The sequence below is a fragment of the Pseudoalteromonas sp. NGC95 genome (genome assembly GCF_015864705.1).
GTDB lineage: Bacteria > Pseudomonadota > Gammaproteobacteria > Enterobacterales > Alteromonadaceae > Pseudoalteromonas > Pseudoalteromonas arctica.
This window is the reverse complement of record NZ_JADYWR010000001.1, coordinates 57,672-115,342: the sequence shown is the minus strand read 5'-3', so window position 1 is coordinate 115,342 and position 57,671 is coordinate 57,672. Positions and strand designations below refer to the sequence as shown.

51 protein-coding genes and 1 tRNA gene (2 of these 52 cut by a window edge) are annotated in these 57,671 nt (G+C 38.6%); 26 read left to right on the top strand and 26 right to left on the bottom strand.

The features are described from left to right. On the bottom strand, positions 1–153 hold the 5' end (the start) of the coding sequence (locus I6E70_RS00525; RefSeq protein WP_197187803.1) for a hypothetical protein. 231 nt of this gene lie to the left of the window's left edge; 153 of the gene's 384 nt are visible here — the first part of the coding sequence; the start codon lies at positions 151–153; its stop codon lies beyond the left edge, outside the window. 468 nt (positions 154–621) lie between these two features. Between I6E70_RS00525 and I6E70_RS00520 the strand changes: the two genes are divergently transcribed. The 3 genes from I6E70_RS00520 (at position 622) to I6E70_RS00510 (ending at position 2,906) form a co-directional block, all read left to right on the top strand. Beyond that, complete coding sequence (locus I6E70_RS00520; protein WP_007378461.1) at positions 622–1,116, top strand: hypothetical protein; 495 nt, start codon at positions 622–624, stop codon at positions 1,114–1,116. 154 nt (positions 1,117–1,270) lie between these two features. Beyond that, entirely contained in the window at positions 1,271–1,885 is a 615-nt protein-coding gene (locus I6E70_RS00515; protein WP_197187802.1) for an acyl carrier protein phosphodiesterase, read from the top strand. 85 nt (positions 1,886–1,970) lie between these two features. Next, entirely contained in the window at positions 1,971–2,906 is a 936-nt protein-coding gene (locus I6E70_RS00510) for a hypothetical protein (RefSeq protein WP_121955130.1), read from the top strand. A gap of 95 nt (positions 2,907–3,001) precedes the next feature. Here the strand turns inward: I6E70_RS00510 and I6E70_RS00505 are convergent, their stop codons facing one another. Then, positions 3,002–3,478 carry a YqhA family protein gene (locus I6E70_RS00505; protein WP_197187801.1) on the bottom strand — a complete coding sequence of 159 codons (477 nt, stop codon included), beginning with the start codon at positions 3,476–3,478 and terminating at the stop codon, positions 3,002–3,004. Between the two features lie 144 nt (positions 3,479–3,622). Between I6E70_RS00505 and I6E70_RS00500 the strand changes: the two genes are divergently transcribed. Beyond that, complete coding sequence (locus tag I6E70_RS00500) at positions 3,623–3,964, top strand: YajD family HNH nuclease (protein WP_007581433.1); 342 nt, start codon at positions 3,623–3,625, stop codon at positions 3,962–3,964. A 112-nt stretch (positions 3,965–4,076) separates the two neighbouring features. Here I6E70_RS00500 and I6E70_RS00495 read toward each other — a convergent pair whose 3' ends face one another. Next, positions 4,077–4,547, bottom strand: a complete 471-nt coding sequence (locus tag I6E70_RS00495; RefSeq protein ID WP_008165251.1) for a YHS domain-containing (seleno)protein — start codon at positions 4,545–4,547, stop codon at positions 4,077–4,079. A 126-nt stretch (positions 4,548–4,673) separates the two neighbouring features. Here I6E70_RS00495 and I6E70_RS00490 point away from each other — a divergent pair, with 126 nt between their 5' ends. Next, positions 4,674–5,495: an AraC family transcriptional regulator gene (locus I6E70_RS00490; protein WP_197187800.1), complete on the top strand. Its 822-nt coding sequence runs from the start codon at positions 4,674–4,676 to the stop codon at positions 5,493–5,495. Positions 5,496–5,519: 24 nt separating this feature from the next. Here I6E70_RS00490 and I6E70_RS00485 read toward each other — a convergent pair whose 3' ends face one another. The 3 genes from I6E70_RS00485 to I6E70_RS00475 all read right to left on the bottom strand — a co-directional run bounded on the left by I6E70_RS00485 (position 5,520) and on the right by I6E70_RS00475 (position 10,820). Next, complete coding sequence (locus tag I6E70_RS00485) at positions 5,520–6,794, bottom strand: alpha/beta hydrolase (RefSeq protein WP_197187799.1); 1,275 nt, start codon at positions 6,792–6,794, stop codon at positions 5,520–5,522. Positions 6,795–7,000: 206 nt separating this feature from the next. Next, positions 7,001–8,359, bottom strand: a complete 1,359-nt coding sequence (locus I6E70_RS00480) for a serine hydrolase domain-containing protein (protein WP_197187798.1) — start codon at positions 8,357–8,359, stop codon at positions 7,001–7,003. A 283-nt stretch (positions 8,360–8,642) separates the two neighbouring features. Next, positions 8,643–10,820 (bottom strand): GAF domain-containing hybrid sensor histidine kinase/response regulator, encoded by a 2,178-nt coding sequence (locus I6E70_RS00475; protein ID WP_197187797.1) that lies wholly within the window; start codon positions 10,818–10,820, stop codon positions 8,643–8,645. Between the two features lie 488 nt (positions 10,821–11,308). Between I6E70_RS00475 and I6E70_RS00470 the strand changes: the two genes are divergently transcribed. Next, positions 11,309–11,986, top strand: a complete 678-nt coding sequence (locus tag I6E70_RS00470) for a glutathione S-transferase family protein (RefSeq protein ID WP_007581448.1) — start codon at positions 11,309–11,311, stop codon at positions 11,984–11,986. Positions 11,987–12,039: 53 nt separating this feature from the next. On the opposite strand, the gene I6E70_RS00465 is transcribed toward I6E70_RS00470, so the two are convergent. The 6 genes from I6E70_RS00465 to I6E70_RS00440 all read right to left on the bottom strand — a co-directional run bounded on the left by I6E70_RS00465 (position 12,040) and on the right by I6E70_RS00440 (position 21,350). After that, positions 12,040–13,779 (bottom strand): SulP family inorganic anion transporter, encoded by a 1,740-nt coding sequence (locus I6E70_RS00465; protein ID WP_197187796.1) that lies wholly within the window; start codon positions 13,777–13,779, stop codon positions 12,040–12,042. A 155-nt stretch (positions 13,780–13,934) separates the two neighbouring features. Beyond that, positions 13,935–16,874, bottom strand: a complete 2,940-nt coding sequence (locus tag I6E70_RS00460; RefSeq protein WP_197187795.1) for a TonB-dependent receptor — start codon at positions 16,872–16,874, stop codon at positions 13,935–13,937. A gap of 624 nt (positions 16,875–17,498) precedes the next feature. Continuing rightward, complete coding sequence (dps, locus tag I6E70_RS00455; protein ID WP_010553097.1) at positions 17,499–18,023, bottom strand: DNA starvation/stationary phase protection protein Dps; 525 nt, start codon at positions 18,021–18,023, stop codon at positions 17,499–17,501. A gap of 236 nt (positions 18,024–18,259) precedes the next feature. After that, positions 18,260–18,628: a DUF2237 family protein gene (locus I6E70_RS00450; protein ID WP_197187794.1), complete on the bottom strand. Its 369-nt coding sequence runs from the start codon at positions 18,626–18,628 to the stop codon at positions 18,260–18,262. Between the two features lie 136 nt (positions 18,629–18,764). Continuing rightward, positions 18,765–20,633, bottom strand: coding sequence for a bifunctional glutathionylspermidine amidase/synthase (gss, locus tag I6E70_RS00445; RefSeq protein WP_197187793.1), 1,869 nt, complete (start codon positions 20,631–20,633; stop codon positions 18,765–18,767). A gap of 330 nt (positions 20,634–20,963) precedes the next feature. After that, positions 20,964–21,350, bottom strand: coding sequence for a hypothetical protein (locus I6E70_RS00440; RefSeq protein WP_197187792.1), 387 nt, complete (start codon positions 21,348–21,350; stop codon positions 20,964–20,966). Between the two features lie 370 nt (positions 21,351–21,720). On the opposite strand from I6E70_RS00440, the gene I6E70_RS00435 reads away from it, so the two are divergent. The 3 genes from I6E70_RS00435 (at position 21,721) to I6E70_RS00425 (ending at position 25,482) form a co-directional block, all read left to right on the top strand. Then, positions 21,721–22,554 (top strand): mechanosensitive ion channel family protein, encoded by an 834-nt coding sequence (locus I6E70_RS00435; RefSeq protein ID WP_010553100.1) that lies wholly within the window; start codon positions 21,721–21,723, stop codon positions 22,552–22,554. A 241-nt stretch (positions 22,555–22,795) separates the two neighbouring features. Next, the gene (locus I6E70_RS00430; RefSeq protein WP_197187791.1) at positions 22,796–24,868 is read left to right on the top strand and encodes a catalase; all 2,073 of its coding nucleotides are present in this window, start codon (positions 22,796–22,798) and stop codon (positions 24,866–24,868) included. 140 nt (positions 24,869–25,008) lie between these two features. Further along, positions 25,009–25,482, top strand: a complete 474-nt coding sequence (locus tag I6E70_RS00425) for a VOC family protein (protein ID WP_197187790.1) — start codon at positions 25,009–25,011, stop codon at positions 25,480–25,482. A gap of 217 nt (positions 25,483–25,699) precedes the next feature. Here I6E70_RS00425 and I6E70_RS00420 read toward each other — a convergent pair. Then, positions 25,700–25,784, bottom strand: a tRNA-Leu gene (locus tag I6E70_RS00420). A 391-nt stretch (positions 25,785–26,175) separates the two neighbouring features. Here I6E70_RS00420 and I6E70_RS00415 point away from each other — a divergent pair. The 3 genes from I6E70_RS00415 to I6E70_RS00405 all read left to right on the top strand — a co-directional run bounded on the left by I6E70_RS00415 (position 26,176) and on the right by I6E70_RS00405 (position 28,217). Beyond that, positions 26,176–27,165 (top strand): fatty acid desaturase, encoded by a 990-nt coding sequence (locus tag I6E70_RS00415; protein ID WP_197187789.1) that lies wholly within the window; start codon positions 26,176–26,178, stop codon positions 27,163–27,165. 305 nt (positions 27,166–27,470) lie between these two features. Then, positions 27,471–27,884 carry a GFA family protein gene (locus I6E70_RS00410; RefSeq protein WP_197187788.1) on the top strand — a complete coding sequence of 138 codons (414 nt, stop codon included), beginning with the start codon at positions 27,471–27,473 and terminating at the stop codon, positions 27,882–27,884. A gap of 111 nt (positions 27,885–27,995) precedes the next feature. Next, positions 27,996–28,217 (top strand): hypothetical protein, encoded by a 222-nt coding sequence (locus I6E70_RS00405; RefSeq protein WP_024605837.1) that lies wholly within the window; start codon positions 27,996–27,998, stop codon positions 28,215–28,217. On the opposite strand, the gene I6E70_RS00400 is transcribed toward I6E70_RS00405, so the two are convergent. Next, a complete protein-coding gene (locus tag I6E70_RS00400) occupies positions 28,206–29,402 on the bottom strand; it encodes an MFS transporter (protein ID WP_197187787.1) in 1,197 nt (398 codons plus the stop codon). The two genes, I6E70_RS00405 and I6E70_RS00400, sit on opposite strands and share 12 nt — an antisense overlap. 106 nt (positions 29,403–29,508) lie before the next feature. Here I6E70_RS00400 and I6E70_RS00395 point away from each other — a divergent pair, with 106 nt between their 5' ends. Then, the gene (locus tag I6E70_RS00395; RefSeq protein ID WP_024605835.1) at positions 29,509–30,300 is read left to right on the top strand and encodes an AraC family transcriptional regulator; all 792 of its coding nucleotides are present in this window, start codon (positions 29,509–29,511) and stop codon (positions 30,298–30,300) included. Positions 30,301–30,336: 36 nt separating this feature from the next. Here I6E70_RS00395 and I6E70_RS00390 read toward each other — a convergent pair whose 3' ends face one another. The 3 genes from I6E70_RS00390 to I6E70_RS00380 form a co-directional block, all read right to left on the bottom strand. Continuing rightward, positions 30,337–32,397: a TonB-dependent receptor gene (locus tag I6E70_RS00390; protein ID WP_197187786.1), complete on the bottom strand. Its 2,061-nt coding sequence runs from the start codon at positions 32,395–32,397 to the stop codon at positions 30,337–30,339. A 74-nt stretch (positions 32,398–32,471) separates the two neighbouring features. After that, on the bottom strand, positions 32,472–33,128 hold the full coding sequence (locus tag I6E70_RS00385; protein WP_197187785.1) for a YoaK family protein: 657 nt from the start codon (positions 33,126–33,128) through the stop codon (positions 32,472–32,474). Between the two features lie 29 nt (positions 33,129–33,157). Next, the gene (locus I6E70_RS00380; RefSeq protein ID WP_197187784.1) at positions 33,158–33,847 is read right to left on the bottom strand and encodes a substrate-binding periplasmic protein; all 690 of its coding nucleotides are present in this window, start codon (positions 33,845–33,847) and stop codon (positions 33,158–33,160) included. 123 nt (positions 33,848–33,970) lie between these two features. Between I6E70_RS00380 and I6E70_RS00375 the strand changes: the two genes are divergently transcribed. The 3 genes from I6E70_RS00375 (at position 33,971) to I6E70_RS00365 (ending at position 35,761) form a co-directional block, all read left to right on the top strand. Then, the gene (locus I6E70_RS00375; RefSeq protein ID WP_007581511.1) at positions 33,971–34,219 is read left to right on the top strand and encodes a TIGR03643 family protein; all 249 of its coding nucleotides are present in this window, start codon (positions 33,971–33,973) and stop codon (positions 34,217–34,219) included. A gap of 76 nt (positions 34,220–34,295) precedes the next feature. Further along, positions 34,296–34,658: a hypothetical protein gene (locus I6E70_RS00370; protein WP_197173190.1), complete on the top strand. Its 363-nt coding sequence runs from the start codon at positions 34,296–34,298 to the stop codon at positions 34,656–34,658. Between the two features lie 23 nt (positions 34,659–34,681). Beyond that, positions 34,682–35,761: an endonuclease/exonuclease/phosphatase family protein gene (locus I6E70_RS00365; protein ID WP_197187783.1), complete on the top strand. Its 1,080-nt coding sequence runs from the start codon at positions 34,682–34,684 to the stop codon at positions 35,759–35,761. 219 nt (positions 35,762–35,980) lie between these two features. On the opposite strand, the gene I6E70_RS00360 is transcribed toward I6E70_RS00365, so the two are convergent. The 3 genes from I6E70_RS00360 to I6E70_RS00350 form a co-directional block, all read right to left on the bottom strand. Further along, complete coding sequence (locus tag I6E70_RS00360) at positions 35,981–36,388, bottom strand: hypothetical protein (RefSeq protein WP_197187782.1); 408 nt, start codon at positions 36,386–36,388, stop codon at positions 35,981–35,983. Between the two features lie 774 nt (positions 36,389–37,162). Next, on the bottom strand, positions 37,163–38,539 hold the full coding sequence (locus tag I6E70_RS00355) for an NAD-dependent succinate-semialdehyde dehydrogenase (RefSeq protein ID WP_169059792.1): 1,377 nt from the start codon (positions 38,537–38,539) through the stop codon (positions 37,163–37,165). Between the two features lie 217 nt (positions 38,540–38,756). Beyond that, positions 38,757–39,272: an NUDIX hydrolase gene (locus tag I6E70_RS00350; protein ID WP_197187781.1), complete on the bottom strand. Its 516-nt coding sequence runs from the start codon at positions 39,270–39,272 to the stop codon at positions 38,757–38,759. 233 nt (positions 39,273–39,505) lie between these two features. Between I6E70_RS00350 and I6E70_RS00345 the strand changes: the two genes are divergently transcribed. The 6 genes from I6E70_RS00345 to I6E70_RS00320 all read left to right on the top strand — a co-directional run bounded on the left by I6E70_RS00345 (position 39,506) and on the right by I6E70_RS00320 (position 46,033). After that, a complete protein-coding gene (locus tag I6E70_RS00345; RefSeq protein ID WP_010553131.1) occupies positions 39,506–40,846 on the top strand; it encodes a sigma-54-dependent transcriptional regulator in 1,341 nt (446 codons plus the stop codon). 14 nt (positions 40,847–40,860) lie between these two features. Next, a complete protein-coding gene (locus I6E70_RS00340; RefSeq protein WP_007581523.1) occupies positions 40,861–41,070 on the top strand; it encodes a histidine kinase dimerization/phospho-acceptor domain-containing protein in 210 nt (69 codons plus the stop codon). Positions 41,071–41,108: 38 nt separating this feature from the next. Next, on the top strand, positions 41,109–42,593 hold the full coding sequence (locus tag I6E70_RS00335) for a sensor histidine kinase (protein ID WP_197187780.1): 1,485 nt from the start codon (positions 41,109–41,111) through the stop codon (positions 42,591–42,593). Then, entirely contained in the window at positions 42,594–43,055 is a 462-nt protein-coding gene (locus I6E70_RS00330) for a response regulator (protein ID WP_007581526.1), read from the top strand. A 10-nt stretch (positions 43,056–43,065) separates the two neighbouring features. Then, on the top strand, positions 43,066–45,033 hold the full coding sequence (locus tag I6E70_RS00325) for a response regulator (RefSeq protein WP_197187779.1): 1,968 nt from the start codon (positions 43,066–43,068) through the stop codon (positions 45,031–45,033). Between the two features lie 379 nt (positions 45,034–45,412). After that, entirely contained in the window at positions 45,413–46,033 is a 621-nt protein-coding gene (locus tag I6E70_RS00320) for a fumarylacetoacetate hydrolase family protein (protein WP_165721089.1), read from the top strand. Here the strand turns inward: I6E70_RS00320 and I6E70_RS00315 are convergent. The 3 genes from I6E70_RS00315 to I6E70_RS00305 all read right to left on the bottom strand — a co-directional run bounded on the left by I6E70_RS00315 (position 45,984) and on the right by I6E70_RS00305 (position 48,520). Then, the gene (locus I6E70_RS00315; protein ID WP_197187778.1) at positions 45,984–46,907 is read right to left on the bottom strand and encodes an ABC transporter substrate-binding protein; all 924 of its coding nucleotides are present in this window, start codon (positions 46,905–46,907) and stop codon (positions 45,984–45,986) included. The two genes, I6E70_RS00320 and I6E70_RS00315, sit on opposite strands and share 50 nt — an antisense overlap. Before the next feature lie 116 nt (positions 46,908–47,023). Further along, positions 47,024–48,076, bottom strand: a complete 1,053-nt coding sequence (locus I6E70_RS00310; RefSeq protein ID WP_197187777.1) for an aldo/keto reductase — start codon at positions 48,074–48,076, stop codon at positions 47,024–47,026. A gap of 9 nt (positions 48,077–48,085) precedes the next feature. Then, positions 48,086–48,520 carry an acyl-CoA thioesterase gene (locus I6E70_RS00305; protein ID WP_010553137.1) on the bottom strand — a complete coding sequence of 145 codons (435 nt, stop codon included), beginning with the start codon at positions 48,518–48,520 and terminating at the stop codon, positions 48,086–48,088. 679 nt (positions 48,521–49,199) lie between these two features. Here I6E70_RS00305 and dinB point away from each other — a divergent pair. Beyond that, positions 49,200–50,252, top strand: coding sequence for a DNA polymerase IV (gene dinB, locus I6E70_RS00300; protein ID WP_197187776.1), 1,053 nt, complete (start codon positions 49,200–49,202; stop codon positions 50,250–50,252). Between the two features lie 129 nt (positions 50,253–50,381). Further along, positions 50,382–51,902, top strand: coding sequence for a M17 family metallopeptidase (locus I6E70_RS00295; RefSeq protein ID WP_197112398.1), 1,521 nt, complete (start codon positions 50,382–50,384; stop codon positions 51,900–51,902). A 72-nt stretch (positions 51,903–51,974) separates the two neighbouring features. On the opposite strand, the gene I6E70_RS00290 is transcribed toward I6E70_RS00295, so the two are convergent. Together I6E70_RS00290 and I6E70_RS00285 are read right to left on the bottom strand one after the other, a co-directional pair. Continuing rightward, positions 51,975–53,612: a methyl-accepting chemotaxis protein gene (locus I6E70_RS00290; protein ID WP_197187775.1), complete on the bottom strand. Its 1,638-nt coding sequence runs from the start codon at positions 53,610–53,612 to the stop codon at positions 51,975–51,977. Between the two features lie 141 nt (positions 53,613–53,753). After that, positions 53,754–55,979 carry a S9 family peptidase gene (locus tag I6E70_RS00285; protein ID WP_169059786.1) on the bottom strand — a complete coding sequence of 742 codons (2,226 nt, stop codon included), beginning with the start codon at positions 55,977–55,979 and terminating at the stop codon, positions 53,754–53,756. A 111-nt stretch (positions 55,980–56,090) separates the two neighbouring features. Between I6E70_RS00285 and I6E70_RS00280 the strand changes: the two genes are divergently transcribed. Both I6E70_RS00280 and I6E70_RS00275 read left to right on the top strand, forming a co-directional pair. Beyond that, entirely contained in the window at positions 56,091–56,489 is a 399-nt protein-coding gene (locus I6E70_RS00280) for an HIT domain-containing protein (protein ID WP_197187774.1), read from the top strand. Between the two features lie 197 nt (positions 56,490–56,686). Beyond that, entirely contained in the window at positions 56,687–57,220 is a 534-nt protein-coding gene (locus tag I6E70_RS00275; RefSeq protein WP_197187773.1) for a fused DSP-PTPase phosphatase/NAD kinase-like protein, read from the top strand. Between the two features lie 213 nt (positions 57,221–57,433). Here I6E70_RS00275 and I6E70_RS00270 read toward each other — a convergent pair whose 3' ends face one another. Beyond that, positions 57,434–57,671, bottom strand: partial view of a dipeptidyl-peptidase 3 family protein gene (locus I6E70_RS00270; RefSeq protein WP_197187772.1) — the end only. It continues 1,463 nt past the right edge of the window; 238 of the gene's 1,701 nt are visible here — the last part of the coding sequence; the start codon falls outside the window, past its right edge; it ends in the stop codon at positions 57,434–57,436.

Genomic DNA, 57,671 nt, shown 5'->3' with positions numbered 1-57,671 from the left:
AAGCGCGACAGCAATAACACCATAAGCTTGCTGTTCAGGTGTTGGCATGTTGTTAGTATTTATTGAAGTGCTGTTTAAAAGCTTGGTATTGACCATCGCTTGTTGCAGTGGAGCTTGTTGTGATTGACTTAAGAAGTTGTTTTCGTAATCCATGGGTGGCCTATATCTGCTGATAGCAGGGCAATATAAAAAGAAGATTTAGCACAGTATTTTACGATTCATGCGCACCGAAAAATGAACCACAGTGATAACAAAATTAGACTGACTCTTTACTGAATTAATAAAACACAATTGTAACTGGGTAGGGGAATTGAAGAGGATAAGCGTCTTTGTTTTAACCTTCAAATCGCATGAAAAATAATGCTCTGTTGGTGTTTTTAATTTTATTGGTAAGCACGGTAATAACCATAAACAATAGAGTGATAAAAACCTCTCTTTATTTCGCAAGGAATTTTGTTTATGTAGATAGGAGTTTTTTACAAAATTTAGCAATTTTTACTCTAATAATAAGAGTGTTAGTACGGAGTTTTGTTTTATATTATTGATTTTAAATGATAATTTACTTGGTTTGAGTTTTGCTTGGTAGTAAGTGTATTTTCTTAAATAAATAAAGGAGTTATTATGAGTACCGTTATTACTGGGTTATTCGAAAGTGCATCACAAGCAACACTCGCAATTTATAGATTAGAAGCTTTAGGTATTAATGAAGCTGATATTAGTATTGTAGCCAACGACTCATACGCAAAGGAAGATTTTGCTGTAGACGAAGGTACTAAAGCTGCCGAGGGCGGCATTATAGGCGCGGCTTCAGGTGGTATTCTTGCTGCAATTATTGGCGGATTTACTGCCGTAGGGACTGTAGCAACAGGTGGTACGGGCTTATTAGTTGCCGGTCCATTAGTCGCTGCATTTGCTGCTGGTGGCGCAGGCGCTGCAGTTGGTGGTACTTTAGGTGCTGCAGTTGGTGCGTTTATCCCCGAGCACGAAATTAAGTATTATGAAGATGCCATTGAAAAAGGCTCTATATTAATTGGTATTAAGTACGATAGTGACAACAAAAACGCTATTGAAGAAATACTTAACAATGCAGGCGCAAGTAACGTTTCTACAGCGTAATGCTAGCTAATTAGTTTCAAAATTAATATGAAAGGTGAAACTTAGTTTCACCTTTTTTATGCTATTTTTTTGATTAGGCATAAAATCTAACTTTAAGTAGCGCTTACAATTAAGTTATTATTTTAACTGTATTAATACTAAGCCCGAGAACACTTTGAATTATTTAGCTCACCTTTATTTAGCACAGCCTACAGCCGATTCTCACTTTGGGAACTTGTTGGGCGACTTTGGTGGTAAAAGGCATGTAGAACACTTACCAAATACGGTTAAAAACGGGCTCGATAACCACTATTTAGTCGATAAATTTACCGACTCTCACCCAGTAGTAAAACACGCTAAACAGTACTTTTCACCCGAGCGTAAGCGCTTTGCTGGTGTAGCTATTGATGTGGTGTTTGATCATTTTTTAATTGTGCATTGGCAGCGATTTAGCAAGCAACCTTTAAGTGACTTTAAGTACACCAGCTATCAGCTTTTAAATAATCGCATACCTGTTATGCCAACGCGTATGCAGCATGTTGTAACAAGCATGACTAAAAACGATTGGTTTAAAGAATACGAAACCATAGATGGAATAGGGCTAGCACTTGATAATATTGCCAAGCGTATTCGCTTTACCAACACTTTTACGGGCGCGGCTGATGACATAGCACGGAATTACGATGAATTAGAAGCCGTGTTTTTAGCGTTCTTCCCGGAGCTAATTAAGCATGTAAGTGAGTTTGACCTTGAAAGCACCTCAAAAAATGGCATAAAGCGCATTATTTAAAGTTTTCATCAATTGTTAACCTTTTGTGATAATTTAAGGTAAAAAAAACGCTACTCTAATACAAATTAATTTTTGAGTGTTTTTAATGAATCGCAATTACTTGGTTATTGTGAGCTTTGCTGTTTTAGCGGCATTTCAATCTGGTGCTGTATTGGCTTTCGACTTTGACTTAAAGTCGGTACGAACCACTATTTCAAACCCTAACACTAGCCACGCGTTAATATATGATGACTTGGCTGGGAGTAATCAAAAAACACTGTTTTCGTTAGAGCCCATAAATAACCAGCGTGTGGGTGTGTTTTTTGATATTAACGACATTGAAATTGGCTACTCTGCCGATATTTTTGAAGATGATGTTGAAACAAAAACACAAGATATACTGCTTTCGTATAGAAAATTTAAAAATTCTAAAATCACTTTTAACTATCAAACGCTTGAAGGGCTGCAAAGCACGGCTAGCAATTTAAGCGGCAATCAAACGGATCAAATTTTCTCGAAAAATACACGTTCAACCAAGTTTGAGCTATCTGGCCAACACAACTTTTATACCTTCAATAATAAAGAGTCTTTGTTTGAGCATTTTTTTCTTAATAGACCAAAGCTAAGCAGCAAATTTGACTTGTCGTTAAGTGTTGTTGGCGCGTGGTCTTTCAAGCATGTATCTCTTGAGAATAAAGATAATATTGTGTTTCAGGCTGATTTTTTAAATTCGTCTGCACCACAGGTCACTAAGTTAATTTCTAATTCGTACGGGGCGAGTATTGGCTCGCTTTTATCATTTTCGTTACCGCATAATGTTCACGTATTTGCTGAATACAAAGTAGGTAAGGGAAATATTCGAAATACAGACCCTGGGCTGGGGTTAAAAGATTCGGGCGGTGAAAAAGTAGCGGCATACGGCGGTGGTATTTCTTGGACTTCAAGTAACAAAAAACTCATGGTAGTACTACGTGCGTGGGAGCAAACAGGTAGGCATATAGATACTTCTTTTGGTGACTTGTCAGTAATTAAGTTTTTTTAATATTGAGTGCAGGGGCTCTCACTTAAGTTTTTGCAGAATTTTAGGGATAAGTAATTACACCTGCATGTAATTACTTAATAGTAATGAGTGCTTAGTTAGTCTTTCATTGAGCGCCATGCAAATGTAGATGCTGCAATAACGATCGCAATGGCAATACCTAAGTAGAGTGTTTCTATTGTGCCGCCGAACTCAACTGCGTGCTCTAAAAATAGTATTACCAGTACAACCGAAGTTACTTGTACCAGAGTTATTTTTAAATCATGAAAGTCTTTAATATTAAAAGCAGCAAGAAATTTACTTTCCTCAGGCTTAGATGGTGTTATAAATAGTCGGTACAAGCTAATAGCAATAACTTGTAAGGTAATTCCGATTAGTAGCAAATCAAGAATTTTCAGTAGTTCAACTATTAGGGCTTTACCGGCTTTAGCTGAATCAGGCAGGTCAAATAGCGTTGTTATTACTATATTAGCTACAATATTAATGCATGAAACATAAACGAGTAATGATGATATTGCAGCGGTAATAACGACGATTACGACCAAAAACCGACTTGTTTGGAATATATTTTCCATGTTGCTCAACTTTATAATTAGACCTGATTTATACGAAACGTAGCTTAAGTTAGATCCCTTACGAACTTTTTACTTTTATATTTGCTTTAACATATTGGCTATTTACTTGTTAAGCATAGAAATAACAAATTTAACTGGAATATTATGAGTAAGAATAACGATGTACCTCAGGCTTATGTTAAGCAAGAAGAAGGTTATAGAATAAAAGCCTTAAGATTATACCCTTGGGTATGCGGGCGTTGTGCTCGTGAGTTTGAATACTCAAATTTACGTGAGTTAACGGTGCACCATGTCGATCATAACCACAGTAATAATCCTGAAGACGGAAGTAACTGGGAGTTACTGTGTATTTATTGCCACGACAATGAGCATAATAAATACCACGAGCATATTATGTATGGCGGGTCGACTACAGATCGCAAAGTTGAGGCTGCGACGCATTCTCCATTTGCCGATTTAAAAGCGATGCTTAATAAATCAAAGTAATATTAGTTAAATTAAGAGCTTAAACCTAAAATTTTATTAATTTAAATGGCATTTTGAGGGTGAACGGTTATAAACCGAAGCAACCTCAAAAATTAACTTTAAATTGGTTTTATTAAAGCTCTTTTGCTGTTTTGTCTTTTATGTCAAACCAGTTTGAATCGGCTGAAGTAATAAAGCCTGGTACGTCTTTTAGCCATTGTTTTTGAACCGATTTATCAAGATTTAAATAAAGTTTGTTTTCAACAATTTTGAAAGCCTCTGGATCTACGTCAAACTTTTTCTCCATTGATACACCAAACGCACAAAAGCCACCAAATTGTGGTGCGTACTTTTCTGGGTTAGCTCTAAATAAGTCGCGATGCTTAGCTGAGCTGAACTTATAAATGGCATTTTTATGCGTTGCAGTATACTCAGAACTGCCTGTTACCGCTTTGTTTTGGGTAAAGTAAGCAACGGTATCGTAACCACTAATTGCAATGTCGTTAACGTCGGCATTTGCGTCTATGTCTGCTGCAAAGCTTAGTGAACTTGCAAGGACTGATGCTGCAAAAAAAGCTGATTTAGTGAGTGTTGAAAATTTCATGTGTATCTCCAAAGAAAAATTAAATAGGTTTGTTTGTTTAAAACTCAACTGTACTTTATCGTTATTACTTGGTTAATATGCGTCTATTAGTCTATATTTTCATACCAATAATCCAAAGGGGCGCTTATGGACGTACTTTCGAGTGTACTGAGTCATTTTTCACTTAATGCCAATGTGTTTTTTAGTGGGAATATGTGCGGTACGAGTGACTTTAGTGACGATCAAGGTGTTGGGCATTTACATTTATTACGCTCAGGTACGTTAAAAGTGCGCAGTAATAGTGGTTTTGAAGTAGTTTTATCTACGCCTTCGGTTATTTTTTTTCCTCACTCTACAGGACACTGTTTATTTTCGGATAAGGGTGACGGTGCTGATTTAGTGTGTGCACAAATTAGCTATCAAAGTGGAGGGCATAGCCCTTTATTGCAGGCGCTGCCTTTTTGCTTAAATTACGAATTAACGGGTAATGGATTATTAGAGCAGAGCGCTTTTTGGATTTTTGAAGAGGCATTTAAAGACGCCAGTGGTAAGGATTTAATTATAGATCGCTTATGCGATGTATTTTTAATTAGTGTGCTGCGTAAGGTATTGAAAGAGGGCGCCATTAAAACCGGGATGATGGCAGGGCTTGCGCATCCTCAGTTGGCTAAGGTATTAATAAAAATACATCAAACCCCAGAGCAAAACTGGTCGCTCAGCGCTATGGCTGAGGAGTGTGGTATGTCGCGCTCTAAATTTGCCGATACCTTTAAGCGAGTAATTGAGCAAACACCGGCTGACTATTTGGCTGATTGGCGTTTATCGGTTGCTAAAAAGCTTATTTTAAAAAATCAAAATATGGATTTAGTGGCTAATCAGGTTGGGTACGAAAATGGCTCTGCACTTGCCCGTGTATTTAGAAAAAAAACAGGGCAAGCGCCAAAAGAGTGGTTATCGAGTCAGCAGTAAGCGTTATTTTTTGTGTGCTAATTACTATTTGTTCTTAATTAGGTAATTTGAATCGAGCGACCAAAAATTGTTTTCGAGCTTTTGTAGAGGTCGTTTTTTAGAGCCTGGCGATGCTTTATGTAATATCAAATTAATAAGATCTGAGCTGACTGCCGGATCACTATGAAAGTAGTCATGGCCTATTAGGCTGCCGGATTTAGGTACTTTAATTAGGCTTACGTTACCTACAGAGGTGAATATGTCTTGCTCGTTTATGTTTACATCTTTGGTGTTTAGCCGACCAAAGCTCAAGCTGTTTGTTAGCCACTGTGAAATACCCAATGCGCTATCTTCTTGAGAGGTGTAAATGGTAATTTGTCCAAATGCAGGTCCAAATTGCTCTGCCATTAGTCTTTGTTTAATAATACCAAAATCGAGATCAGGGGCTGCTAAAATTAAGTTTTCGATACGCAGGTCTTCGCGGGGATTTCCGCCACTGGCTCTGTTCTCAATTATAAGCTCTCTAAGTGTTGTGGTTACTACATCGGTGCCACGGCTATGCGCAATAATATGAATGTTTTCTATTTCAGGATTTTTGAAAAGGAGTCGTAAGGTTTCTTTTAAATGAAAAATAGTAAATTGACCAGACTCTTTATCTTCAAAATAGCCGGTTAATCCCGTGGCGGCGGCAGGCCAAGAGTAAACAATAGGTACGCCTTGTCGATTCAAAAAATGCCATATACCGGCAAGGGTAAATACCGATTCGTTAAAGGTATTATTAAAGCCATGCACAAACAAAATAACGTCTTTGTTATTACTGTTTTTTAAACGCTGATTAATGTTTTTGTTTAACTGGGTTTCGTGAAAATTTTTGCGTTCTAAAATATCTTCGTCAATTTGGAGTTTGTTTTTTACGCGTCTAAATTTATAAGGCGATAAAGGGAAGCGACCTAATTCATCCGCTTTTTCCATTACGTAAGTCAAATTTGCAAAGCGATTTTTAAGACTACTTTGCTCTAATAGCTCACTCCACTGCAACGACTTATCGCCAAAATTTATTTTTGCTACACCGTACGCAATTGATGGCGAGCGACTTGCGTTATACATAACCCCCTCTTTTTCAGAAATTGCTCGGTCTGTAACATAGAGCAATTCCATACTTGTTGTATGTAGGTTTTTAGGTACTTGGGCTTCTGAATAAGGCGTACTTACATATAAATTGGGTGTGGGCATTAAAGCTGGGTTTGAAGTACAGGCAGATAGCAAAATAATGAGCAAAGGGGCGAAAATATAGGATTTACCGTGAGGATGAAAAAGCATGCTTATTCCTTATTTTCGGTTTATAAATTATTTTAAAGAGGTTAAGTATAAAATTAGCATATAAAAAGTAACATACTTATTACCTTTCACACATCCCATACTAATTTTATAATGTATTGTTGCGTTAACAAGGATTCAAAATAAAAATACCCGAGCTTATAAGTAGCGAAAGCTGCGGGCATTGTCTTTTTGGGAGGCTTATAAAGCTAAATCTTAATCGCCTCAGTAGGCGTTGTTGATAATCCACTAAAATACTTCATTACCAATTGGCCTTGGCTGTTTTTTTCTATTACTAAGTAATTGTTTGAATTAGGGTAGTAAAAGCTATTTTTAGACATCGTAATAAGTTTTGTTTTATCGCCACCAGTGCGCTTTGAATACAAAACGTCATTTTCAAAAATTAGGCTGCGTAAGGTGTTTTCATCAATACGATAATCACCCAATACGGGCGCTAATTGCTGCTCTGTTACCTCTGCTTTTTTAAACTCGGGGAGTGTAATACCTAGAGTTCTGGCTGTGAGTTTTTCGTTGATAAAAATAGGATTTATGTGGTTTGAATTAGCCAGTACTGCAACATATAGCTTTTGTTTTGGAATATAGCGTGCATGTGCTAAAAAGCCATTTATTCCGCCAGTGTGTTTAATTACGGTGTATTCATTCAAAGGCTTAATAATTAATCCGTAACCATAGGATGAAACGCTGCCGTCGTTTAGTTCAAAAGGGCTGACCATCTTCTCATAACTTGCTTTACTAATAAGCTTGCCAGACGATAACGCACTAAACCAAATGTTTAAGTCAGTTGGAGTAGATATAAGCGCACCTGCGGCATATGGCCAATCCATATTAATGTAGCTGGTGTTGATAAATCCTTGCTCTGTTTGCTCATAGCCAGATGCGCGATGGGCAACAATTTCTTGCCCTTCATAACTACTCTGGTTCATTTTTAGCTTTTTAAATATGTGTTGTTCAATAAAGTCTTTGTAAGACAGGCCACTTGCTACTTCAATTATTTTACCAAGCAGTGAATAACCGGTATTTGAATAAGCCATGGCTTCGCCGGGTTTAAACACCATTGGGTGTTTGGCAAATCGCGCTAGTGCATCGTCAACGCTGGTGGGTACTTGTATTTCTTTATCGAATAAGTCGTCGTCATCTGTGTAGTTGGCGATGCCTGAGGTGTGGGTTAATAAGTTTTCGATTGTGACGAGGTTGCCCTCTGTTGGGAAGTTTGCAACATACTTATGAATATCATCGGTAACCGCTAGCTTACCTTGCTCTTGCAGCATCATAATTGCAGCTGCAGTAAATTGTTTTGAAATAGAACCTAAACGCAAAACGCTTTGCTCATTAAGTGCAATGTTATGTTCAAGGTTGGCAAGACCGCGCACTCCTTTAAAAAGTACTTTGCCATTTTTACTTATAATTACCGATACTCCAGGCTCGTTTTCAGCAAGGTTATCGTTAAGAATTTCCTGATACTGCGAGGCCGTCGGGTTTGCTTTTACAAGGTTGGGTGTTAATAGCGAGAAGGCTAACAAACAGCTAGCGTAAAATGGCTTAATCATATTCATCCTTTTAGTTTTTATACCAAACCTGTAGATAGGCTTAGCGATCCCTGTGCTTCATTTAAGCGGTTATTTACTTTAATTTATAAGTATTATTTTTAGTTTATAGCCAGTTAATATTGCACAGCTAAAAAGTAAACTCAACGCTTCGCTTTAGTTACCCATATACATTCAAATTTTTTGTTAAATCAATAAACGCGCATAACCTTGGTGGCATATGCCACTTAGTTAAATAGTTTAAGTAATTAGGCACTCCTCCCATTTTATATATATTAAGTAGCTACTATGATTTTAACTGTTTGGATAAAAACAAGGTTGTTACATCAGCTACTTTAATAAGTGACAGTTTATCTGCATGGCTCCATGAAATTTTTGAGCCAACACTTTCACAACAAATAACACCTAGTGGCTTGTTATCAATAAAGTAGATGTAATCAAGCAAGGAGTAAATGTTTGATGGTTCAAAATAAACTTTGGTGAAGTTTTTAGTGATTTCGTGGTTTCTCGCATCTGATGCGTCTAATACTTTATGATCTAAAATATAGTCAAAGTATGCAGGAAAGTCTTCAGCTTTTAAAACTGCATTACTTACTATTTCATTTTTTTCATCAAGGCAAATTAAGCTATTAATGGCAGTATAGTCGTGATTAAATAACCAGAGACTGACTCTGTCGGCATTTGGAATTAACTTTTTTAGCTCATTGCATATCTGTTTTAGCTTACGTTCACTCGTAATGTTTGGGTTACTAACTTTAACTGCTAAATTTTTGAGATTTGAGTTTTTTGGATTATAGACATTGAGCAAGCTATTTAAATGCTCTTTATTAAATGGCTTCGTTAAATAGCCATCCATACCAATATCTAAATAGTGTTCAATATCTTGTTTCATGGTGTTGGCTGTCATGGCAATAATTGGCGTTGTTTTACCTGTTTGTTGCGCTCTAATTATTTTAGTGGCTTGCACTCCATCCATCACTGGCATTTGAATGTCCATAAAAATCAAATCAACATGGTTGGCAAAAAAGTAATCAACGCAATCTTTGCCATTTTCGGTAAATATTACTTTCGCATTATGGGCTTGTAGCATTTTACTTACGACAACTTGATTTACTTTATTGTCTTCGGCAACCAAAATAGTACACCCTTGTAAATCGGTTATTTCTTTATTTGGTTTTAATAATCCATCGAGTTCTGATGTTTCAAAGCTTTGTTGGTAAGTAAATACAGAACCTTTATCTTCTTTACTCGTGAAGTTGATTTTGCCATTCATTAAACTACTTAGCTTGGTGCAAATGGAGAGGCCAAGGCCCGTGCCCCCGTACTTTCTAGATGTAGATGAATCAGCCTGATGAAACTCTTTAAATAAATTTTGCTGTGCAGCTTTACTAATACCAATACCTGTATCGATTATTTCAAATACAATATTTTGCGTGTTTAAGGAGTTCTCTTTTACAGTGACTTTAAACTCTACCTGGCCTTGTTGTGTAAATTTAATCGCATTTGAGCATAAGTTATTTAAAATTTGTGAAATTCTGACAGGATCGCCTTTTAAGGTTGTAGCGATATTTTTATCTATAGATGGAATAAATTTTATTCCTTTATCTGTGGCTTGTTTCATTAGTGGATTAATTACATTGTTAATGACTTCGCTCAGGTTAAAGTTAATATTCTCAATATTTAATTTACCCGCTTCAATTTTTGAAAAGTCTAAAATGTCATTTACAATATTTGAGAGTATATTCGCGGAGCTTAAAATACTTTTTAAGGCGTTATCTTTTTCTATATTTGAAGTCTCTGCCAGTCCAAACTCAGCTAAATTTAAAATGCCATGCAGCGGAGTTCTTAGCTCGTGCGACATATTTGCTAAAAATCGACCTTTTAGAGTGTTAGCTGTATCAGCTTCTTTTTTTAGTTCTTCAAGATTTTTATTATGTATTTGTTGTTGTTTTAATGCAGTGGCCAGCTTTCTGTTGTTTAACCTGAGCTCAAGTTGTGCGATAACTTCTTTGCCAAGTATTTTCAGTGCGTTAATTTGTGTTTGAGTTAGCTTTTTTGGCTGGTCGCTGATAACACATAATGTACCAATTGTGCTGCCACTAGGTGTAACTAGCGGTGTGCCCGCATAAAACCGAATGTTTGGATCGCTGGTTACTAGAGGGTTATCATAAAAACGTTCATCAAGTAGAGCGTTTTGTATTTCAAATACTTGGTCTTGCAGTATTGTATGAGAGCAAAATGCGATATCTCTTTCGGTGGAGTCTACATCGATACCATACTTTGATTTAAACCACTGCCTTTGTGGATCAACTAAGCTTATAAGTGATATGGGGGCTTCACAAATATCAGAAGCAAGTTGAGTTAAATCATCAAATACTTTTTCGGCTTCAGTATCTAATATTTCATACTCATACAGGGCTTTTAATCTAGATTCTTCGTCTACTGGTATTTGTGCTTTTATCATAGTATTGCTCAATATTTATATAGATTCACTATAAGAGTAATTTAGTGATAATGACAACTTTAACATGTAAATCAGGTTAATAAATAGATTCTGTATTTTGTTACTCTCTTATTATTTTTTTGAAGTGTTTTTTATAAAACCAGCGAAAGTAAAAAGGATCTTTCCATACTGAACACTCTCAGTAATTAACATCGGAATTAATAGGGATTAAACCAGTCTATAGTTTTACATCATCTGTAAATTTTGAAACTCAGCAGCTCTGCTGGTGGGCAAATTCTGCAACCTTGTGAATCATAAATTTCTAAAAGCATGTGATGGCTCGAAAAGGCTGATATTTTCCTTGGCATAAGTGATATTCACTAATGAAGCATCACGAAATGCTTACAATTAAATCACGTTTTAACTGTATATTTTACTTAGTTAAAACTTAATTTGAACACCCGCTCAAGTTGTGCTTTAATCATGTCTCAATTATTGAGGAACTTTACATGATTAAATTTTATTTTCACCATACTCCTAACCCAATGAAGGTTGCACTCTTTTTAGAAGAAACAGGCTTACCGTTTGAACTTGTTCCTCTTGATACTTTAAAAGGTGAGCAACATACACCTGAATTTAAAGCAATTAATCCAAACGCTAAGGCGCCAGCAATTGTTGATGGTGAAACTCGTGTGTTCGATTCGAATGCTATTTTAATGTACCTTTCTGAAAAATATGGAAAGCTAGAAGGCAAGGGCGATGACCGCGCTGAAATGCTGTCATGGTTAATGTTTATCGCATCTGGTTTAGGTCCGTATTCAGGGCAAAGTGTACACTTTAGACACATGGCGCCAGAAGGGCTTGATTACGCGGTTAATCGCTATTTACGTGAAGCGCAGCGCCATTACGAAGTACTTGATACTCACCTTGAAGGTCGTGACTTTATTGTGGGTGATACGTATACCATTGCTGATGTATCTGCATGGGGCTGGATTGATAAAGCACCGGTTGTATTAGGTGAAGAGGGCTTAGCACCGTATCCAAATCTTAAGCGTTGGTTTGAAAGCATTGATAGCCGCCCAGCGGTTGCACGTGCACGCGTAATTGGTACTGATGTAGCCTTTAAAAAAGAGTTTGATGAAGACGCTAAAAAAGCGTTTTTCCCTTCAAATTACCCTAAAGTATAAAAAGTACTTAATTCTAAACAGCAGATCAGCTAGCTGATCTGCTGTTTAGTATTTCATGGCTGTGTTAGCACCTCTTTATTTTCATCTGCCACGAATAAATTAACTTCCTCTGTGTGCTGGCTTACGCTATTTCTTTTTAGGGCGATGTATAGGTCTGAGTGAATATATATACCTTCTTTTCCCGACTTCATTCCTGCAATTTCAAACCACGAAAGTAGTTGGCGTTTTCTACCTGCAAGTTCAAGCCTTATATCGCGCTTTTTAAATATAACATCTAGATCGGCAAGCATGGCCATTACACTTAAATCTAAGTGAGTAAAGCAGGGTACAGCGTCAATTATTACACATTGAGTGTCGTCTTTTTGTCTTGCGTATTGCTCAAGTAATCTGCGTTTAAAGTAGCTGGCATTAAAGTAAGTTAAAGGTGAATTAAAGCGATAGATAAACACGCCTTGCACCGATTTTGCTTTATCTGTGGCGTCTAAACTTCTTACTACACCGTTAACATCTACGCCGAGTATATTGTCGGTTGGGCGCATTACAGTGCGAATAAATTGAAATAACCCCAGTAATACAGCAAGTGTGATCCCTGGTATAACGCCAATAAATAACACCGCAAGTAAGGTGGCTGAGGCGAGATAAAATGCCTGTTTATCTTTTCGTTTTAATTGCCAAACCGCTTTTAAATCGAGTAAATGAACAGAGGCAATAATAAGTACAACACCTAGCGCTGCGCTTGGAATAAATTCAAGTGGGGCTGTTAAAAACACGGCTATGAGCGCAATAATGGCCGCTGCTATTATTGATACTAACTGCGTTTTACCACCTGTTGCATCGTTAACAGCGGTGCGTGAGTCGGCGCCACTGACTGCAAACCCTTGCGAAAGAGCCGACGCAATATTGGCAATACCTAACGCTCTAAATTCTTTATCGGCGTTTATGTCGTAGCCATTTTTAGCTGCAAAGCTGCGGGCAGTTAGCATCATACTAACAAAGCTCACGATGGCTAAGTTAAGTGCGGGTACCACTAGCTCACGAATAATCCCTAAATCAAAAACAGGGGTATTAAAAACGGGAAGCCCGCCAGTTACGGTGCCAATAGTTTTTATATCAAGTTGTTTTAATTCAAAAATCCATACCAAAAGCGCACCAAAAGCAATGGCAAACATAGATGCAGGCCACGTGGGTCTTATGCGCTTCATGGCAAAGTAAACCGCCAGTGTAAACAAAGCCATTAGTAAGGTGGGAACATGTGTTTGCGCTAGATATGTGGGTACACCACCTAGGCGTTCAAGTAAGTAGCGCTCATCAAAGGTAAAACCGAATACTTTAGAAAATTGACCAACAATAATAGTGATAGCTACGCCGTTTAGTAAGCCCATTAAAATAGGTTTAGATAAAAAGTCGGCTAATACACCTAACTTAAATTTACTGGCTATAAAACACCAAAAGCCGGTCATAGCGGTCATGGTGACAACAAGTTGCCAATGCTTAAAGCTGTCACCTGCAGCAAGAGGTGTTACTACTGCTGCAATAACGGCGCAGGTGGCGGCATCAGGGCCTACTATTAATTGTTTAGAAGTGCCAAAAAGAGCATATAGCATCATTGGCAGTATGCAAGAATATAATCCTACAGCGGCGTTAACACCGGTTAGTTGTGCGTAAGCAATGGCAACAGGTAAAGCTACTGCAGCTACCGATAGCGCCGCTCTTACATCATCAGCAAACCATTGTCGCTCGTAGTGCAGCAATGTATCTAAACCCGGCATAAAATTATATAAACGCGACAGCACTTCAGTATCCTTGCTAATAGTTACAACGTTTTGATAGTAAATTTAATATTCAAATAAGTATAGCTAGGTGGGAGTGTTTTTTACGTAATATAAAGCCACTTTTTTATAGACGTAAAAAAGCCTGCATAAAAGCAGGCTTTAGTTTCCAGGGAAAATTAAAATTTAGCGCGAATACCAAAGCTGTAACGGCGATCCGCTTCAGTGTACTTCCAAGCACCACCTAGTTCAGATAGGTAGATTGAAGGCTCACCCGTTAAGTTGGTCGCATTACCTACTAGCGTAATGTTTTCGTTAATATCCCAGCTTGCAGAGAAATCTAACTGGCCTCTGTCGTCACGGTAGTTATTACCGTAAACAGTGCCTTCTGCTGAAATGCTGCCGTCTGAGTTAATATTTTCTACGCGTTTCTCGTTTTCTGTATCTAAGAAACTGTCACGGTAGTTATAAGCGATACGAGTAGAGAACCCTTCGTATTCCCAAAATACTTGTAAGTTGTACGTATTTTTAGAAATATCTAATAATGGGTTGCCGTTTGGTTGTTCGCTGTCTGCATACGTGTAGTTTGCATTAACACCTAAGCCAGAAAATGCACCAGGTAAGCTTGTGAAGAACTGTTGGTAACCAACTTCAAAACCTTGTACTGAGCCGTTTTCACCGTTTACATTTTTAACTGTATCAATACCCGTTAGTCCTGCGTCACGCAAGCCTGCAACATGGTTAAAGCCATCTATATCTACAGGGTAGTCAGTCGCATCTGAGTAAACTAGGTTGTCTTGAGATACACCTGCAACGTCAAGCTGACATACTTGGTTCCACTGAGTTACGTTTTGACCTGTTGAAGTGCTTGATGCAGCTACACAGCTACTTTCGTTACTTAAGAAAGACTCAACATCTTTATAAAATACTGCGAAAGATAGTACGTTACCTTCATCAAAGTAATGCTCTACAGATAAGTCGTATTGCGTTGCACGGTATGGTTCTAAATCAATAGAGCCTTGCGTTGCACCTGTAATGTCATTATTAACGTCAAATGCAGGGCTTAGCTCACTAAAGTCAGCGCGGCGCATAACTTTTGCAGCAGCAAAGCGGAATAATGTTTCGTCTGAGTAGTTATACGTAACGTTTAAGCTTGGTAAAAAGTCGCTGTAGTCATTGTCGCCAGTTACTTTTTCGCCATTAAGAAATACGCTTGATTCTAAATCTGTAGTTACATAACGACCACCCACAATCGCAGTGATGTTATCAAAGTCTAAGTACGCTGATATGTACACAGCAGCTGTATCTTCAACTACGTTGCGGTATGCGCTTTCTTGGAACTCTTGGTTATCTGAAAGACTCCCTGTTGATGCTAGGTTAGTACCTGCAAGTAACTGCTGAAGTTGAGCGTAAGTATTTGCAGGGTTAGATAAACCGTTGTAGCTTAAAAACGTTAGTAGGTCATTTTGTCCCGAATGACCTAATTGGTCAAAAGAGTTGTCGTGGCTAACTGTTGTGAAGCTATTTGAAAAAGCAGCGTTGTAGTCATCAACCCATAAAGTAGCTAATGAACCATCAGAGTCGTTAAATGCATTTTTGTAAATGTCTTTAATTTCTACTTTGTATTGCTCATATTCGTAATCGCGGTTAGTAACACGTACACCTGCTTTTACTTTAGACACCCAGCTTAAGCTGCTGAGTGGCTCAAACATTTCAACATCAAAACGAATAGCTGTTTCATCATTGTCTGTTCTTCTATCTTCACTTTTAAACGTACGTAGTGCTAAGTTTTGTGGGTCAGTAAATGCATTTGGATCTGAATGAATGATGCTTGGTAATTTATTACCGTCTTGAGAAAATGCACCATCATATAAATGATTTGTTAGCTGAGTTCCGCCACTTGCTTCAAATGTTGATTTTTCGATTGGGCGAAGTGTAAATTCAGAATCAGGTCTTACGCTTTCTGATGATGCTACTGCAATTTCACCAGAGATTTTTATACTGTCAGTAAGGTTCCACTCTGCACCAAGTGCATTTGAAAACGAGTCAGTTTCACGAAAGTCACTGTATGTTTTAGGGATACCAAATTCGTTTGTTAGCGTGTAATTATTTACGCCGTTAGCATCTTGAGTTGTATTTGCATCTGTTGATAACGAACCCGCAACACCTAATATAGAGTTACCACTTTGCTCACCAGAGCGTTTAGTGCCACTTAAATCAAGATACACCATGCCATTACCAGATTGCGGTGCCCACTGAAGTGATAAATTTACAGCAGTACGTTTACGTTGTTCTACATATTGTTCAACACTGTGCTCGTCTCGTACGATAGCGTTGCCACTTGGTGTATTACCTTCTTGGCCATTAATATCAATGTCTTGAGGTTTAACACGGCTAGACGTTTCATCTTGACGAATTTCACGATCTTGATACGAAAACATAGCAATGGCACCAAAGGTACCCATTTCGTCAAAGTCCCAGTTGTTACCAAGTGAACCACTAAAAATAGGTGCTACTTTTTCTGTTTTATCTGCATATTCACCATCTAATGAAACTGCACCAGTTAGTTTATCTAACTCTAATGGGCGAACTGTTTTTAAGCTAACTGTTCCGCCTAATGCACCTTCAATCATATCGGCAGTAGGAGACTTAACGACTTCTACTGTTTTTAAGAAGCTTGATGGGTAATCTTGTAAGCTAATACCGTCACGAGAGTCGCCAATAGTAGAGCGACCGTTTAATTCAACACGGTTTTGAGGTAAGCCACGAATCGAAACACTGTCACCCACACCAAAATCGGTATTAATAGATACACCAGTAATACGTTGCAGTGCTTCTGCAATATTATTATCAGGTAACTTACCAATGTCTTCAGCAACAATCGCATCTACAATACGTCCGTCAGTACGCTTAAGCATAGCGGCGGCTTTCATACTACCTAGCATGCCTTTTACTTCAATAACTTCAATATCTGTAGCTGCCGTTTCTGAAGCTGCCGGAGCCTCTTGCGCTGCAATATTTGAAGAAGCCATTAGTAAAAGGGCTGCTGCACCGATTGTTGTAGAGCTACTTCTTTTATGTTTATTAATTAATGTTGAAGTAATTTGATTGAGTTTCATGTATCTCTCCCGTTTGGGTACGACTTACGTCATTGTGTGTGTTGTTACTTGGTTTGGTTAACCAATTTAACTGCTATTTCCCTGTAGTGTGTCATACAGGTGGTATGGTTGAAATTAGTCCAATTCAGCTTTTATTACAACCTTTGTTTACCAAAAATTCACAAGGTGTATTACAAAGTGTTCTTTTATTTTGCTTATATTTAATAAATTTAATAGCTTATGGTGTATTTTTATTTTTTATATTTTGAGTGAATTTTATTGAAGTATGTTTACCAAAGGCGTTTTTTTATATTATTTGTACTATTAAATACATTTTTTAGTACTATTTTTAAATTTTATGTCGTACTTTTATACGTATTTAGTTTGTTTTTTAAGTGATGTTAAAATAATGAGATGTTCATTAAAGGTTGGGTATGGCTTATAAATTTGCGAAATAGTAAGGAGTATAAAATCATTCAATTTTATTTTGGTTATTTGTTTTGGTAATACCAATTTTCTATTGTTTTTATATGAATTTTGTATTAGAGCTTACTGATACATATCTATATATTATTATAAATAGAGTGATTTTTACGCAAAAAAAAGCCCAGCATATTAATGCTGGGCTTTCTTAGATTAAATGTATTAGCTTTTTAACTCGCCTGTAGATGATTCTAAATGGGCTCTAATAAACCACTGAAATTGCTCTAGGTCAGCTAGTTGGCTGGTGATCATATCTTCAGACACCGGATCTAATTCAGAAAGAGTCTCAATTGCTTTGCGGTGATCGCCATTAACGCCGTTGTATACTTTATCAAGTGCGGCTAAATGCTCGGTTACTAACCCTTTACCTACTGAGTATTCGTTCCATGTACGACGATCTACAATTGATTTAGGCGTACCAACGGGCACTCCACCAAGAGTCGCAATTCGCTCTGCAATTGTATCTGTCATTTCGCGCACAATGTCTACTTGTGGGTCTATCATTTCGTGTACGCCAATAAAGTTAGGTCCCACTACGTTCCAGTGAATATGCTTTAAAGTAAGCTGTAAATCTATCAATGCAACCATGCGGTTATCTAGCGTAGCTATTGTTTTTTGAGCTGATTCGTCACTCATACCTGGCGCGGTAAATTTAGTCGTTTTGTTTGATTCGTTATTGTTACTCATAATTTCTCCTACATTAAGTAATGTGTTGCTCATATAATATGTTGCGTTATGAGCATGACTTAAACTTAATGAAGCAACTGTTATGCCGTAAGTTGATCTTTTTTAAAAGTGATTTAAAAACATGAGGTTATGTTTTTATTTAAGATTTTAGAGGCTGGAGGGGTGATTGAATTTTTGAAAAGCCTGCATACATTTGTAAAATCTGCAGACTTTAATTTAATAACGCTTAAGTGTATTTAAACTTTGGCTATATATTCGTGCGCTTTTAAAACATCGAGCGGCACTATTTCTAATGATTTTTTATTTGTAGCTTCAAGTACCACTGGTGGCGCAACGTTTGCTGAAATAGCATGAAGCCATCTTACTGCACACAAGCACCATTTATCACCGGCTTTTAAACCTTCAAAATCGAAAAGAGGGTTTGGGCTTATTAAGTCGTTACCTTGTGATTTTGAAAATTGTAAAAACTCGTCAGTCATAATTGCACACACACTGTGATTGCCAAGATCTGATTCTGGTACATAACAAAATCCTTCACGTGTGTAGCCACCATTACCGCAACATAGTTTTAAACGTGTGCCAAGTACATTAAATTGATTCGCCATGAAATACCTTAGTTTGTGGTGTTTAATAAATTTACTCTATCAGGAGTAACTCGCTTGAGATAGCTATAAAACTTAAAAGAGGGAAGGGGGTCTACACAAACTTAAGCCCGCAGCAAAATTGCGGGCTTAGTATTATTTATTTAATACGCAGTGCCATACAATCGCTATGGCCGTTTATGATCATGCTTTTATCAACACGTACGCCACCACCAGAGTATTTTCCGGCGGCTGTAAAACTACATATTTGTACAAAGTAGTCATCTACTTTAGGCAGTGCAAATAGTTGTTGGTATATTTGGTCTTGCTCGGCAAAGTGCCCCATTGTTTTTTCTATAACTTGCTGCTGTTCATCAACAAGTTGAATATTAGCACCACAACGTCCTACTATTGGTTTAACTACATAACCGGTTTGTAATAACTCGTCGTTAAGCTCAAACGCGGTATTAAGTAAATATTTATGATTAGGGAATAAACTCCACAGTATTGGTAAAATAGCCTTGTTACTTGGGATCAATGTCCACAGCGGTTCAAATACCATCACGTTTTTACGCAGCAGTACATCGACTAAGCGTGGCGTTTCACCAATTTTGAATTGTGGTTCAAAGTTATCACCTAATGATTGGTCGGCTTCACATTCTTCACGAATTTGATCAAGTGCGGTTTCCCACGACCACGTTTTCCACACGTAACTCAGTTGTGCGCCATCTGCATCGACTATGTTGCCTGATTCATTCCAGCGAAGTGTGCTTAAGCCAATTATTAACTTACACTCAAAGCCCGCGGCTTCAATGGCTTCTTTCATAAATAATGCGTGATAATGCTCTTCTGGTTCATCATCTTGCAGAATATGAACAAGACCTTTTACTTCACTTTTACGCCATGCTTTTACGAGATCTTTAAATAAATTTTGGCCTGCATCTATACCTGTTTTAACACCAAAGTGTTTTGCCCATTTACCCTGAACTTTGCCGCTCTCCATATAACACGATGCCGAATCGCAATTGTATTCGTAAACTTTTAAACCTGCTGCTGTTAAAGCAAAGTCAAACCGACTGGTAATTAATTGGTTTAAGCGGTTATCCCACGATTGGCGAATTTTATTAATCACAACATCGGGTAAATTAAACTTTTTTAATAACTCAGGGTGCTGCAGTACATAGTCGGTTGCATGCATAAATAAGCCATGCAGCTCATTTGTTGCATGCTCAATGCTTTGCTGCGCCGTTTGAGATATCGCAAAGTAATTATGTTGATCCGCAGCTACTGATGTAAGTTTATGGCCTTGCATCATTTCTACGTAGGCAGCTTCATCGTCATTCGCAATATTTAACCATGACTTGTTTGCTTGGCCTGTATCTACTGCTTTATGGGCTTCTATAATAAATAAATCAGTGTTTAGCTCAGACGTTGGCTCAGCATATTCTGTTTCATCAGTTTGTGTCATCCAGCCTAAAATAGTGGCGTCGCTGTAAGAGCACTCAATCCAATAGTCGCCATCTTTAGTTACTTTTGCTTTTAGTTCACGGCACCAGTTTTGATTTGTTGGCCATATTTGATGTCCTACATTTTGCTCAGCAAGACGTATTTTATCTTTATGCACTTCAACAACGACAGCAACATGGCCTGTTTCTTCAAACTCGCCGCCTTCTTCCCATATAAGTAAGCTACCTACTTGAGGATGATGTTTTGCACCATTTTTAAACGCGTTTAGTGGCAATCTGTTTTGGCTATTTACATCGCGCACTGAACGCAGCTCAAAAATATCGTAAGCCATAGCAATATCATCAAAAATATAGCTATGGTTGAGATACATCCATCGACGTGCAAACTCAACGCATTGCCATTTATAGCCCATATAAATGCCATCAAGGTAACTACGATAGGCGCTACGATTAGGATAAATGCTTTCGTCAGCCGTATCATAATCAGATGAATACACAGCAACATTACCAGGTGCATAACCTAATAAGGTACCAAAATCACTAGCAGGAGCAGAAGATTTCATAAACAAAGATGTTCAAAATAAAGGTGTGATAATTTGCTGACTATATGAGCGAAACTGCGTTATAGCAAGATATAAAATATGTTTTTACGAAGGGGGATAAGTAAAAAATTACTCATTCATTAAAGAGTGAAAATACGGGAGAGTACTTTTACTAATAGTGTTAGGTTTGGTGCTTTTTGACTTGTAACTGTTTGAAAGTTATTAATATTTTTGAAGTGATTATTACTGTTTAAATCTCAACTAAAAAATGGAGAAGCTATAGGTAACTTCTCCACTTTTATTATTCATATTTAGTGATTTTTATAATATGTAAAGCAGGTTAACGCGCTGCTAAATCATTTCAGCATCTATATGGCGTATTAGGTTTGATACCCAATTAACATATTGGCGGTGAATTTTTTTGCCGTTGTAGTTTAAGTTAATAGAGTCTTTATAGTTGATTGAGTATACCGTTTTGTCATACGCAATATCGACAGTTAATTGGTGTGTGCGAATATCCAGTACACCTTTTATTTTACCTTCACTCATAGGCGTACACTTCCAACCAAGCTGAATACATGCCTTTAGAATACCTTTTTCTACGTCAGCTTCACTGTTGGTAATTGTTGATGTTTGCGGAATAGGGTTTTGTTCAAAGTCTCTTACTGCAACAGATGTTGAACAACCAGCAAGTACAGTAAGTGTTGCCGCTGTAAGTAAAATTGAGTACTTTTTCATAATAATCCTTTGTTTTAATTTCATCCAATTGTGTTGTCTCGCCAATATATGCGCGCTTAGGTGAGATTATCGGTAAATTTATAGATGAGTGCCAGCAATAATTAGAAAATTAAAAGAGTTAACCGAGATTTACCTCGGGTATTAGCTTTATTTATGAACTAGTTAAAGTTTAATTATTTAAGCTATAGACCAAGGGTTAAAGCAAAATTATGTGTTGAAAGATTTACGTGAGCGATGACATGTTTTGAGGAAATACTCTTTCGTTATGTTTTAAATTACTCCTATAGTCGTACTTTAGTTAATTTTTTGTTAAACTATTGCGCTTGGTATGGATTGAAGTCAGTTAAAAGTTTTTAAAACAGGAAAAACAATGGAAGACATAATAAACAACATTGATATTAATCAATATTTACCCGCTGCAATTACGTGGGCAACCAACATATTACTGGCGATTGCAATTTTACTTGCGGGCTTATGGTTGGCAGGCAAAGTACGCAATTTAATTATTGGCTTGTGTCATAAATACACTCATCTTGATGACACGCTTTTTCGCTTTTTAGGCAGCATGGCTCGCTACATCATATTAGCGTTCGTTATTATTGCTGTATTAAATCGCTTTGGTGTACAAACAGCCTCTATTATTGCTTTGCTAGGTGCTGCGGGGCTTGCTATAGGCTTGGCGTTACAAGGTGCAATGTCGAACCTTGCAGCGGGCGTTATGTTGCTTGTTTTCAGACCTTATAAAGTGAATGACTTTATTGAGGCAGCAGGGCGTTTTGGTAAAGTAACAGAAGTAGATATGTTTACTACTATTTTACAAACATTCGATAACCAACAGGTTATTATTCCAAATAGTCAAATTTGGGGCGCGCAAATTATAAACCATTCACATCATCCAATTCGTGGTGTGGATATGCATTTTGGTGTTGCTTACGGTGAAGATACAACGGCTGTACGTAAAGTTATAGATGCCGTACTTGCAGCGCACCCACACATACTAAAAGATCCAGCTCCTTTTGTTGAAGTAGAAACACTTAACAACAGCTCAGTAGACTTTTTAGTAAGACCTTTTTGTAAGGGCGAGCATTACTTCGATATTCTTTACACTGTGCCAGAGTTAATTAAAAAAGCACTAGATGAAAATAATATTGAAATACCTTTCCCACATCGTAAAGTTATTTTAGTTAACGAAAGCAAAGATTAACTAAATTTAAAATGATTTAAATCTAAGAGCACTTTAAGTGCTCTTTTTTTGTCTGAAAAAGTTACATACCTGTGTAACTTTTTCTTTTATAAACCACCTCAAATACTACATTGTTATCTGTACAGTCCTTTTTTACTAGGTTAGATGGCTGGTCTTTATTTTGCATTTGCATAGTCGCTTTTAGTTTTAAAGCTCATAAAAACTATTGACCCATTAAATCAAACTGTATGAAGGACTAAACATGGCTGAATCATTTAAATACTCAGGTAATAAAGGGCATGGCGGTGAATTGCATCAAAAAGCGTCGGATGAACACCCTACCATGACCACCGCGCAGGGCTGCCCTGTAAGTGACGATCAAAACTCATTACGTGCAGGAAAGCGTGGCCCAGGATTATTAGAAGATCACATAATGCGCGAGAAGATCTTTCACTTTGATCATGAACGCATTCCTGAGCGTGTAGTGCACGCTAGAGGCTATGGTGCACACGGATATTTTGAAACTTACGACACGCTTGAAGATTTAACCTGTGCAGATATTTTTCAGCGAAAAGGTGAAAAAACCCCAGTATTTACTCGTTTCTCTACAGTTGCAGGTAATAAAGGGTCTCCAGATTTAGCACGTGATGTACGTGGTTTTGCGGTGAAATTTTATACTCAAGAAGGAAACTGGGATTTAGTGGGTAACAATATACCGGTATTCTTTATTCAAGATGCTATGAAGTTTCCAGATTTAGTTCATTCAGCTAAAGCCGAGCCAGATCGTGGTTTTCCGCAAGCGCAAACAGCACATGATAACTTTTGGGATTTTGTGAGCTTATCGCCTGAGTCAATGCACATGGTTATGTGGGCAATGTCTGATAGAGCTATTCCGCGCTCTTTACGCTTTATGGAAGGTTTTGGCGTTCATACCTTTAAATTTATTAATGCCAAAGGTGATGAAAAATACGTTAAGTTTCACTGGAAACCAAAAGGCGGCATGCAATCAGTTGTGTGGAACGAGGCGCTTAAATTAAATGGCGCAGACCCTGATTTTCATCGCAGAGATATGTGGGAATCTATTGGTAACGGCGACTTCCCTGAGTGGGAGCTAGGTGTACAGGTGTTTGATCAGCAATTTGCTGATGAATTTGAATTTGATGTATTCGATGCCACCAAGCTTATACCTGAAGAGCAAGTACCAGTGCAAATTGTTGGCCGTATGGTGCTTGACCGTGTTGTAGACAACTTTTTTGCAGAAACAGAGCAAGTAGCATTTTGTACTCAAAACATTGTACCGGGACTCGATTTCACCCCAGATCCATTACTACAAGGGCGTAATTTTTCATACCTTGATACTCAAACAAAACGCCTTGGTGGACCTAACTTTACGCAAATTCCGGTAAATGCGCCTAAGTGCCCAATGAGGCATTTTCAGCAAGATGGGCACATGGCAATGCATAATCCAAAAGGGCGTGTTAATTACGAACCAAACTCATGGAGCGGCGACGAAAACAACCCGCGCGAATGCCCAGTACACGGCTTTAAAAGCTCAAGCGAGCCTGAAGTAAGCGGCGGTGATAAACTGCGTTATCGCTCAGAAACATTCAGCGATCATTACAGTCAAGCCCGTCAATTTTATTTAAGTCAAACAGAGGTAGAGCAGGCGCATATTCAATCTGCGTACGTGTTTGAGCTGTCTAAAGTTGAGCATTTACCAATACGAGAACGTTTGGTATCGCACTTGTTAAATATTGACGAAACCCTCGCAAATAAAGTTGCCGAAGGACTTGGCTTGCAAGAAATGCCAGACCCAGCTGAAGCTGCTATGCCAACACGTAAAGACTTACCTGTATCTGATGCGTTAAGTATTTTGAAAAATGCGCCCAACACCTTCAAAGGCCGTAAATTAGGTATTTTAGTAAGTGATGGCTTTAATGCAGACATCTTTGAATCGGTTACCAATGCACTTAAAAGTGAAGGTGCAAACTTTGAAATTATTGCCCCACAAGTTGGCGGTGCTAAATGCAGTAAAGGTAAGCACTTTAAAGCTGATCAGGTTATTAATGGTGGTCCATCGGTTTTATACGATGCGGTACTTGTACTCACCACCGAAGATGGAGCCGAAAAATTAGCTGCTATTGCAGAAGCTAAAGACTTTGTAAGTGATGCGTATGCACATCTGAAATACATAGGCTTTACAAGTGAGGCTAAGCCATTATTTAAAGCCGCAGGGCTCGATGACAAAGCTGATGATGGCTGGATTGATTTAGCTACCGTATCGGGCGAGGCATTTATAGAGTCATTACGTAATTTACGTTTTTGGCAGCGCTAAGTATTTATTAGAGCTATTATTTAATTTATATATTGTTTTAAGGTCAGTCAATCTGACCTTTATTTAAAAACTTTAGTGCTTATTACAGACAGCATTTAAATCAGTTTTAATAACATGGATTCAACAGCGAGGTGATCACTATGTCAGTTTCGGCAATACCAAAAGGGTTTCATTCAGTTACACCTTATTTAATTATGAATGACGCACAAAAAGCGATAGATTTTTATTGTGATGCATTTAGTGCTGAACACGTAATGCAAATGCCTTTACCTGATGGTGGAATAGCCCATGCAGAAATAATAATTGGTGATTCGCATATTATGCTTTCAGATATTGGTTCTGAAGAACATTTAAAAAGCCCAAAAGAACTAGGTGGTACAGCGCTAAGCCTTATGCTTTATGTTGAAGATGTTGATACCGTATTTAAAAAAGCAATTGAGCTTGGTGCAACACTAATAAGACCCGTACATGATCAGTTTTATGGTGATAGGACCGGCACACTACAAGACCCATTTGGTCATATATGGATCATTGGTACACACAAAGAAGATGTTAGTGACGAAGAGTTAAATAATCGAATAGGGAATATAACAAATCAAGAGCAAGACGCATAACTAGCATGCTAATTAGATTTATGTACCTTCCTAATTACGTTGACGGCTTTAATGAAAGGCTTGTAGCTTTTGCTTCAACTCATCTAGGTTTTATCTTGTTATCGAAACCGTTTTCTGCCTAAACGTAGCTCACTTAGTAAAGCGAATTAGTATAAATTACTAGTTAAATTTTAGGCATAAAAAAACCTCAGCCAATAATTAGCTGAGGTTCAAAAAGTGGTACCAGCGGCCGGACTCGAACCGGCACTCCTTTCGGAAGGGGATTTTGAATCCCCCATGTCTACCAATTTCATCACGCTGGCATAATTTTTCTTTAATCTTTTAAGCATAAAAAGATAAAGAAAAACCACTTAAAATAAAAAGGATACTTATATACCTCTTATTCTGTATCTGCATTATACAAACAAAAGAGGGGGCGGCAAGCCTTTTCTTTTATTTGCATAAACAACTGGTTGATAATTAATCGCTTATAGCAAGGAGACTCCATCGGTAAATTTTTTAAGTCTTTTTGGGCTGATATATAAAGCGAATATTTTGGGTTATGAGTGCTATTAAATTGTTATGCGATTGAATAAATAAGCAATTGGACTATTGATAATAGTTAATCGTATTACAATAATTATTCCTGCTTTATCCCGATGTTGCGCTTAATTCAGGTATTATTTGTACAACAAGGTTTTTAAGACATTACATATGACTCAATTAAGTGCCAAACAGAACATTCAATCGATTGTTAAAGCAATTAAGGCAGAGGAAGCATCACTTCGTCAAAAGCACCCGTTACTTGCACATCAAAATACCTTAGGGTTAATTATTTTATTGCTATCGCTTAGCGCACTAATTGGTGTTGGTGTTTTATATTATTTAGCCATCATACCTGCTTGGGTATGCATAGTACTAGCGGCTATTGCTGCATCTATTTCCCATGAGTTAGAGCACGACCTTATACATAAACAATACTTTAGTAATCAGCCGTTCATGCATAATTTTATGATGCTAACAGTATGGTTAATGCGGCCAAATACTATTAGCCCATGGTACCGACGTAAAATGCATTTACACCATCACAAAACCTCAGGCACACAACAAGACCTAGAAGAACGCTTGGTGGGAAACGGTATTAAAAATCCATTTTTACGCGCGCTAGTTATTGTAGATGGCTTATTAGGGTTAGTTATTTCTACTAAACGTTTTAGAAAAGAAATTAATGGCTTTAGTTTTTCGAGTGTTTTTAATGCGGGATTTCCGATAGCGACTGCGTATTTCGCTATTTTATATAGCGTTATTTTATTTCATATTGTTGATTTATTTATACCACTTTCGCTAACTTCACCTAGCTGGTTGTTAAGTACAATGAATGTGTTTGAATTTTTAATGGTCGTACTTATTGTGCCTAATATTATTCGCTCAAGCTCGCTTAATTTTGTTACCTCAAGCATGCATTACTATGGCGGCGTTAATAATATGCTTGAACAAACACATGTACTAACGAGCCGTTTATTTATGCCGTTTCACTTGTTTTGTTTTAACTTTGGTAAAACGCATACTATCCATCATTTTGTGCCAAATCAGCCGTTTTATTTACGTCAAATGCTAAGTGAAAAAATACTTAAAGTAATGGCGCAACACAACGTGCGCTTTAACGATTTTGACAGTATTAAAAATGCGAATGCTTTTAAATAATTACCCCCAACATAAGGGGAGGTTCTACATTGCTATTCTTATTTTATGATCTAAACACATATAAAAAATAATTTAGACGCACCACGTTACGCTATTAGCTTAACGTGGTATTGCTGTTTTATTTAAAACATCGCATCATGTTTGTAGCACTTGCTCAACTTTGAAAAAATCACTCTAAAGAATTAAACATCTAGCCGAGCATACAAATGAACCGGTGAGCAATTTTTTATATTTTAAAAATAATGAATCGATACTGCCGGTCTTATATCTCGATTCAATCTTCATAAGCATTAAGGATTTAAATAATGGAAATTACTGGAAGCTGTTACTGTGGTGAAATTAAATACCAAGCAAAGTCTCAAAATAACAATGCACTTGTTTGCCATTGTAGCGATTGCCAACGTATGTCGAGCGGCCCATTTAGAGCCGTTATAATTGCAGAGCTAAATTCGGTAGTATTTACCCAAGGTGAGCCAAAAGAGTTTGTTAAAACAGCGCAAAGCGGTAACAAGCGTGCGCAAGGTTTTTGTGGCACATGTGGAACAACACTTTATGCAACTAACGAAGCTAAAGCTGACCGCGTATATGGCTTGCGTATTGGTGCGGTTGATCAGCGTGAACAGTTTACGCCAACAGCACAAATTTGGGCTAAATCAACATTGAGCTGGTTGAGCGGCTTACACGAAGTACCTGCGTTTGATACAACCCCACAAAACTAGTTAGTTGGAGTTATTAGTAATACTGATCAAAAATCACTTTTTTAGTAAGCGGTTTGAAATTTATTTAACCAAATGACTGTCTACTTATAAGTCAGTCATTTGGAGAATAATATGTGTAGTTCACCTAAAAGCAGCCGAGCAGTTAAAAAAACAGCCATTAGTTTTAATGATGAGCTTACTCAAGAACAGCGTTTACGTTTTGCTGCAAAGGCTAATTTAGCACAAGAGCGCCGTGAACAGCGCGAAGCAACGAATAAACGCTACGAGCAAAAGCACGCGAGTAGTAAACCTTCATCTGGTTTATTTTCGTGGTTACAGCAACTAGTTAGCTGATTTAGCTAAAGTAGTGTTTTTACCACTGCCTAAACCACATAATGCACACAGTACTCCGGCAATAGCGCACAGCCATAATGGCGCACTCCAACTTCCCGTAGTCGTGTGTAATGCACCAGCTAGCATAGGACCAATAGCCGCGAGTAAATAACCTACGCTTTGCGACATACCTGAAAGCGATGCTGCTTGTTGCGAATCATCGGTTCGTAAACTAATAAACGACAACCCCAGTATAAAACATGCACCAGAGCAAAAACCCAGCATTAAGGTCCACACAAAGGCATAGTTAGGTATGTAAAGCAGCCCCAATGCACTGAGTGCACTCAACATGGCTAAAATAAAGCTAAGCGCGCTTTGATCTTTTAATTTGGCAAGTAACGGAATTAATATTAAACCCGGTAATGCAGTCGCTATTTGAAAAGCCCCATGATAAGCACCTGCTTGCGTGGCACTTTGGCCGGTTTCGATTAATATGCTGGGTAACCACGTAATAATTATATAATTTAAAAATGAGTTTAAGCCTAGCAGTAGGGTAATTTGCCATGCTAGTAAATAACGCCATACACTTTTTGAACTGTTAACGTGCTGAGCAATTTTCGCGGGTTTAGTATGTTTACTTAATTGCGACATCCACACAATAATACTCGCCAGAGTGATAATAGCTGATGAACCCAGCGCAAGTTGCCATCCTAATCCGTTTAGTTGGCTCAGCGGGAATACCAAAGCAGAAAACCCGCCCGATACCACGCCCATCGTAAGCACGTAGGCTGAGGTCATTAACGCGACCTTTGCAGGAAAGTCGCGCTTAATTAAACTTGGTAATAATACGTTTGCAATGGCAATGCCCACACCAATAATAGCGGTACCCACAAACAGCATGGTTGAGGTATTTATTACCCGTGCTGCAACCCCAGCAAGTATAAATAATAAAGCGACAAATAAGGTGCGCTCTAAACCTTGTTTTTTAGCAAGAGTTGCGGCCATTGGCGATACAACCGCAAAGGCAATGAGTGGCAACGTTGTTAAAAAACCGGCTTGTGATGCGCTAAGCCCAAAGTGATTAATAATTTGTTCAAGCACAGGTGCAATACCTGTAAATGTGGCGCGTAAATTTGCGGCAATAAGTAATATGCCAAGCACAAGTAATATGCCAGCAAAGCGTGATTTAGGTGTGTTATTTAACAAAAGGGAAGACCATTAAAGCTAATACTTAATGGGCGCTAGTATAAAGGCTTAGCAAAAACTATAATTTAGAGATAATGACATTAAATAACTAAAAACAGACAAAACTATGTTTGATGCAATCGGTTGGGACGACATTAAAAATTTTGAAACTATGGCGCAGCCCATAATAGCCAAAATAGAGCACGCGCATGCAAGTCACGAAATACCATTGCACACTCATCCTAAAGGGCAGTTAATTTTAGCCCTGCATGGTTATGTAACCTGTGAAGTGTCGGCCAAAATGTGGATGGTGCCCACGCACAGTGCAATTTGGATCCCAGCACAAAAGGTGCATAGCAATAGGGCGTCTGATAACGCGCAGCTTTGTCATTTATTTATTGATAGTAGTAAAAACGGTATGCCGCTAAATACTTGTACTTTAGCCATTACGCCGCTGGTTAAAGAGCTAATGTGCGAGTTGGCTGCGCATAATCAGCACTATACTTTAAATAGTAAAACAGCGCGTTTAGCGCAGGTGTTATTTGATCAACTTATTGAAATGCCCGTACAGCCACTGGATTTTGTATTATCTAAAAATGAGGTAATTCAAACTATGAGCGATCAGCTTATAAACAAGCCAAATAACCGAAAAACACTACCACAATGGGCTAAGCAGTTTGCATTAACTGAGCGCACATTAGCGCGGTTAATTAAAAAAGAAACAGGCATGACATTTGGAAAATGGCGTACGCAATTGCATATAATTACAGCCTTAAAAGCGCTTTCTGATAAGCAAAGTGTGCAGCAGGTGTCGGAGTTGTTAGGGTATGAGTCGGTGAGTGCATTTATTACTATGTTTAAAAAGGTAATGAAAAAGTCGCCCATGAAATACATGAGCGACTTAAATCAGTTAAATTAGCTTAGTCTTTAAATAAGCTTAGCCCTTAAATAAGCACTACCACGTGTAAGTTGCCGAAAGCATCGCGTTACGAGGCCTACCCGGGAAGTATCTGTCGCCGGTAAAACTGGTGTAATCGGCCCGCTCCGCATAAGCCTCATTAGTTAAATTAATAATGCGGGCAAGCACTTCAAGGTTATTAGTAACTTGCCACTGAGCGCGTAGGCTTAAAACATCATGCCCTTGGTATTTATTTAAGTTTTCTGGGTCGGTGTAGTAGTTACCAACGCGATGCCATTGCAAAGCAAGTTGCGTATTGCTGAGTGCTTGCCATGTTAAATCAAGATTAGCAATATTACGCGGCGCGGTATCTATGTCGTTGCCGTTTATATTTAAACCGTTAAGTACTTGGTTGTTAGTATAAGTATGCTTTGCGTGAGTGCCAGCAAAGTTAAGCGCAAGCGACTTGGTGAGCTGGTAGTCAAGCTCAAGCTCAATACCACGATGGCGAGAGCTGCCATTATTTACCGTAAAAAAGTCACTATCGCGGTAAATCGTATTGTGTTTACTCATAGCGTAAAGTGACACACCATAACGTAGCTTTTCGTAAATCCCTTTAATACCTAGTTCTGCGTTATTGGCTATTTCGGCGCTTAAATTTGCAGTGGTTTGCTCGCGTTGTAATTGGTAGAGCTCAGCCGCTTGTGGCGCTCTGTAACCACGAGAAAAGTTTGCATAAAGCGTGTTATTTGTATTGTACTGATAACTAACCCCAAGCTTTGGCGATAGATTACTAAAACTATTTTTTCCACTTTCAGGGCGGCTGTATCGGCAGCCACCAAAGCCGCATTCTGTTCCATCGTCTTTTGTTCTGCCTGCTAGCATATTATTGGTGTAGTCGTACTGCATATGCTCGTAGCGCACACCTGCGGTAAGTAACCACTTATTTAATTGCCAATCAACCGATGCAAAAGGGGCATAAAGCGTGGCGTTTACATCGTAATCGTAATGCTTACCTTGGGGTACTGTAGCAACTAAAAATGCAGAACCTTGAGTGGGCTCGTTTTGGCTTTGAGTAAAGTCGGCTTGCGTGTATTCGCCATCAAGCCCTAGGTTTACTTTTACATTACGTTGTAAATTATGTTGATAAAGCGATTGCACACCAAAGCCGGTTTGGCTGTTTTTTTCAAGCGGTGTGCCGGGTAAAAAGTGCTTAAAAAAGTCCATGCTTTGGTCGCGAAAATATAACGTAGTAGAGAGCACATCATCGTTATTTAATTGCCATGTTGCATTGCTCCATGCTCTAAATGCACGTGCTTTTCTAAATGCGTCTGGGTCAAAGTTTTTTTGCGAGAGGTCTTCGTTTTTATAGCTTTCAAAGCCCGTAATAAATCCCGCAGTTTGCTGATCTAGGTTTGTGTAAGTAAGCCCAGAGGTAAGTAATAAATTATTATTTGAATAGCGATGGCGAATATTTACTTTTTGTTGCTCTACGCTTTCGTCGTCGCGGTAACCGCTATCGTCGGTAACACTTGCGTTAATGCCTATGCCGCTGTTGCCGTAATCTTGTCCTGCACGTAATTTGTAGCGAGTATAACCGTACGAACCATAATCTAAACCAACTAAACCACCGCCTTGAGTAGTGTCGGGCGTTATTACATTAATAACACCATGCACAGCATTTGAGCCATAAAGTGCAGAGCCAGGGCCTTTTAGCACTTCAATGCGCTGCGCCATTTCGCTGTGCGCCTCAAATAGCTCGTTTATATTACAAAACCCAGCGGCTCTCAGTGGTATGCCATCTTCTAAGGTTAATATGCCACCACAAGCGCCTGCGCCCGAAAGCACTTGTGAGCGAAGCGCGGGTAAATACTCTTGGCCATTTCCGCGTTGAATATTAGCACCCGCTACACGTTGCAGAGCTTCTTCAATATGGGTAGGCGCTATGCTATTTAGCTGCGCTTCGCTGAGTGTACTTATTGATAAAGGCAGTGGGGTCGACAGCGCTTCAATACGTGATGCCGTAGTTGTTATGGTTTCTATTGCATCATTATTTTGATTATCGGCAAACGCAGTGTGGCTAAAGGGTAATATCAGCGGCAAAAAATAAGGTTTCATACATTCCTTGAAAGTAATCTATATTGCATTACCTCTATAATATGCGGTTTTAATGTGCTTTTAAACTCGTTGCGTTAAAGCGTACGTAACCTATAAACCCGATACGTAATTGATAAAACAAAACAAGCCACAGCAGGAAACACCAAAGCCAGCACTAAGTAATGCTTAAATAAAACGTAGCCGGTTATACCGCCTAGTAAAAAGCCTGCAATAATGAGTAAAAACATAACGCCTTTACGGGTATCAAATTGCTCACCTTTAAGCGCTTTACCTAGCATTAAACCAAGATCAGTAAAAATACCGGTTAAATGTGTGGTACGTATAACAGCACCACTATAATTAGTGGCTAGCGCATTTTGTAGCCCACACGCAGCAGACGTTAAAACAATGCCGTAAACGAATGTGTTTTTGAGTAAATAAGCACTCGCAAGTAGTAGCAACCCTTCAATAAAAAGCAAAGTGTCGTAATGACGACCAAGTTTTAATGAGCCACCAGAGAGCAAAAAGCCCGACAGCGCAGAGCCCAACATAAAGCTGATAATTATTGAAAGTAGCAATAAGGCAGTGCTGGGGTTAGTTATTACTTTAATACCAAGTAAAGTAACAGAGCCAGATACATGCGAAATAGCCTGGTGCTCAAATCCTAATAAGCCTACCGCGTTAACCACACCTGCTATAAATGCCAGTGTAAACGCGCCATATTCAACCCATTTTGGTAGTTTTGTAAACATTGGTTATCTCTTAACGTGTGCAGAGTTAATTATTGAGCTTGTGCTTTAAAACGCTTTATTTGTTCATCAACTAATTTTGTATCTATTACGCCACGCTTAAAAGCAATGTAAGTAGGAAATGTAAACTCATTTAATTGCCGAGCATAAATGTTTTTATATTCTTTTGAGTACCACATACCTGCTTCATAATTAGTTATCGCGTATTCAACACGTTTTTTTTCTAGTAGCTCAAAAGTGTCTTTAGTTGAAAGTGAGCGAAGTAAATTACTCTCATCAAGGTTGTACTTTGTAGCAATAACCTCAGGCAAAGCAACACCGCGCAGCATCGCTATTGGGGCATTAAATAAATCGTCAGTAAGCAATTTATCTTTGTTTAAAGTAAATAAACCATACTTAGTAGTATGCAAGGGCACGCTTGTAAAATCTAAATACTTTGCACGTTCCTCTGTATTGGCCAAAGAGAAATAGCAGTCGTAGTAACCCAGCGCCATTTCTTTTTTAACGCGCGCCCATGGCAGATGAATTACGTCAATTTTAAGATTTAAATTACGCTCAATAAACGTTAAATATTCAATATCTAAACCCGTGAACGTATCGTTTTTTTCATCAAATATAGTAAAAGGCGGGTAGTGGGTTGTTACGCAGCGCAGGGTTTTACTTGGCGCTGCAAGTAATAACGAAGGTAAAGTTAAAGCTAAAAACAGAAATATTGCGCGCATAAATATAAATTCGATATCTTTTAAAGTACATAACTTGAACGCCAATTATACAGTTACTGAGCTTAATTGCATTGATCTAAGTATTTTTACCTAGCGTATAAGTTAAAATTTGTGAGATATACCATGTTTAACGCAGAGCAGCAGTCACGCATTATCGAAATGGCGTGGGAAGATAGAACCCCCTACGAGGCTATAGAGCAGCTATACGGATTAAAGTATCCGCAGCTGGTGGTTTTTATGCGAGACAATGTTTCAAAAGGCAGTTTTAAAGTGTGGCGTAAGCGCCATGCAGGTCGTAAAACAAAACATTTAAAATTACGCGATCCCGCCATTATGCGAAGCCACTGTAAAACACAATATAAACAACGTTAAATAGGTGTTAGTTGTTTCATATGATGTTCAGCCGTGTTTGTTAATCTTTAGCTATTAATTATGCTAGAGATTATTTATGAGAGTACTAACATACACAGCACTAATAGCATTGGCTTTATGTTCAATAAGCGCAGACGCAAAACCGCATAAAGATAAGCATGGTCATAAACACGGCCATAAAAAGCATCATTCACACAAGCATAACGACAATGACTACCTTTCTAAAAAAGAGGCAAAGCAGCTAATCCGCGCAGGTTGGACGCCACCAGGGCTAAGTAAAAGCTATCATCGAGGCGACTTTTTAGAACGCGATTTATACAAAAGAGGTAGAGTGATTGAACGCTCTAGAGATAATGGTACAGTGAGTATAGAAATAGACCGTACAGTTATCCATATGGTGCACGATACTCGAGAAATACTTTCAATTTTAAGTCGCTAAATTAACTTTATAAGGATATTAAAATGCTCATTGCGCTGGCTATAATTATTGGCTTTTTTTTACTGGTTACCTTGTTGCCTATGTCGTACAGCCAGCATTACTTAGTGCGTAGCTGCGACTTTGTGCGCTTACAGGTTTTTTATATTGCCAGTTTTGTAGCTGTTACTTCGTTGTTTTTATTATGGCAAAGTAGCGAAATAGGTTATGTTTTTATAGCCTTGACCTCATTACTTATAATGATTTTACAAGGTAAATGGATTTACCCGTATACGTGGCTTGCTAAAAAAGAAGTGCAAAGCGCACCTAAGCATATAGATCATAGTATAAGAATTATGTCGGCAAATGTACTTATGTCGAACCATAAAAGTGAGCAGTTAATTAGCCTTGTTGATGAGCATCAACCCGACCTACTTATTACGCTTGAGAGTGATAGCTGGTGGGAAAATAAATTATCAGTCATTAAAAAAAATTACCCGTATTACATAGAATGCCCTAAAGATAATCGTTACGGCATGCACTTATACAGCAAGTTTAAAATACTCGATGCACAAATATGTGAGCTTATAGAAGAAGATATTCCCTCAATTCATATTTTGTTTGAAAACGATGAAGGCCTACAAATGCAAGGGCACTTTATTCACCCCGCACCACCAAGCCCAACCGAAGAAGATTCATCACGTCCGCGCGACTCAGAGCTAATAATGGTGGCTAAAGCACTTAAAAACCCAACACGACCTACCATAGTTGCCGGAGATTTAAACGACGTAGCATGGTCGCGCAGCACCCGTTTATTTATGCAAATAAGTGGCTTTTTAGACCCTCGAAAAGGCCGTGGTTTTTATAATACCTTTCATGCAGGCTACTTTTTTATGCGTTGGCCGCTGGATCATTTATTTCACAGCGAAGGCTTTAAAGTAAAGCGTATTAAGCGCTTAGCTAAGTATGGCTCTGATCACTTTGCGTTGCTCACTGAGCTTTCTTACGAAAACGCTAATCAGCAATCATTAGAAGATAAATCCGATGAACTTAAGCAAGAAGAAATTCAAGAGCTTGCTATGAATAAGGCAGATAAGCGAAAAGTGCCGAGGTTTGAGGAGAAGTGAGAGCTGCTAGTTCTAGCTATTCGCCAATAAGTCTTAACTTGCACTAGCTCAGACCTTAACTGTCAGGTGTTTGACTAATAATATTTAACCAAACCTGACAGTCTCATAAGTGCCATAAGCGGACGGTGGTAACGCTTTGCTAAGCGGCAAAAAATTGTTGGCTAAAATTAGCGAGGAACGAGCAAAAGCCAACTGTTTTTTGTCCGTTTAAGCAACTTGTTAGTTGCCGATTACTGGCAACCCTTTTGAAATATGTAATACATCAGCTACCCAAGAACCATTTTCTTGGCTTGATAAATAGGTAGATGACGACTGGCTCTTTAAATGTAGAATTTGATGTGACTCATCAGTAAACACAAAACTTATATCTTGCCCTATTAAATCACGCCAGACTTTCCAGTTAGTAGCATCAATAACATGATCAGGTTCATTGTCGTTGAACCTTTCAGATTTAAACCCAATACAATATTGAACTGGTTCGTTACACCAAGAGAAATATAATTTTTCACCAGTTTCAAATTCTAAGTAAATTTCACGATCTATTTCATGAGATTCAGAATCTGACTGTCCCTTCAGCGAACCAAAGTCAATTTCAAATAATTCGTAAATTACACGCTTAAGTTTCATAGGCAACTAACAACTTTATCAGAGGACACTTTCCCTTTTTTAGCGCGAAAACGTCCTTATTTTATGAACTTATACTAATAGCAAATAGTGTAAGCTATTGCCAGCTATAAATATTATAGTTTCTGTAGCTTATATAAACATCTAAAAAAGAGGAAAGTGTCCTCTTATTCTTACTAAGTTAATGACGACTCACCTGAATGACCGCTATTCGCTCATTTTTGTCTGTCAGGTTTCAGGTATTAGCTTCTACATATCAATAGTTAGCTCTGGGTTTAATCGTACTTGGTCTAGCTCTGTTTAAGGATCATATTTGTGATGTTTGCTGTAATAGTCCTGACTATGTTTATGCCTTTAAATACACTGCTTAACAGGTTTGTAAGCGCAATTTAAAATAACGATAAAAGCAGCGTGCTTACGTTTTTATTAAATAAGCTAAATTGTGAAGTTAGTTTTTAAATTATTAAAATTTAATGAAGTAGCATTGGTTAGCTTGTAACTTATTATTTTGAAGGATATTTAATTCTTTAAAGCGCGATGTAAAATCGCCCCTACGAATATATCTAAAACTCGGTACTATCTCCTACTAAAAGCTTGGTACTATCTCTTACTAAAAACTAAGTACTGTCTCCTGAAAACTACTTTCTAAAAGCAATCTTCTAAAAGTTATAAAAAAAGCCTAAAAGTGGTTACCCACTTTTAGGCTTAGTAATTTTGTGTTTTAAACACATATTAAGAATCTGTATTTAAAACACTTGTTTCATTTATGCAGCTAAATTAGCTGGCGATCATAATGCTTTTAACATTAACAAATTCGCGCATACCAAAACCGCCGTGTTCTCTGCCGTAGCCACTGCCTTTAACGCCACCAAATGGTAGGTTAGGTTGTGCTAAACCGTAGCCGTTAATGTTGATCATGCCGGTGTCGAAGTACTTTTTAGCAAGCTCAATGGCTTTTTTCTCATCTTTTGAGAAAATACCACCGCCTAAACCGTAGCGAGAATCGTTGGCGATGCGCATAGCATCGTCGTTATCTTTCGCTTTAATAAGCGAAGCGACAGGGCCAAATAATTCGTCATCGTAGGCCGGCATGCCAGGTGATAGGTTATCAAGTAGCGTTGGTGGGTAGTAGTAACCTGTTTGCGATGGTATTTCGCCACCTGTTACTATGTTTGCACCTGCTTTAACAGATTCCATTACTTGGTCGTGAATGCCGTCGCGTAAATCTTCACGAGCCATTGGGCCTAAGTCTGTGCCATCTGCCATTGGGTCGCCCATTTTCATGGCTTCGAACTGCTCTTTAATTTGTGCTTTAAAGTCATCGTAAAGTGACTCAACCACTACGTAACGTTTAGCTGAAACACACGTTTCGCCGTTATTGATCATGCGACCTGTTACACAGGTTTTAACTGCAAGCTCTAAATCAGCGTCATCGAGTACTAAGTATGCATCGTTGCTACCCAGTTCTAACACTGTTTTTTTAGCGTGTTTACCCGCTTCTGCAGCTACTTTTTTACCTGTGGCATCACTACCCGTAAAGGTTACGCCGCTAATTGCTTTGTGCGCAATGAGTGAGCTGGCGGTTTTACCGTCGATGAGTAAGTTGCTGAAACAGTGCTCTGGGAAACCGGCTTGTTTAAATAGCTCTTCAATTTTTTCAGCCATGCCAAATACGTTACCAGCATGTTTTAATACGGTTGTGTTACCCGCCATTATGTTGGCAGCACTGTAGCGAATTACCTGATAAAGCGGGAAGTTCCACGGTTGAATACCTAACAGTACACCTGTTGGTTGGTAGCTGATAATTGCACGGCCGCCGTCCATATCACGTTCTTCGTCAGCAAGTACTTGTGGACCTTGTTCGGCTGTGTAACGACAAATTCCTGCACATAGTTCAACTTCTTGAAAGCCTTGCTCGTATACTTTACCCATTTCTTCGGTCATGAGTTTTGCGATAGATTCTTTTTGCTCTTCGAAAAGTGAGGCTAACTTATTAAGATATCTCGCACGTTCAGTGAACGACGTTAAGCGCCATTTTAAATATGTTTCGTGAGATTTTTCGATTACCTGTTCTGCTTCTTTTTGAGAAAGTAGCGTGTAGGTTTCAATGGTTTGCTCAGTTGCCGGATTAATCGTTTTAACTGTGTTACTCATTTCTATCTCCTTACAAATTATGTAATGGTGATAGTGCAAAACGAAAGCCAATATCAAAAAAAAGCATTAATTAATCTCAAGCTATTGAAATGTATTATCTATTTTGGTTTTTTTATTCTGCTAATAACTTTTTACTACTATGAATATATTATCCAAAGCAGTAAAAAGTTCTGATTGATGCAAAATTTACAAGATTGACTGCTCATGCTTATTCAACTTATAGAAGTTCTTTAGCAATGCGCTTTAATAGGTAGGTTTCTCGTAAAATGGAGAGTCCTTGTTTTTTACTGTTAGCAAGTGTGCGCTCGTTATGAGCAATTGCATCGTTAATATCAACCCGTTTAGCAGTCATGCCATTTTGCTGCTCATAATGCTCTAACTGTGCTTTGCCAAACTCGTCGGCAATATTACATACAAAGCAATACGATTTGATATGAATAATATCAAAGTCTTCTTTATACCAAGGGCGATACTCTTCATAGAGTCCAAAGGCTTTAACTACACTTATTTGTTGTGCACCGGTTTCTTCGCTTAGTTCGCGAATTAAGCCTTGTTCAATACTTTCGCCTTCATCTACTCCACCACCAGGTAAGCTGTAATCTTCATAGCGGCTTGTATACATTAAAAGTATTTTATTATTTTTAATAACAATGGCGCGAGCTGTTAAACGCGTAAACTGACTACCGTGGTCAATATTAATACCTGAATGAATTAAGGTTTTTAATTGCTGCATTTCGTCTCCTTTTTTAAGCTTTTAATGATAACAGTTGCTACCATTCTATAAATAGAAACGATTTTAATTATTTTTCGTAATTTGTGATCGTTTTTTTTAAGCATACGTAAATATAAGGTTGGTAAAATAAATAGCATTGGATTACTTAGCTATTTAAGTAATTAGATTCTAGGCGTGCCTTTAAATTAATATTTAGGATGCGTAGAATAAGAAAAAAAGCATAGGGATTTATCATGTTAGACATACTTTTAGTAGACGATGACGTTGAATTTAGTGACGTTGTTTGCCACATAGTCGAATTCCTCGGCCACAATATAAGCACCGCCACCAGTTTAAAAGAAGCACATCAATGGTTTGAAAATAATACCTTTGACCATGTGCTACTTGATTTTATGTTACCTGATGGTAGCGGTTTGCACTTACTTGATCATTTAAAAACGATTGGGCAATCTCCAAAAATTACACTTATATCGGGTCATCCTTCAGTTAAAGGCATTTTAGCTGAAATGTGTGAGCCAAATGTAGGGCATTTATTAAAACCATTACAACGCGAAGATTTAGAACTCGTTTTAAATGGCCCTAAAAAAACAGTTAAAAAAGCCAAGTCGAGCGGTATTACACGCCACTTTGGTGGGTTAATTGGTGAGTCTGAGCCAATGCAAAAACTATACAATATGATTGAACGCGTAGCTAAAACAAACGCTAACGTGATGCTTATGGGTGAAAGTGGTGCAGGTAAAGAAGTAGTGGCTCAAGCTATTCATAACGCAAGCCAGTGCGAAGGCCCATTAGTTGCTAGCAACTGTGGCGCACTTTCAAAAGAGTTAATTGGTAGTGAGTTATTTGGCCACGAAAAAGGCGCATTTACAGGCGCAATAGCACGTAAAGAAGGTGTGTTTGAGCAATCAAATAACGGTACTTTGTTTTTAGATGAAGTAACCGAAATGCCAATTGATATGCAGCCAAATTTACTGCGAGTGCTTGAAACTAAAAAAGTAACACGCGTAGGTGGTAACAGAGAAATACCAACCAATTGTCGTGTTATTTCAGCCACTAACCGCTCGCTTACCGATTTAGCGCAAAATAATATTATTCGTGAAGATATTTACTTTAGGTTGGCTGTTTTTCCTATTGATATACCGCCACTTCGCGATAGGAAAGAAGATATTCCTTTATTAGCTAAAGCATTTTTAGATCAACTTAATGATGAAAACGGTACTCCATTTAGTTGGACGCCAGCGCAGCTCAAAGAGTTACAAAGCTATGAATGGCCAGGTAATGTGCGAGAGCTTCGCCACGCTATACACCGTGCATTTATTATGAGCGATCCGCAAACCAGCGATATTACTCTACCTGATAACTTAGAGTCGCCTTTTTCGCGCGTTAATAACCAAGCGGCCGAAAAGCCAGTATCAGCAGGACAGACCATTGAAGAAGTTGAAAAAGAACTTATTCATGCAACGCTCGATAAGGTGCAAGGTAATAAAACGCTTGCTGCACAAATGCTGGGTATTAGCACCAAAACACTTTATAACCGCCTTAATGCATATGGCGGTATTGGCGAATATAAATAGATTTGAGGAAGGGCATGACATCCGATAACCAAACAGAGCAACTAAATAAATTAGTACACGATGCAAGAGCGCCGCTTAATCGTATATCGATGAATGCAGAGCTTATTAAGTTGGTACTTGAAAACGATATGCCAAAAGAAAAAGCGCTAGATGCACTTGATAAAATTATTAACAATTGCCAACAGTGTAGTGAAAGTTTACAAAAAATAACTGACTCTCAATAAATAGTAAGTGTTGTACAAACTCTAATTCGGGAAGCTAAATGAGCAAGCAAAAACAGCAAGGTAAAGCGAATGTTACTTGGGCAGCTTTTATAGTTGTTGTGTTAAGTATTATTGTAGGTAACGCAGTTTTAGCATTGAATACGATTCAAGGTTTAACGCAAACCCAAAAGAGTTTAGATAACACTAATATGCTGACAACGGCAATTGAGCAACTGCATTTATCAATAGTGCAGGCTGAGTCGGGTCAGCGCGGTTATTTATTAACAGAAGAGACTGACTATTTAACGCCTTATTACGATGCTATTGGACAAATTGAAGCTCAAACAGATCATGTTAAGTCACTACACTCTGAGATTGACGGCCAAGCTGAGCGTATTGCTCAGTTGTTAGTACTAGTTGATAGCAAAATTAAAGAGCTGAAGCAAACTGTAAACCTAGCATTGGATGACAAAGAGCGACGTGCAATTTATGTGTTAAATACACATAAAGGTCGGGAGCTTTATAAGCAAATTAGAGAGTATGTTAATGAAATTCAAGACCGTGAATTACTCTTTAAAGTGAGCCATTTTTCAAAGTTAGCGCAAATTAAAAATGAAGCTAAAATCACGTTTGCTATTACAGCAATCACAAGCTTATTACTTATTATTGGTATGTTTGTAATGACACGTCTTAATTTAAGAAATGCAGCTAAGTATCGTTTTGAGCTTGAAAAACAAAACGAGACTTTAGCAACTAAAGTGTCTGAGCGTACGCAAGAATTAACGTTGTATTCTGACGAACTAAGCCGAAGTAATCGAGAGCTTGAAGAGTTTGCTTTTGTAGCGAGCCATGATTTACAAGAACCGCTTAGAAAAATTCAAGCCTTTAGTGACCGTCTAGAAACCATGTTTAAAGATGAGCTTGGTGAAAAAGGGATTGATTACATTGGCCGCATGAAAAATGCAGCGCAACGCATGTCTAACTTAATTAATGACCTATTAGAGTTCTCGCGTATTACTACACGCGGCAAAGACTTCGATGATACAAATTTAAACGAAGTAGTAACCGATATATTAAGTGATTTAGAGATTGCGATAAAAGAGTCAGATGCACAAATTGATGTAGAAGACTTACCGGTTATTCAGGCTGATAAAAGCCAAATGCAGCAGCTGTTTTTAAACTTGTTGTCGAACGCTGTAAAATTTAGGCGCCCAGGTGTAAGTCCACATATAAAAATCAGCTACCAAGATAAAGATATTTTTAGTGAGGATCATAATACCAATTTGAGCTTTCAAGTTATTACTATAGAAGATAACGGTATTGGTTTTTCACAGGACTATGCCGATAAAATATTTGTACCGTTTCAACGTTTGCACGGTCGCTCACAATATAAAGGCACAGGTATTGGCCTTTCTGTATGTAGGCGTATTGTGGAACGTCATGGCGGAACAATTACAGCAAAAAGTAAAGACGGTGAAGGTGCAACCTTCATTATAAAACTACCTGTGGAAGCTGCGCTTTTCACATTGCAAGGAGAGGCTTAAATGCCCTATTCAAAAGTAAAACCTATTACTATTTTAATGGCAGACGATGATGAAGATGATCGTTTGTTAACACAAGATGCCCTTGCCGAAAGCCGTGTACTTAACGAACTTCATTTTGTTGAAGATGGCGTTGAGTTACTTGAATATTTAGAACGTAAAGGTAAGTTTGAAGACAAAACAGTGTCGCCACGACCAGGATTGATATTACTTGATTTAAACATGCCAAGAATGGATGGTCGTGAAGCACTTGAAGCTATAAAAGCAAACCCTAATTTAAAGGGAATTCCGGTTGTTATTTTAACTACGTCTAAGCAAGAAGAAGACATGGTTAAAGGGTATAACTTAGGTGCCGCATCTTATATTACAAAGCCTGTGACGTTTGATGGTTTAGTTGATTTGATGAAAACGCTAGGAAAATACTGGGTAGAGTTTGTAGAGCTACCGACAACATTTAACGATTAATGGAGATTGTATGTTAGATAAAGTGACTCAGTTGCTGCTTGTAGAAGATGATGAAGATGATTACATACTCACCTGCGACTATCTGGACCAATTGGATTCACACACGTTTAACATTCAATGGATAAGTTCCCCAGAGCAGGCAATTGCAACGCTTAGTAAAAACGAGCATGACATTTGCCTGCTTGATTACCGCTTGGGTGCATCTAATGGTTTAGATGTATTAAAAGAAGCGATTGCTAATGGCTTTAGCGGCCCCATAATTATGCTTACCGGGCAGTCAAACGATGAGTTAGACTCGGCAGCGCTTGATGCCGGTGCAGTAGATTATTTAATAAAAACAGAAATGAGTTCGAGCCGCTTTGCGCGCGCTATTCGTTATGCACTTGCTCGTAAAGATGTTGAAGGTGAGCGAGTAGAGCGTTTAAAGGCCGAAGCTGAAAATCGCTCAAAAGACCGCTTTTTAGCTCATTTAAGCCACGAATTACGTACTCCTCTATCGTCTATTTTAGGTTACACCGAACTATTAATGCAGAGCGACTTTAGTCAGCAAGCAGAAAATGAATTGGGTGTTATTTATCGAAACGGTAAACATTTATTGAGCCTGTTAAACGATGTACTCGACTTATCTAAAATAGCCGCCGATAAACTGGAGCTGACCCTAAGCGAAGTTAACCTTGATAGCATGCTTGCCGATGTATACACGCTAATGCGCGTATCGGTGCTAGATAAGGGCCTTACGCTGCGCTTTGAATCTCATCAGCCATTGCCTTTGGTTGCACGACTGGATGCAACAAGAGTTCGCCAAATTTTAATAAACCTAATAAACAATGCAGTTAAATTTACCGATAAAGGCGAAATTGTTGTTAATGCGTGGACGCAATGGGTTGATGATACCGAAATGCTGTTTTTTAGCATTAAAGACTCAGGCATGGGCATTGCCCCTGAAAAACAAGAACTGATATTTAAGCCATTTGAACAAATAGCTGATGTAGAATCACGCTCTGTAGGTGGCGCAGGCTTAGGCTTGGCAATATGTGCTGAATTGTTAGCACGTATGCACGGTGATATTAGTTTGCATTCTGAAATTGGCAAAGGCTCTACGTTTACTATTTCGGTTTACCCAGGTGATATTAGCGAAGTAGAACGACAGGTACTTAATTTTAGTAGTGCGCCGCAACTACAAAGTAAATCGGCTCCATGCAAAGTGCATGGGCGAGTATTAGTAGTTGATGATTTACGTGATTTACGCATGCTAGTTGGTCATATGATCAGTACTTGTGGTGCGCGCGTCGATTATGCCGAACATGGCCAACAAGCGCTTGAAAAAGTGCGTATTGCAGATGCGTATAAAGCGCCTTACGATATTATTTTTATTGATATTCATATGCCTGTAATGGGCGGCAAGGAAGCTACCATAGAGCTTAGAAAAATGGGTTACAAAGGCCCAATAATCGCGCTCACTGCCGCTACTATGAAAGGCATACATGAGGAGCTTGCTGCACTAGGCTTTAACGATGTAATACCAAAACCTGTTGATAGCGCGGCTTTATACCAAAGTTTGCAAGATTATTTGGTAGCGCCAGAGCATGCACCGCAAGCTAAAGATATAAATTGTAGCAATGGCTTAACCGAGAAAAAGCAGCGCTTTTTACTTGTGGAAGACGATCACGATGCAGCGCAAATTACGCAGCTACTTTTAGAAAGTCTAGGCGTTGAAACCGTCATTGCGTCTAGCTGCGCACAATGTTTGCAAATACTTAATCACGACCAGCAATTTAATAAGGTATTGTTAGACATGCATTTACCTGATGGGCGTGGCATTGATTTAGGCCAGCAAGTTAATGAGCGATATCCAGAGCTACGCTTGGTGATTGTAAGTGGCGCAGAGCCAGACCCTAAAGAAATAAAAGATTTAAATATTGACCGAGTTTTACTTAAACCTATTAATTTGAGCTTACTTGAAACGCTTATTAGCTAGGGCCTGTTTATCTTTCGAGGTTAAATTTGCAGCAGTATGTTTGGTATTTAGGCAAGGCAGAGCCTGTGTAGTGTGGTTATTCCCCATAAATAGGCGATAACGTAGCACAAATGCCAAACATGCGCTGCCCGAAGGGTTCTGCCCAGGGGCTATTTACTCTTTGTTGCCTACATGGATTTAGGTAAGGGGCGTGAGCAGGACGCGGAAGCTTTGCTCGGTTTTTACTTATTCTTACATGGATGTAAGTCAGTAGAATAACGCAGGAGCAGTTATCGAGCCCACTAGGTTACAAACCTCGCGCCGCGATTAAATAGCCCCTAGATTGAACAAATTTTAATCCTGAAAGGTCAACAGGTCCAATAACTGAGACATTATTTATATGCATTCAATAAAGTTAGTATCTGAAGAATTAACACCATCAAAAGTAGTCTGTGTTGGCCGTAACTATACCGCACATATTGCAGAGCTAAACAACGAAACACCAGATCAAATGGTTTTATTTAACAAACCAAATAGCGCGATTACAAATACGTTATTTGCTGCTCATAACGGCGATACACTGCATTATGAAACCGAGCTATGTTTTGTAGTTAAAAATAAAAAATTTGTAGGGGTTGGACTCGGCCTTGATTTAACTAAGCGCACCGTACAAAGTAAATTAAAAAATAAGGGACTTCCATGGGAGCGCGCTAAAGCGTTCGACGGCTCTGTAATTTTAACTGATTTTGTAGCGCTAACTGATGCAATGAAGCACTTTACTTTTGAACTTAAAATTAATAATAAAGTAGTTCAGCAAGGCGATACTCATTTTATGCTGCATAATCCGGACTCAATTTTACAAGAAATTAGTGAATTTATGAGCTTAGAAGATGGTGATGTAGTAATGACGGGCACACCGTCGGGCGTAGGCGAGGTAACACCTAAAAGTATTTTTGCTGTGGCACTTTATGCTAATGATCAGTGCTTGCTTGAGCATCAGTGGCAAGTAAGTAAAAATTAATAACTTGCTGTTGGTAGTGTTGATCAAAGTCGGCAAAGGTAGTTTTAAGCCAATTATGCTGACTTTGTTGATACTCAGGCGATTGTAGTACATTGTTTTTTAGTGCGCGGTTAATTTTTTTAAGCGCTTGCTGTGCAAAATTATTAGGTGCGTTAGCCGCACAACCTATTGCTCCTCGTATAAATTGAATGTCATTTTCTGCAATTGGTACACTCTCTATATTCGTATATTCTCCTTGTTTATTAAAGTAATCGGCCATAAACGGGTAATCAATTGAGTAGTCTAAAAAGCCGTGACTCAAGCGTGCTATAACAGCCTGACTTTCATTTTCGCTACTCCAACTCAACGACGACTCTTTATCTCGTTTTGTATTTTCAATAATTGTATTAATTTTAGTTGTAAATTTACGTGCAGCAGCTTGCCCGTATACGTATTGCGGGTCGGTTAATAAATTAATAAGGTGAATAGGCGAGCCGTGCTTTTCTTCTAATTTGGGCTTTAGCTCTTTAGTCGTGATAATTGAAAATGGGGGATATACCGTTGTTGGATTTGAGTAGTTAAGTAGTTGGTTATTATGTTTTTTATAAATAACACACGGGAAGCATACGTTTTTTCCTTCACTTAAATATTTATTTATACGCTGCTGAGGGACAATTAAGCGGGTATGTTTTACATCTGTTATGGTTTTAATGAGTTGCTCGGTTAGGTTGTCGCAAATACCGCCTTGTGGTGCACTTTCGCTTTTAGCTATATGAAAAGGGGGCGTGTAACTTTGCAGCCAAATAATTTCTTCTAGAGGCTGTAATTTTTGTTCAACAGCATGCGCGTTAAATACAATTAATAGACAAAATGCATAGTATCCGTTTCTCAGCATTGATAAGTGTTCGTTGAATTAAGAAAACTTAATTAAAGTATAGTGTTGGTTGTAGTAGGGGCAAATATTTTAGTTAAAAGCAGCCTTGTTCAAGGCTGCTTTTAACTGGTACATGCTTAATAAGGCATAGGATAGTTTTTAAATATAGTGTTAATTTCACTAAGAATTTCGTCGCTTAACGTGATGTTAAATGCATCAATATCTTCTTTTAATTGGGCTGTGTTTGTTGCACCAATAATTGAAGAGGTTACGCCATCTACTTGGTTACACCATGCGAGTGCTAGTTGTGCTGGAGTAATATTGTTTGCATGAGCCAGATCAACATACTGCTTAGTGGCTTGCTCTGCATTGGGTGTATCTCTAAAAATACCGTTGCGCTGCATGAAGGTCCAACGAGATCCTTCTGGGCGAGCACCGTTTAGGTATTTACCCGTTAATAAACCAGCTGCTAAAGGCGACCACGGTAAGTAGGCAATATCTTCGTGTACACATTGTTCTATTAAATACGGCCAGTCTTTAGCGTGCGCTAAGCTAAACTCATTTTGAATAGATACCATACGCGGTAAGTTATGCTCTTTGGCCAAACTTAAAAACTGGCTTATACCCCATGGCGTATCGTCAGATAAACCGCAGTGCTTAATTTTACCTGCTTTAACACATTCATTAAGGCCCTCTAGAATATCAAGCATACTAGCTTGTTGCTCTTGTGTATTTACGTCGGTAAATTTAAGAGTGCCGGGCCACTGTCTGCCAAAGTGCGGGGTAGAGCGGTTTGGCCAATGCAGCTGATATAAATCAATATAGTCGGTTTTAAGGCGCTTAAGTGAATCGTCTACGGCTTCTATTACCGTTTGGCGCGTAATATTGCCACCATCACGTACCCACGATAATCCATTGCCTGCAATTTTTGTAGCAAGTACCACATCGCTGCGCTTTTGCTGATTACGCGATAGCCAATCGCCAATAATTTCCTCAGTTTTACCATAGGTCTCTGGAGAGGGCGGTACCGCATACATTTCGGCTGTATCAATAAAGTTTACGCCTTGCTCTAACGCGTAGGCTATTTGTTCATCAGCATCGCTTTGAGTATTTTGTTTACCCCAAGTCATACTGCCTAAACATACTCTTGAAACGTTAATACCACTGCTGCCAAGTGGGCTGTATTGCATGAGAATTCCTTATTGCTCGTCTTGAGAGTAGCTAACTAACGCCGATAAAAGAGGCTCTGCAATGAGGGCTTTTTGGCCTGTTTCAAAATCAAACATAACCACTTTTGAAGTGCCTGTTGTTGTTATAGCGTTTTGTGCGTGACTAAATACGGTGTAATTCATAACAAATCGGTCTGTTTTTATATCAGAAATAGTAACACCGACTGTAAGCGTATCTGGGAATGTAACTGGGCGTTTATAACGAATGTTATTTTCGCTTATTACCGGGCCCACGCCATTAGGGCTTATTGTATCGAACAGATTTATTTTATTTAAGAAGTCGATTCGGGCTATTTCAAAGTAACGTAAATACACTACATTATTTACGTGTTGTAGTGCATCCATATCAGCCCACGCTACGGTGATGTCGGTATGGATAGGGTGCTGATCTTTAAACGTTTGCATTATTTATTGGCCCTTAATTTTAAAGTACTTAGATTATCAACATGGGGTTACGAGCTCAAGGTAATTAATGGCATGTTTTTTTATAAGATGATTGTACCTATTTAATTTTAGGTCTACAGTTAAATTACACAGACAAACACAAAAACACACAGAGGTAGAAATATGCAGAACATAATTAACTGGTCCTTAGCTTGTTTGGTTTTTATAGCCTCTTTTACCTGTTACGCAATGGGTAACGAATCAGGCGCTATTATTTTGATGTTAGCGGGTTTTTTTTTCGAGGTTATGTTTTGGTTGCGCGGTTATAAAGAGCAAGAAGGTAATAAGCGCTTTTTTTAATCGCTAACTAGGGCCTGTTGACCTTTCAGGATTAAAATTTGTTCAATCTAGGTGCTATTTAATCGCGGCGCGAGGTTTGTGACCTAGTGGGCTAAGTAAAAACCGAGCAACAAAGAGTAAATTGCCCCTAGGCAGAACCCTTCGGGCAGCGTATGTTTGGCATTTGTGCTACGTTATCGCCTATTTATGGGGAATAACCACACTACATAGGCTCTGCTTTGCCTAAATACCAAACATACTGCTGCAAATTCAACCTCGAAAGATAAACAGGCCCTAGGCTTGCTTATCACATTTGATTCTATAATAATGACTGTATAAATAACCAGTTATTGTTGTGGTGATGAAGAAGTTTATTCACATAGACATGGATTGCTTTTATGCAGCAGTAGAAATGCGAGATAATCCAAAACTTGCATGTGTACCGCTTGCTATTGGAGGCAATAGCCGACGAGGCGTGCTCTCAACCGCTAACTATATAGCTAGAGAATATGGCGTGCGATCGGCTATGTCGAACTATCATGCTAAACAATTATGCCCCGATTTAGTTATTGTCCCTGGGCGCATGGCTGTATACAAAGAAGCTTCAAATCAAATACGTGAAGTATTTAGCCGCTACACAGATTTAGTTGAACCTCTTTCTTTAGACGAAGCCTACCTAGATGTAACAGACAGCACCGCTTGTAAAGGCAGTGCCACACTTATTGCACAGCAAATAAGAGCCGATATTTACAATGCCACCGGGCTCACTGCATCAGCAGGCATTGCACCGATTAAATTTATTGCCAAAATAGCCAGCGACGAAAAAAAACCGAATGGTCAATTTGTCGTTTTGCCTCATGAGGTCGATGATTTTTTAGCGCAATTACCGCTGGGGAAAATTCCGGGGGTGGGTAAAGTAACGCTCGAAAAGCTAAATTTAAAAGGCTTATATACCGGCAAGGATGTACGTGAAAAAGGCGTTAACTGGATGCAGCAACATGTGGGTAATTTTGGTGTGTCGCTTTATCAAAAATGTGCAGGTGAATATGTTGGTAAAGTATCAACAGATCGCATCAGAAAGTCGCTGAGTGTTGAGCATACCTACGAATACAACAAAACAAGTTTGCAAGAGTGCTTAGATGAGCTGCCAAAATTGTTAGACGAATTAGTTTTAAGGCTTAATAAACAGCAATTACAAAACCGTATTAATAAGCTGAGTGTTAAAGTGAAGTTTGCAAATTTTGTAGTGACCTCAGCCGATCAGGTATACCACGAGCTAAACACAGAAATATTTATTCAACTTCTTACTAAGGCCTATCAACGAGGGCTACAACAACCTGTAAGATTACTTGGCATAGGCGTTGGCATTAAAAGCGAGCCAGAACAAAACTTCCAACTGAGTATTCTCGATTAAGCTGTAAAGCCTGTAACCCCAAGTTGCCATTTATTGGCAAGTTGTATAATTAGCCCATCGCACCTTGCTGGTCTTCAATATTTAAATCGACGATAATAAGGGCTTATGTTTTCTAACAGGACTTTATTTATGGCATACCCTCAAGCGGTTAGTGCAAGCCTTGAATGCACATCTCATGATGCGCTTATTATTATTAGTGATGACTTTTCTCTATTACCAAATAACTCATTACGTGATGCTATTTTAGACCAAGCAAAAGTTGATTCTCGTATTGGTAAACAAGTTACTTTATTAGTGATTGAAAATAAACGCGTTGTACTTGCGCCAACGGGTCCGTTAAATAGAGATTACGACGATGTTCGCCGTTATTTTGATGCTGCTAAATTAGCAATTAACGAAGCAAAAGCGTCGGGTAGTGTTAACCCTGCATTATTTTTACCAAATTTAAATGGCGATAGCCGTTATCAGCATGCTTTAGAAGTTGCTTATTTAGGCGCTTGCCAAGCCTTATGGCAGCCATTAGAAGCGCGTGAATATCACGGTGAAAGTATTGAACCTATTACTCAAATTGGTTTAGTTGGCGCAAGCGAGCAAACAATCAAAGCTGTTAATGCAATTGCTGCAGGCCAATATGCCGCGCGTGACTTGTGTGGCACCGAACCTGAGCGTATGGCTCCACCACGTTTTGCTGATTACTGCGTTGATTTATTTAAAGGCTCAAGCATTGCAGTTGACGTAATTGATGATATTGCAGCTATTGATAAAAACTACCCAATGCTAAGCACTGTTGCTCGTGCATCGTATGCAGTTGAGCGTCATCACCCACGTGTTGTTAAGCTTGAATATGTACCAGAGGGCGAAATTACTCGTACACTTATGTTTGTAGGTAAGGGTCTTGTATACGATACAGGCGGTGCAGATTTAAAAGTAGGTGGCCATATGGCAGGCATGAGCCGTGATAAAGGTGGCGCAGCTTCTGTTGCGGGCTTTATGAAAGCTGTTGCGGATTATCAGCCTAAAGGCGTTAAAGTAGTATCGTACTTGGCTGTTGTTCGTAACTCTATTGGCTCGGATTGTTTTGTGCCAGATGAAATTATTACTAGCCGCGAAGGTATCCGTGTACGCATTGGTAATACCGATGCAGAAGGGCGATTAGCAATGGGCGACCTGCTTAGCGAAATGAAAGATTTAGCTAAAGGCGAAATAAACCCAACGTTATTTACTGTAGCTACATTAACGGGTCACGCGGCACGTGCAATGGGTCCTTATGGTGCGTATGTTGAAAATGGTCCAGCTCGTAGCGCTGGTGTTTCACGTCAAATAGCTGACCTTGGAGATTTGTGGGCCGATGGCGCAGAAGTATCGCGTTCTCGCCGTGAAGATTACGACTTTATTAAACCACGCACGCTAGCAGACGATGTACTCTCTAGTAATAATGCGGCATCTGCAGTTACAGCTCGTGGACATCAGTTCCCTATGGCGTTTATGGCTATTGTTGGTGGGCTTGATAAGCACGGTAACGACTCTGCGCAACCTTTGCCTTATGTGCATATGGACATTGCAGGAAGCGGTGTTGAAGGCGGTGATTGGCAGCATGGCAAGCCAACGGCTGCATCAGTAACGAGCTTGTTTGCACGTTACTGTTTGTAAGCTAAAAACTTACATGCAATAAAAAAGCCCTGTTAATTCAGGGCTTTTTGCATTTAATGAGAACGGTATCGATTAATCTAATTTAAAACGATTAACTACGCTTGAAAGCTCTTGGCTACTTTGTTTAAGATTATCACTGGCATCGGTAAGCTGTTTAGTATTATTTAATGATTGCTCAGTTGATTGAGATAGCTCATTAATACGCAAATTAACCTCGTCGGCAGCTTGAGTTTGTTGCTCTGTGGCGCGTGCTATTTGGCTGTTCATTTCGGTAATAATTGAAACAAGTCGTTCTATTTCATTAAGTGAAGTATTGGCTGATGACGCCTGATCTACGGTAGAAACTGAAAGTGCTTGGCTTGATTTAACTGCTTCTACTGCTGCTTTTGCACCTTCTTGAAGTTTAGTGATCATGGTTTGAATTTCGTCGGTACTTTGCCCTGTACGACTGGCCAGTGTTCTTACTTCATCTGCAACAACAGCAAATCCTCGGCCATGCTCTCCTGCGCGAGCAGCCTCAATGGCAGCGTTTAATGCCAATAAGTTTGTTTGCTCCGATATGCTTCTTATTACATCAAGTACAGAGCCTATATTATGACTCTCGTTGGCTAAATCTTCTGTTACACGGCTGACTGTTTCTATGTTGCTTGAGAGTGTTTCTATTGCTGTAATTGTTTGCGCAACCACATTTTTACCCGTTGATGCGTTTTGTGCTGCATCTTTAGCTGCTTGCTCTGCGGCTTCGGCGTTACGGCTTACATCATGTATTTGGTGAGTCATTTGCTCCATGGCAGCTGCAACTTGGGTTGAGCTATCGTTTTGAAGCTCAATAAACGAGTGGCTTGTTCTACTTGAATCATCAACTGTATGCGCATGCTCGCTTACATCGTTTGCACTTTGTGATACATGAACAAGAGACTCTCGCATTTTTAAAACAAATAAATTAAATGAGTGTGATAGTTCAGATATTTCATCGTTACCGGATTCATTTAATGTACGAGTTAAATCGCCTTCACCTTGTGAAATATCTTTCATCATATCGGCTGCTAAACGAGTAGGTATTAAAATGCTCTTGCCTATAAAGTAACTAAGTAAAATAACAGCAATAATCATAATTGTTGCACTGATGACTATTAGATTACGTTGCTCGCTAAATGCTTCGTCAATTGAATCAAGATAAACACCTGAGCCAATAATCCATTGCCATTGATTAAAACCTTTAACAAATGCGATTTTTTCAACTGGTTTTTCTTTACCTGGTTTTGGCCATTTATAAGGAATAAATCCCTCGCCAGAGCGTTTAACTATATTAACCATATCAACAAACAATGCTTTGCCGTCAGGGTCTTTATTATTGGTTAAATCTTTTCCTTCAAGCGCAGGTTTTATAGGATGCATAACCATTTTTGGCTGGTAATTGTTAATCCAAAAGTAATTGGTTTTGTCGTAGCGCAGAGCTCTTATTGCATTAAGTGCTTGCGATTGAGCTTGTTGTTGAGTGAGAGTATTATTTTGCTCAAGGTCATAAAAGTGCTCAATTATACTGTACGCAGTTTCTACTACATTTTGTGTTTTAAGGTACTGCTCGTTTTTAAGAGAGCTATATTGGTGAGTTAGGCTGGCTACACTAAGCGCTATAAGCCCAAATACAACAATAGCTATGAGCAGCGAGAAACGCTGGGATATACTAAAACTCCGTAGACTAGGCATACATTTATCCTCAAAAAGTGTGCGCTTTAGCGCATAGAATAAGCGTAGTTAAAAAAAGAGTTTAATCTAGGCTTACGCCTATTAATGCAAAAAAAAGGCTGATTTATCAATCAGCCTTTAGTCTGTTATTACTTTACTTGCTTATTTAACGTCAAAATGGCGATTAAAGAAGTTTGTAATTGTTTGATGTAAGTGTGTTTGCACTTGTTTACCACGTAGGCTGTGCTTAGAGCCTGGGTAGGTCATCATTTCAAACTGTTTTTCGTTATCTTGCAGTTGTTTAAACAATTTAGTTGAATGAGTAAACAGCACGTTGTCGTCAGCCATTCCATGATAAATCATTAATGGGCCTTTTAAGCCATCAGCATATGGAAATACTGCGCTGTCTTCATACCCTTTAGCATTCGTATCAGGGTGACCTAAATAACGCTCTGTGTAATGCGTATCGTATAGAGCCCAATCGGTTACAGGAGCACCTGATACGCCGGCTTGAAAGTAATCGCCTGCTTTAAACATAGTCATAAGTGCCATGTAGCCGCCGTAGCTGTGGCCATAAACACCGATGCGTTGTGGGTCTACGTAATCAAGTGTACGTAAAAACTCTACGCCTTTAATTTGATCGGCAACTTCAACCACGCCTAGGTTTTTATAAATAGCATCTTCAAACTTTTTACCACGGTTGTACGAACCACGGTTATCCAGTTGAAAAATTACGTAACCTTGTTGCGCCATGTACTGAAAGTACAAGTTTTTACTGCGCCAGCTATTCGTCACTCGTTGAGCATGCGGGCCGCCGTATACGTTAACAATAACAGGGTGCTTTTTGCCATCAGTAATGTTGCTAGGCTTAAATAAACGGTAATGCATAACTTGGCCATCTTCGGCTTTAATTGTGCCGTATTCTGGTTTTGTTAAGTCGCTTAAATAAGGAGTAAGCGGATGGTTACTATCAAGCTTATTTTCTTCAAGCCATGTAATAAATTCGCCGTTTACTTTACGAAGCGCTGCTGAGTTTGGTTTATTATCAGACGAGCTATTATCGATAAAGGTTTTGCTGTCTTTTGCTAGCACAACATTATGGTACTGACCTTTTTCGGTGATACGTTTGGCATCGCCTTTTTTAAATAAAGGCGCGCTGTATAAATGGCTTTCAAGCGGTGTATCTTTTCGACCGGCAAAGTAAACAATGCCTTTTTTCTCATCAATACCTTTTAAGCTATCAACAGCCCAATCACCAGAGGTGATTTGACGTACAAGTTGACCGTTTGTGCGATACAGATATAAGTGTTTAAAACCGTCGCGCTCAGATGCCCATACAAAATGTTTTTTGTCTTTTAAAAACTCAAGATCAAAATGTAGGTTAATCCACGTTTCGCTGTTTTCGGTTAATGCTACTTTTTGGACTTTAGTTTCGCTGTTATAAAAACGAAGCTCTAATTTATGTTGCGAGCGATTTTGCCATTGGTAAGACAGTGTATTGCCGTCTTTTAGCCATTTAGCACGCGCGATATAAATGTCTTCATCTTTACCTAAATCAATCCAATCTACTTTTTGATCATTTAGTTTAACCACACCGAGTTGAATTTTTACGTTATCTGTACCTGTAAACGGGTAGCGTTGATTAAATAATTTAACTTCATCAGCGTAAATTTCGTTACGGATAGCTTCTTTTACTGGGGTTTCGTCAACGCGGGTATAGGCAATTTTAGTTTCATCACCTGACCACCAGTAACCCGTCATACGGCTCATTTCTTCTTGAGCTACAAATTCGGCCATGCCGTTTTTAATTACGCCGCCGCCATCTTTACTAAGCTGAATTTCTTTACCTGATTCAAGCTCTAAAGCGAATAGGTTTTGCTCTCGAATAAACGATACGTAGTTACCTTTAGGTGAAAAGCGTGCATCGGTTTCAAATGTTTCAGTGTCGGTTAGTTTTTTACTTTTAGCAGAGGCTAAATCGTAATAGTAAAGGTCGCCGTTAAGTGGGAATAAAAGTGCTTTACCGTCTTTAGACCATTTGTATTCTAATATGCCTTTACCAAAAATACGTTGGCGTTCGCGGCGTGCTTTTTCTTCATCAGATAGGTTTTCTGGGCCTGAAAATAACTTTGCCGAATCAACTAGCACACGGTTGGTGTTATCTTTTAGATTGTATTCCCATAAATCGTAGCGGTTGTAGTCATCGCTTTTGCCTTGTAAATAAGTTACACGGCTGCCGTCAGGCGAAAATTTAAGTTGTACAGGTGATTTACCTGAAAGGCTCGGATCGTCAAAAATACGCTCCAACGATAAAGGTTTTGCTTGAACACTAATAGCGCCAACCATTAATGGGAGGGCTAGTGAGAGGTGTTTTATTTTTTTTAGCACAAGGTTGCCTTAGCTTATTATAAATATTGCTTTGATGGTAAAGCCAAGCGTGTGCAACTGCAACTAAATGCTATAAAGTGGCGATTATTAAAGACAAAGTAGGACATAACAATGACTAACCCTGAATTTAAACTAGCGCCAGAACTTAAACGTGACTGTATCGAGCTTGCCGATTGGCCACTGTGTAAAGTACTTTTATTGAACGACAGCCAATATCCGTGGTTTGTATTGGTGCCTAGGCAGGCTAACTTAAAAGAGATAATTGATTTATCTGAGGATGATCAAGTTGTGTATTTAAAAGAGTCAGCCAAGCTAAGTAAATTATTAATGGATGTGTTTAGCCCTGATAAGTTAAATATAGCGGCTTTGGGTAATATGGTGCCGCAATTACATATTCACCATATTGCACGCTTTACTACTGATGCTGCTTGGCCTGCGCCAATTTGGGGGAAACTTCCTGCAGTCCCTTATACTGATGAGCAAATAGTAAAATTAAAAGCCCATTTTTAATAGCTGTTAGGATTTGTTTATATTTCGAGGTTAAATTTTTAGCAGTCTGTTTGGTTTTTAGGCAAAGCAGAGTTTATGTTGGGCATCTGCTTCGTATAAATAGTCGATAACGTAGTATAAATGCCAAACATGCGCTGCCCTGGGCCGAAAAAATTTTAATACTGAAGGCTAACAGAGCCTAATCAATGAGGAATAAAATGAAACTAATCAATCAACTTTGTACGGGTTTATTTATTGTCGCGTTATCAGGTGGGTACTTTGCTGTTGCAGCTGAGCGGGCAGTTAACACTGAAATTATTAAAAAGACAGATATAGAAAATTTAGTTGAACATAGTAATCATGTTTACTCGGGCGCACAGCCCAATGCTGAGCAGATCAAGTTATTATCACAAGCGGGTGTAAAGCATGTCATAAACCTGCGCGCTTTCAGTGAACAAACGTGGGATGAAGGTGAGCTTGTGCGATCTTTAGGAATGAACTATCACACATTACCGATTGCGGGCGCGGAGGATGTTACCGTTGAAAATGCGCTTAATTTAACAAACTTACTTAATGAGTTTAAGGGGGAGTCGATTTTAGTGCATTGTGCAAGTAGCAATCGAGTCGGGGCATTGATAGCAATTTCTGCACATGAGCAAGGTCTTGATGTAGAGGCCGCGCTTGATAAAGGAAAACGCTGGGGTATGAAAAGTCTAGAGCCTGTAGTGCGTGAAGTGATAAACGATAAATAATACCAATTTTATTAAAAACATGATCATTCTAGCGTATTAAATAATTCACTAACTATGTTAAAAATTATTTATATAGAACAACTATGTATCATAATTTTAGCCTTGCTATTGAGCTATTTTCTTATCGCTATAATAGATCACTAATTTAATGCAATTGGTATAAAAAAAAGCGTTACAGTGTTTACTGTAACGCTTTTTTAATCTTAATTTACACTACTTAAGCCCTAGTATTTCTTTACCCTGTTTAAACGTTACATCTACAGGGATATTTGCTTTACTTAGTTTTTCTAAGTCTTTAGCAAGTTCTTCTTTAATATCACCATGAGTTGCAATTAGTTGATCTACTTTTTCATAATCGCCATCACCTTGTAAGGTTAAAATTAAGCGAGAAAGCTTGGCCATTGCAATGCTCATTTTTTCCATATTAACGCGGTACAGGCCTTCTTCATTT

Excerpts from the sequence above, each read along its gene's own strand:
- I6E70_RS00280 (WP_197187774.1), top strand. The coding sequence starts at position 56,091 with ATGACTAACCCTGAATTTAAACTAGCGCCAGAACTTAAACGTGACTGT.
- I6E70_RS00350 (WP_197187781.1), bottom strand. The coding sequence starts at position 39,272 with ATGCAGCAATTAAAAACCTTAATTCATTCAGGTATTAATATTGACCAC.
- I6E70_RS00310 (WP_197187777.1), bottom strand. The coding sequence starts at position 48,076 with ATGCAATACAGCCCACTTGGCAGCAGTGGTATTAACGTTTCAAGAGTA.
- I6E70_RS00375 (WP_007581511.1), top strand. The coding sequence starts at position 33,971 with ATGTTTAACGCAGAGCAGCAGTCACGCATTATCGAAATGGCGTGGGAA.
- gss (WP_197187793.1), bottom strand. The coding sequence starts at position 20,633 with ATGAAATCTTCTGCTCCTGCTAGTGATTTTGGTACCTTATTAGGTTAT.
- I6E70_RS00320 (WP_165721089.1), top strand. The coding sequence starts at position 45,413 with ATGCATTCAATAAAGTTAGTATCTGAAGAATTAACACCATCAAAAGTA.
- I6E70_RS00305 (WP_010553137.1), bottom strand. The coding sequence starts at position 48,520 with ATGCAAACGTTTAAAGATCAGCACCCTATCCATACCGACATCACCGTA.
- I6E70_RS00410 (WP_197187788.1), top strand. The coding sequence starts at position 27,471 with ATGGAAATTACTGGAAGCTGTTACTGTGGTGAAATTAAATACCAAGCA.
- I6E70_RS00365 (WP_197187783.1), top strand. The coding sequence starts at position 34,682 with ATGCTCATTGCGCTGGCTATAATTATTGGCTTTTTTTTACTGGTTACC.
- I6E70_RS00345 (WP_010553131.1), top strand. The coding sequence starts at position 39,506 with ATGTTAGACATACTTTTAGTAGACGATGACGTTGAATTTAGTGACGTT.
- I6E70_RS00430 (WP_197187791.1), top strand. The coding sequence starts at position 22,796 with ATGGCTGAATCATTTAAATACTCAGGTAATAAAGGGCATGGCGGTGAA.
- I6E70_RS00510 (WP_121955130.1), top strand. The coding sequence starts at position 1,971 with ATGAATCGCAATTACTTGGTTATTGTGAGCTTTGCTGTTTTAGCGGCA.
- I6E70_RS00470 (WP_007581448.1), top strand. The coding sequence starts at position 11,309 with ATGATTAAATTTTATTTTCACCATACTCCTAACCCAATGAAGGTTGCA.
- I6E70_RS00475 (WP_197187797.1), bottom strand. The coding sequence starts at position 10,820 with ATGATAAAAGCACAAATACCAGTAGACGAAGAATCTAGATTAAAAGCC.
- I6E70_RS00405 (WP_024605837.1), top strand. The coding sequence starts at position 27,996 with ATGTGTAGTTCACCTAAAAGCAGCCGAGCAGTTAAAAAAACAGCCATT.
- I6E70_RS00380 (WP_197187784.1), bottom strand. The coding sequence starts at position 33,847 with ATGCGCGCAATATTTCTGTTTTTAGCTTTAACTTTACCTTCGTTATTA.
- I6E70_RS00500 (WP_007581433.1), top strand. The coding sequence starts at position 3,623 with ATGAGTAAGAATAACGATGTACCTCAGGCTTATGTTAAGCAAGAAGAA.
- I6E70_RS00330 (WP_007581526.1), top strand. The coding sequence starts at position 42,594 with ATGCCCTATTCAAAAGTAAAACCTATTACTATTTTAATGGCAGACGAT.
- I6E70_RS00460 (WP_197187795.1), bottom strand. The coding sequence starts at position 16,874 with ATGAAACTCAATCAAATTACTTCAACATTAATTAATAAACATAAAAGA.
- I6E70_RS00520 (WP_007378461.1), top strand. The coding sequence starts at position 622 with ATGAGTACCGTTATTACTGGGTTATTCGAAAGTGCATCACAAGCAACA.
- I6E70_RS00480 (WP_197187798.1), bottom strand. The coding sequence starts at position 8,359 with ATGATTAAGCCATTTTACGCTAGCTGTTTGTTAGCCTTCTCGCTATTA.
- I6E70_RS00395 (WP_024605835.1), top strand. The coding sequence starts at position 29,509 with ATGTTTGATGCAATCGGTTGGGACGACATTAAAAATTTTGAAACTATG.
- dinB (WP_197187776.1), top strand. The coding sequence starts at position 49,200 with ATGAAGAAGTTTATTCACATAGACATGGATTGCTTTTATGCAGCAGTA.
- I6E70_RS00485 (WP_197187799.1), bottom strand. The coding sequence starts at position 6,794 with ATGCTTTTTCATCCTCACGGTAAATCCTATATTTTCGCCCCTTTGCTC.
- I6E70_RS00495 (WP_008165251.1), bottom strand. The coding sequence starts at position 4,547 with ATGAAATTTTCAACACTCACTAAATCAGCTTTTTTTGCAGCATCAGTC.
- dps (WP_010553097.1), bottom strand. The coding sequence starts at position 18,023 with ATGAGTAACAATAACGAATCAAACAAAACGACTAAATTTACCGCGCCA.
- I6E70_RS00435 (WP_010553100.1), top strand. The coding sequence starts at position 21,721 with ATGGAAGACATAATAAACAACATTGATATTAATCAATATTTACCCGCT.
- I6E70_RS00370 (WP_197173190.1), top strand. The coding sequence starts at position 34,296 with ATGAGAGTACTAACATACACAGCACTAATAGCATTGGCTTTATGTTCA.
- I6E70_RS00295 (WP_197112398.1), top strand. The coding sequence starts at position 50,382 with ATGGCATACCCTCAAGCGGTTAGTGCAAGCCTTGAATGCACATCTCAT.
- I6E70_RS00450 (WP_197187794.1), bottom strand. The coding sequence starts at position 18,628 with ATGGCGAATCAATTTAATGTACTTGGCACACGTTTAAAACTATGTTGC.
- I6E70_RS00415 (WP_197187789.1), top strand. The coding sequence starts at position 26,176 with ATGACTCAATTAAGTGCCAAACAGAACATTCAATCGATTGTTAAAGCA.
- I6E70_RS00385 (WP_197187785.1), bottom strand. The coding sequence starts at position 33,128 with ATGTTTACAAAACTACCAAAATGGGTTGAATATGGCGCGTTTACACTG.
- I6E70_RS00505 (WP_197187801.1), bottom strand. The coding sequence starts at position 3,478 with ATGGAAAATATATTCCAAACAAGTCGGTTTTTGGTCGTAATCGTCGTT.
- I6E70_RS00325 (WP_197187779.1), top strand. The coding sequence starts at position 43,066 with ATGTTAGATAAAGTGACTCAGTTGCTGCTTGTAGAAGATGATGAAGAT.
- I6E70_RS00390 (WP_197187786.1), bottom strand. The coding sequence starts at position 32,397 with ATGAAACCTTATTTTTTGCCGCTGATATTACCCTTTAGCCACACTGCG.
- I6E70_RS00335 (WP_197187780.1), top strand. The coding sequence starts at position 41,109 with ATGAGCAAGCAAAAACAGCAAGGTAAAGCGAATGTTACTTGGGCAGCT.
- I6E70_RS00490 (WP_197187800.1), top strand. The coding sequence starts at position 4,674 with ATGGACGTACTTTCGAGTGTACTGAGTCATTTTTCACTTAATGCCAAT.
- I6E70_RS00275 (WP_197187773.1), top strand. The coding sequence starts at position 56,687 with ATGAAACTAATCAATCAACTTTGTACGGGTTTATTTATTGTCGCGTTA.
- I6E70_RS00290 (WP_197187775.1), bottom strand. The coding sequence starts at position 53,612 with ATGCCTAGTCTACGGAGTTTTAGTATATCCCAGCGTTTCTCGCTGCTC.
- I6E70_RS00360 (WP_197187782.1), bottom strand. The coding sequence starts at position 36,388 with ATGAAACTTAAGCGTGTAATTTACGAATTATTTGAAATTGACTTTGGT.
- I6E70_RS00315 (WP_197187778.1), bottom strand. The coding sequence starts at position 46,907 with ATGCTGAGAAACGGATACTATGCATTTTGTCTATTAATTGTATTTAAC.
- I6E70_RS00355 (WP_169059792.1), bottom strand. The coding sequence starts at position 38,539 with ATGAGTAACACAGTTAAAACGATTAATCCGGCAACTGAGCAAACCATT.
- I6E70_RS00440 (WP_197187792.1), bottom strand. The coding sequence starts at position 21,350 with ATGAAAAAGTACTCAATTTTACTTACAGCGGCAACACTTACTGTACTT.
- I6E70_RS00425 (WP_197187790.1), top strand. The coding sequence starts at position 25,009 with ATGTCAGTTTCGGCAATACCAAAAGGGTTTCATTCAGTTACACCTTAT.
- I6E70_RS00340 (WP_007581523.1), top strand. The coding sequence starts at position 40,861 with ATGACATCCGATAACCAAACAGAGCAACTAAATAAATTAGTACACGAT.